The sequence below is a fragment of the Kocuria kalidii genome (assembly GCF_044462225.1).
Taxonomy (GTDB): Bacteria; Actinomycetota; Actinomycetes; order Actinomycetales; family Micrococcaceae; genus Kocuria; species Kocuria kalidii.
Genome location: NZ_JBISWJ010000003.1, coordinates 1 through 56515 on the forward strand (window position 1 = coordinate 1; position 56515 = coordinate 56515).

General features: G+C 73.2%; 49 protein-coding genes and 5 tRNA genes. 34 read left to right on the top strand and 20 right to left on the bottom strand.

All coding sequences use genetic code 11. The features are described 5' to 3' along the window. On the bottom strand, nt 1–1089 hold a 1089-nt coding region (locus ACH9D3_RS00040; RefSeq protein WP_396409394.1), incomplete at its 3' end, for an S-(hydroxymethyl)mycothiol dehydrogenase. 316 nt (nt 1090–1405) lie between these two features. Beyond that, complete coding sequence (locus tag ACH9D3_RS00045) at nt 1406–2581, bottom strand: YhjD/YihY/BrkB family envelope integrity protein (RefSeq protein ID WP_396409395.1); 1176 nt, start codon at nt 2579–2581, stop codon at nt 1406–1408. A gap of 164 nt (nt 2582–2745) precedes the next feature. Here ACH9D3_RS00045 and ACH9D3_RS00050 point away from each other — a divergent pair, with 164 nt between their 5' ends. After that, nucleotides 2746–3570 carry a transglutaminase domain-containing protein gene (locus ACH9D3_RS00050; RefSeq protein ID WP_396409396.1) on the top strand — a complete coding sequence of 275 codons (825 nt, stop codon included), beginning with the start codon at nt 2746–2748 and terminating at the stop codon, nt 3568–3570. Nucleotides 3571–3603: 33 nt separating this feature from the next. Here the strand turns inward: ACH9D3_RS00050 and ACH9D3_RS00055 are convergent, their stop codons facing one another. The 6 genes from ACH9D3_RS00055 to bcp all read right to left on the bottom strand — a co-directional run bounded on the left by ACH9D3_RS00055 (nt 3604) and on the right by bcp (nt 11554). Further along, a complete protein-coding gene (locus ACH9D3_RS00055; protein WP_396400669.1) occupies nt 3604–4062 on the bottom strand; it encodes a MarR family winged helix-turn-helix transcriptional regulator in 459 nt (152 codons plus the stop codon). A gap of 247 nt (nt 4063–4309) precedes the next feature. Continuing rightward, nucleotides 4310–7471: an efflux RND transporter permease subunit gene (locus ACH9D3_RS00060; RefSeq protein WP_396409397.1), complete on the bottom strand. Its 3162-nt coding sequence runs from the start codon at nt 7469–7471 to the stop codon at nt 4310–4312. A gap of 213 nt (nt 7472–7684) precedes the next feature. Further along, nucleotides 7685–9169 carry a malate:quinone oxidoreductase gene (locus ACH9D3_RS00065; protein WP_396400667.1) on the bottom strand — a complete coding sequence of 495 codons (1485 nt, stop codon included), beginning with the start codon at nt 9167–9169 and terminating at the stop codon, nt 7685–7687. 106 nt (nt 9170–9275) lie between these two features. After that, nucleotides 9276–10883 (bottom strand): ABC transporter substrate-binding protein, encoded by a 1608-nt coding sequence (locus ACH9D3_RS00070; RefSeq protein WP_396409398.1) that lies wholly within the window; start codon nt 10881–10883, stop codon nt 9276–9278. 77 nt (nt 10884–10960) lie between these two features. Then, nucleotides 10961–11044: transfer RNA gene (locus tag ACH9D3_RS00075), tRNA-Leu, on the bottom strand. A gap of 36 nt (nt 11045–11080) precedes the next feature. Continuing rightward, nucleotides 11081–11554 carry a thioredoxin-dependent thiol peroxidase gene (gene bcp / locus ACH9D3_RS00080; RefSeq protein ID WP_396409399.1) on the bottom strand — a complete coding sequence of 158 codons (474 nt, stop codon included), beginning with the start codon at nt 11552–11554 and terminating at the stop codon, nt 11081–11083. Between the two features lie 239 nt (nt 11555–11793). Between bcp and ACH9D3_RS00085 the strand changes: the two genes are divergently transcribed. Beyond that, the gene (locus tag ACH9D3_RS00085; RefSeq protein WP_396409400.1) at nt 11794–12333 is read left to right on the top strand and encodes a MarR family transcriptional regulator; all 540 of its coding nucleotides are present in this window, start codon (nt 11794–11796) and stop codon (nt 12331–12333) included. Between the two features lie 244 nt (nt 12334–12577). Here ACH9D3_RS00085 and ACH9D3_RS00090 read toward each other — a convergent pair. Next, nucleotides 12578–12653 (bottom strand) — tRNA-Lys (locus ACH9D3_RS00090). Nucleotides 12654–13181: 528 nt separating this feature from the next. On the opposite strand from ACH9D3_RS00090, the gene ACH9D3_RS00095 reads away from it, so the two are divergent. The 3 genes from ACH9D3_RS00095 (at nt 13182) to ilvC (ending at nt 16716) form a co-directional block, all read left to right on the top strand. Then, nucleotides 13182–15074: an acetolactate synthase large subunit gene (locus ACH9D3_RS00095; protein WP_396400663.1), complete on the top strand. Its 1893-nt coding sequence runs from the start codon at nt 13182–13184 to the stop codon at nt 15072–15074. 2 nt (nt 15075–15076) lie between these two features. After that, the gene (gene ilvN, locus ACH9D3_RS00100; protein WP_396409401.1) at nt 15077–15586 is read left to right on the top strand and encodes an acetolactate synthase small subunit; all 510 of its coding nucleotides are present in this window, start codon (nt 15077–15079) and stop codon (nt 15584–15586) included. A gap of 104 nt (nt 15587–15690) precedes the next feature. Next, entirely contained in the window at nt 15691–16716 is a 1026-nt protein-coding gene (gene ilvC, locus ACH9D3_RS00105; protein WP_396400661.1) for a ketol-acid reductoisomerase, read from the top strand. Nucleotides 16717–16789: 73 nt separating this feature from the next. Here the strand turns inward: ilvC and ACH9D3_RS00110 are convergent, their stop codons facing one another. Next, nucleotides 16790–17458: an AIM24 family protein gene (locus ACH9D3_RS00110; RefSeq protein WP_396400660.1), complete on the bottom strand. Its 669-nt coding sequence runs from the start codon at nt 17456–17458 to the stop codon at nt 16790–16792. A gap of 96 nt (nt 17459–17554) precedes the next feature. Here ACH9D3_RS00110 and metG point away from each other — a divergent pair, with 96 nt between their 5' ends. The 9 genes from metG to ACH9D3_RS00155 all read left to right on the top strand — a co-directional run bounded on the left by metG (nt 17555) and on the right by ACH9D3_RS00155 (nt 25224). Further along, nucleotides 17555–19117, top strand: a complete 1563-nt coding sequence (gene metG, locus ACH9D3_RS00115) for a methionine--tRNA ligase (protein ID WP_396409402.1) — start codon at nt 17555–17557, stop codon at nt 19115–19117. Between the two features lie 79 nt (nt 19118–19196). Continuing rightward, nucleotides 19197–20273 carry a 3-isopropylmalate dehydrogenase gene (locus ACH9D3_RS00120; protein WP_396409403.1) on the top strand — a complete coding sequence of 359 codons (1077 nt, stop codon included), beginning with the start codon at nt 19197–19199 and terminating at the stop codon, nt 20271–20273. A gap of 97 nt (nt 20274–20370) precedes the next feature. Next, entirely contained in the window at nt 20371–21480 is a 1110-nt protein-coding gene (locus ACH9D3_RS00125) for a branched-chain amino acid aminotransferase (protein ID WP_396400657.1), read from the top strand. Between the two features lie 85 nt (nt 21481–21565). Continuing rightward, the gene (locus ACH9D3_RS00130) at nt 21566–22339 is read left to right on the top strand and encodes a fumarylacetoacetate hydrolase family protein (RefSeq protein WP_396400656.1); all 774 of its coding nucleotides are present in this window, start codon (nt 21566–21568) and stop codon (nt 22337–22339) included. A gap of 125 nt (nt 22340–22464) precedes the next feature. Next, nucleotides 22465–23973 carry a glutamate--tRNA ligase gene (gene gltX / locus ACH9D3_RS00135; RefSeq protein WP_396400655.1) on the top strand — a complete coding sequence of 503 codons (1509 nt, stop codon included), beginning with the start codon at nt 22465–22467 and terminating at the stop codon, nt 23971–23973. 182 nt (nt 23974–24155) lie between these two features. Then, nucleotides 24156–24734, top strand: coding sequence for a cupin domain-containing protein (locus tag ACH9D3_RS00140; RefSeq protein ID WP_396409404.1), 579 nt, complete (start codon nt 24156–24158; stop codon nt 24732–24734). Between the two features lie 88 nt (nt 24735–24822). Beyond that, nucleotides 24823–24894 (top strand) — tRNA-Gln (locus ACH9D3_RS00145). A 22-nt stretch (nt 24895–24916) separates the two neighbouring features. Next, nucleotides 24917–24992 (top strand) — tRNA-Glu (locus tag ACH9D3_RS00150). Nucleotides 24993–25151: 159 nt separating this feature from the next. Next, a tRNA-Glu gene (locus ACH9D3_RS00155) sits at nt 25152–25224 on the top strand. Between the two features lie 77 nt (nt 25225–25301). Here ACH9D3_RS00155 and ACH9D3_RS00160 read toward each other — a convergent pair. Then, nucleotides 25302–26738 (bottom strand): alkaline phosphatase PhoX, encoded by a 1437-nt coding sequence (locus ACH9D3_RS00160; protein ID WP_396409405.1) that lies wholly within the window; start codon nt 26736–26738, stop codon nt 25302–25304. Nucleotides 26739–27050: 312 nt separating this feature from the next. Between ACH9D3_RS00160 and ACH9D3_RS00165 the strand changes: the two genes are divergently transcribed. Then, nucleotides 27051–28019, top strand: coding sequence for an FAD-dependent oxidoreductase (locus ACH9D3_RS00165; protein WP_396409406.1), 969 nt, complete (start codon nt 27051–27053; stop codon nt 28017–28019). A gap of 221 nt (nt 28020–28240) precedes the next feature. Here the strand turns inward: ACH9D3_RS00165 and ACH9D3_RS00170 are convergent, their stop codons facing one another. Further along, the gene (locus tag ACH9D3_RS00170; protein ID WP_396409407.1) at nt 28241–28672 is read right to left on the bottom strand and encodes an OsmC family peroxiredoxin; all 432 of its coding nucleotides are present in this window, start codon (nt 28670–28672) and stop codon (nt 28241–28243) included. A gap of 172 nt (nt 28673–28844) precedes the next feature. Beyond that, nucleotides 28845–30089 (bottom strand): heparan-alpha-glucosaminide N-acetyltransferase domain-containing protein, encoded by a 1245-nt coding sequence (locus ACH9D3_RS00175; protein WP_396409408.1) that lies wholly within the window; start codon nt 30087–30089, stop codon nt 28845–28847. Between the two features lie 310 nt (nt 30090–30399). On the opposite strand from ACH9D3_RS00175, the gene ACH9D3_RS00180 reads away from it, so the two are divergent. The 10 genes from ACH9D3_RS00180 (at nt 30400) to ACH9D3_RS00225 (ending at nt 37540) form a co-directional block, all read left to right on the top strand. After that, on the top strand, nt 30400–31128 hold the full coding sequence (locus tag ACH9D3_RS00180; protein ID WP_396409409.1) for a response regulator: 729 nt from the start codon (nt 30400–30402) through the stop codon (nt 31126–31128). Continuing rightward, nucleotides 31125–32369 (top strand): ATP-binding protein, encoded by a 1245-nt coding sequence (locus tag ACH9D3_RS00185; protein ID WP_396409410.1) that lies wholly within the window; start codon nt 31125–31127, stop codon nt 32367–32369. The genes ACH9D3_RS00180 and ACH9D3_RS00185 overlap by 4 nt, the downstream gene beginning before the upstream one ends. Before the next feature lie 10 nt (nt 32370–32379). Then, nucleotides 32380–33054 (top strand): DUF305 domain-containing protein, encoded by a 675-nt coding sequence (locus ACH9D3_RS00190; protein WP_396409411.1) that lies wholly within the window; start codon nt 32380–32382, stop codon nt 33052–33054. Further along, complete coding sequence (locus tag ACH9D3_RS00195; RefSeq protein WP_396409412.1) at nt 33051–33326, top strand: SHOCT domain-containing protein; 276 nt, start codon at nt 33051–33053, stop codon at nt 33324–33326. Before ACH9D3_RS00190 ends, ACH9D3_RS00195 begins: the two co-directional genes overlap by 4 nt. Before the next feature lie 160 nt (nt 33327–33486). Beyond that, nucleotides 33487–34641: a glutamate--cysteine ligase gene (locus ACH9D3_RS00200; RefSeq protein WP_396409413.1), complete on the top strand. Its 1155-nt coding sequence runs from the start codon at nt 33487–33489 to the stop codon at nt 34639–34641. A 62-nt stretch (nt 34642–34703) separates the two neighbouring features. Then, the gene (locus ACH9D3_RS00205; protein ID WP_396409414.1) at nt 34704–35435 is read left to right on the top strand and encodes an alpha/beta fold hydrolase; all 732 of its coding nucleotides are present in this window, start codon (nt 34704–34706) and stop codon (nt 35433–35435) included. After that, complete coding sequence (locus ACH9D3_RS00210) at nt 35378–36136, top strand: esterase/lipase family protein (RefSeq protein ID WP_396409415.1); 759 nt, start codon at nt 35378–35380, stop codon at nt 36134–36136. Before ACH9D3_RS00205 ends, ACH9D3_RS00210 begins: the two co-directional genes overlap by 58 nt. Nucleotides 36137–36300: 164 nt before the next feature. Continuing rightward, nucleotides 36301–36576 (top strand): SHOCT domain-containing protein, encoded by a 276-nt coding sequence (locus tag ACH9D3_RS00215; RefSeq protein WP_396400642.1) that lies wholly within the window; start codon nt 36301–36303, stop codon nt 36574–36576. 125 nt (nt 36577–36701) lie between these two features. Continuing rightward, nucleotides 36702–36896, top strand: coding sequence for a DUF2795 domain-containing protein (locus ACH9D3_RS00220; protein ID WP_396409416.1), 195 nt, complete (start codon nt 36702–36704; stop codon nt 36894–36896). 236 nt (nt 36897–37132) lie between these two features. Continuing rightward, complete coding sequence (locus ACH9D3_RS00225) at nt 37133–37540, top strand: four-helix bundle copper-binding protein (protein WP_396409417.1); 408 nt, start codon at nt 37133–37135, stop codon at nt 37538–37540. A 78-nt stretch (nt 37541–37618) separates the two neighbouring features. Here the strand turns inward: ACH9D3_RS00225 and ACH9D3_RS00230 are convergent, their stop codons facing one another. Together ACH9D3_RS00230 and ACH9D3_RS00235 are read right to left on the bottom strand one after the other, a co-directional pair. Further along, entirely contained in the window at nt 37619–38164 is a 546-nt protein-coding gene (locus ACH9D3_RS00230) for a DUF421 domain-containing protein (protein ID WP_396400639.1), read from the bottom strand. A gap of 45 nt (nt 38165–38209) precedes the next feature. After that, nucleotides 38210–39457, bottom strand: coding sequence for a cation:proton antiporter domain-containing protein (locus ACH9D3_RS00235; protein ID WP_396409418.1), 1248 nt, complete (start codon nt 39455–39457; stop codon nt 38210–38212). Between the two features lie 170 nt (nt 39458–39627). Between ACH9D3_RS00235 and ACH9D3_RS00240 the strand changes: the two genes are divergently transcribed. The 3 genes from ACH9D3_RS00240 (at nt 39628) to ACH9D3_RS00250 (ending at nt 44219) form a co-directional block, all read left to right on the top strand. Continuing rightward, the gene (locus ACH9D3_RS00240) at nt 39628–40497 is read left to right on the top strand and encodes an ion channel (RefSeq protein WP_396409419.1); all 870 of its coding nucleotides are present in this window, start codon (nt 39628–39630) and stop codon (nt 40495–40497) included. 273 nt (nt 40498–40770) lie between these two features. Then, the gene (locus ACH9D3_RS00245; protein WP_396409420.1) at nt 40771–42534 is read left to right on the top strand and encodes a dynamin family protein; all 1764 of its coding nucleotides are present in this window, start codon (nt 40771–40773) and stop codon (nt 42532–42534) included. Continuing rightward, a complete protein-coding gene (locus tag ACH9D3_RS00250; protein ID WP_396409421.1) occupies nt 42531–44219 on the top strand; it encodes a dynamin family protein in 1689 nt (562 codons plus the stop codon). Before ACH9D3_RS00245 ends, ACH9D3_RS00250 begins: the two co-directional genes overlap by 4 nt. 82 nt (nt 44220–44301) lie before the next feature. On the opposite strand, the gene ACH9D3_RS00255 is transcribed toward ACH9D3_RS00250, so the two are convergent. The 3 genes from ACH9D3_RS00255 to ACH9D3_RS00265 all read right to left on the bottom strand — a co-directional run bounded on the left by ACH9D3_RS00255 (nt 44302) and on the right by ACH9D3_RS00265 (nt 47898). Beyond that, on the bottom strand, nt 44302–45153 hold the full coding sequence (locus ACH9D3_RS00255) for a hypothetical protein (protein ID WP_396409422.1): 852 nt from the start codon (nt 45151–45153) through the stop codon (nt 44302–44304). After that, nucleotides 45137–46876 carry an FAD-dependent oxidoreductase gene (locus tag ACH9D3_RS00260; protein ID WP_396409423.1) on the bottom strand — a complete coding sequence of 580 codons (1740 nt, stop codon included), beginning with the start codon at nt 46874–46876 and terminating at the stop codon, nt 45137–45139. Before ACH9D3_RS00260 ends, ACH9D3_RS00255 begins: the two co-directional genes overlap by 17 nt. A 209-nt stretch (nt 46877–47085) precedes the next feature. Next, nucleotides 47086–47898, bottom strand: a complete 813-nt coding sequence (locus tag ACH9D3_RS00265) for an IclR family transcriptional regulator domain-containing protein (RefSeq protein WP_396409424.1) — start codon at nt 47896–47898, stop codon at nt 47086–47088. 115 nt (nt 47899–48013) lie between these two features. On the opposite strand from ACH9D3_RS00265, the gene leuC reads away from it, so the two are divergent. From leuC to ACH9D3_RS00295, 6 genes are all read left to right on the top strand, one after another. Beyond that, nucleotides 48014–49513: a 3-isopropylmalate dehydratase large subunit gene (leuC, locus tag ACH9D3_RS00270; protein ID WP_396409425.1), complete on the top strand. Its 1500-nt coding sequence runs from the start codon at nt 48014–48016 to the stop codon at nt 49511–49513. A 32-nt stretch (nt 49514–49545) separates the two neighbouring features. Then, complete coding sequence (gene leuD, locus ACH9D3_RS00275; RefSeq protein WP_396400630.1) at nt 49546–50145, top strand: 3-isopropylmalate dehydratase small subunit; 600 nt, start codon at nt 49546–49548, stop codon at nt 50143–50145. 171 nt (nt 50146–50316) lie between these two features. Beyond that, on the top strand, nt 50317–51633 hold the full coding sequence (murA, locus tag ACH9D3_RS00280; protein ID WP_396400629.1) for a UDP-N-acetylglucosamine 1-carboxyvinyltransferase: 1317 nt from the start codon (nt 50317–50319) through the stop codon (nt 51631–51633). Nucleotides 51634–51646: 13 nt separating this feature from the next. Next, on the top strand, nt 51647–52396 hold the full coding sequence (locus ACH9D3_RS00285) for a 1-acyl-sn-glycerol-3-phosphate acyltransferase (protein ID WP_396409426.1): 750 nt from the start codon (nt 51647–51649) through the stop codon (nt 52394–52396). Continuing rightward, nucleotides 52393–53514: an NAD(P)H-dependent glycerol-3-phosphate dehydrogenase gene (locus ACH9D3_RS00290; protein WP_396409427.1), complete on the top strand. Its 1122-nt coding sequence runs from the start codon at nt 52393–52395 to the stop codon at nt 53512–53514. The genes ACH9D3_RS00285 and ACH9D3_RS00290 overlap by 4 nt, the downstream gene beginning before the upstream one ends. Next, on the top strand, nt 53511–54629 hold the full coding sequence (locus tag ACH9D3_RS00295) for a D-alanine--D-alanine ligase family protein (RefSeq protein WP_396400626.1): 1119 nt from the start codon (nt 53511–53513) through the stop codon (nt 54627–54629). Before ACH9D3_RS00290 ends, ACH9D3_RS00295 begins: the two co-directional genes overlap by 4 nt. A gap of 40 nt (nt 54630–54669) precedes the next feature. Here ACH9D3_RS00295 and ACH9D3_RS00300 read toward each other — a convergent pair whose 3' ends face one another. After that, nucleotides 54670–55272: a sortase domain-containing protein gene (locus ACH9D3_RS00300; protein WP_396409428.1), complete on the bottom strand. Its 603-nt coding sequence runs from the start codon at nt 55270–55272 to the stop codon at nt 54670–54672. A 159-nt stretch (nt 55273–55431) separates the two neighbouring features. Continuing rightward, nucleotides 55432–56127 (bottom strand): hypothetical protein, encoded by a 696-nt coding sequence (locus ACH9D3_RS00305; protein WP_396409429.1) that lies wholly within the window; start codon nt 56125–56127, stop codon nt 55432–55434. Nucleotides 56128–56515: the final 388 nt, after the last annotated feature.

A 56515-nucleotide genomic window follows, 5' to 3' on the forward strand; every position in this document is an offset into this window, starting at 1 on the left:
GATCTCCACGACGGAGCGCAGCACGGTGCCGGCCTTCATCTTGGCGAAGGCCTCCTCGACGTCGCCCAGACCGATGCGCTCGCTCACGAACCCGTCCAGGTCCAGCCGGCCCAGCCGGTACTGGTCCACCAGCATCGGGAAGTCCCTCGAGGGCAGGGTGTCCCCGTACCAGGCGGACCGGATGGACCCGCCGCGGCCGAAGACCTCGTCCAGCGGGATCTCCCAGGTGGTCCCCGGCGCCGGCACCCCGACCAGCACCATCCGCCCGGCCAGGTCACGGGCCTGGAAGGCCTGCCGGAAGGTCACGGCGATGCCCACCGCGTCGATCACGAGGTCGGCGCCGAAACCACCGGTGAGCGCACGGATCGCCTCGACGGGATCGGTCTCCTTGGAGTTGACCGTGTGGGTGGCCCCGAACCTCCGTGCGGTGGCCAGCTTCTCGTCGTCGAGGTCCACGGCCACGATCGTGGTCGCCCCGGCCAGGGCGGCCCCGGCGATCGCCGCCGCCCCGACCCCGCCGCAGCCGATCACGGCCACGGACTCCCCGCGCCGCACGGCCCCGGTGTTGAGCACGGCACCGATACCGGCCATCACCCCGCAGCCGAGCAGCCCGACGGCCGCGTACTGGTGGTCCTGCAGCTCACCCTCGATCTTGGTGCACTGCCCGGCCGCGACCAGGGTCTTCTCCGCGAACGACCCGATGCCCAGGGCCGGGGACAGCTCGGTGCCGTCCTCGAGCGTCATCTTCTGGGTGGCGTTGTGGGTGGCGAAGCAGTACCAGGGCTCGCCCCGGCGGCAGGCCCGGCACTCCCCGCACACCGCCCGCCAGTTCAGGATCACGTGATCGCCCACCGCGACCTCCGTGACACCCTCCCCGACGGCCGCGACGACGCCGGAGGACTCGTGACCCAGCAGGTAGGGGAAGTCGTCACCGACGCCGCCCTCGACGTAGTGGTGGTCCGTCTGGCACACCCCGCAGGTGAGCACGTCCACCAGCGCCTCCCCGGGCCCCGGATCCGGGACCAGGATCGTCTCCAGGGTGGCTGGTTCGTTCTTCGCCTTCACGACGACAGCTCTGACCTCGTGCATGGGGTGGGACCCTTTCTGCGGACGACATGACGGTTCCGTCGCGGAACACTGCCCCCAGTCTAGGGATGGACGCCGTGGCCGCGCGGGCCGGTGGCGCGGGGAGGAACGCCGCGGCGCCCTGCCGGGCGTCGCGTGCGGACCGCGCCCGGGAAGCTCCGCCCCCCGGCGGGCGGGGACCGCCTGCCCGGGCACGGTCACCCGGCCGCGAAACGCCGAAGCGGCGAATCCGTGGACGAGCGCCACGCATTCGCCGCTCGGGTCCCCGCCGAGCTCGAGGAGCTCCGCGGGGACGGTCCGCAGCCGGACCTGCCGGGGTTCAGGAGGCCGCCGAGGAGCCGCCCGTGCCGCCGGAGGCGCCGGTCCGGGCGCCGGCCCGGCCCCGGTCGTCGCCGTCGCCGGAGTCGTCGCCGGAGTCCTCGCCGGAGGAGTAGTCGAGGTGCTCGTGCTCGAGGCGCAGCTTGCGGCCCTGGTCGATGAGCTTCTCCTCCTTCTTCTCCTGCTTGTCGATCTGCCGGGTGTCCCGCGGCGGGAGCTGGATGGTCTCCTCGGCCTTGATGCCGCCCTGCAGCTGGCGCCCGCGCTCCACCTCGGCGTCGATCTCGGCGCCCAGCAGGAGCACGTTGTTCACGATCCACAGTCCCAGCAGCAGGATGATGACCGACCCGATGATGCCGTAGGCCGCGTTGTAGGACGAGAAGTTGACCACGTACCACGCGAACGCGGCCACGGCGATCGCCATCACGATCAGGGCCACGATCGAGCCCATGCTGATCCACTTGAACTTGGGCTGCTGGACGTTCGGGGTGAAGTAGTAGAGCACGGCGATGAGGATGACCGCGAGCAGCACCACGACGGGCCACTTGGCGATGCTCCACACGGTCACGGCCGTGGCGCCGAGCCCGATGAGGTCGCCTGCCGTCTGGGCGATGGGGCCCGAGAGCACGAGCGCCGCGATGATGACCACCACGATGATCACGAGTCCCAGGGTGACCAGGATGTTCATGGGTCGCAGCTTCCAGACGGGCCGCCCCTCCTCGACCTCGTAGATGCGGTTCATGGCCCGGCCGAACGCGCCGGTGTAGCCGGACGCGGTCCACAGCGCGCCGAGGAGACCGGTGACCAGGGCGAGCCCGGCGCCGGTGCTCGTGGTGAGGTTGCTGATGGGACCCTCGAGCAGGGTCACCAGCTCCGCCGGCGCGTAGTCGCTGAGGAAGTTCGTGATCGCCTGGGTCGTGGCCTGGCCCTGGCCGAACACGCCGAGCAGGGAGACGATGGCCAGCAGGGCGGGGAAGAGGGAGAGCACCGCGAAGTACGTCAGCGACGCGGCGAGATCGGTGCAGTCGTCCTTGGAGAACTCGGAGACCGCCCGCTTGCCGATGTAGCCCCACGACGGTTTGGAGAGGTCGGTGGGGCTGTCGGGCTTCCGGTCGCTCTCGGGATGCGGAGCGGTGCGTTCCTTGTCCCTGCTGTCCTGGGTCGTGTCCTGGGCCATGCTGCGTCCTTCGATGTCGGCCACCGGGCGCGGGCTCCGGCCGGCGGCGGGGCGTGTGGGGGAGGTCTCGTGCATCAGTGTACTGATGATCGCGTCGGTGGGCGACAATGGAGCGGGCGGGCCGCCGGTCCGCCGCACCGTCCCACCACACCTGGAGGCCACCCGTGCCCACCACCCGGCGCACCGTCTCCGCGGAGGTCGACTTCGCGTCAGAGACGGACCACCTCGCGGTGTTCTCCCTCGCGGCCGCCCGCACCGGCGGTCGCGGCCGGCCCGGCGAGCGCCTGACCCTGCGCGTCGACGGGGCCGAGGTCGAGCTCGAGGAGGCGGAGGACCGGCACGGCACCCGCCTGCACCTGGCCCGGGTGCCGGGCGGCACGCAGTGCACGGTGGCCTACGCGCTGGAGCTGGACGGCGACGCGGGCTCGCGGCCGCCGGCGGAGAGCGTCGACTTCGTCCGCTACACCCGCCCGAGCCGCTTCTGCCCGTTCGACGAGATGGCCGGCACCGCGGACGCCCTCTTCCCCGGTGCCCGGGGCGGCGGCTACGAGACGCTCCAGCGGGTGCGGGACTGGGTGCACGAGAGCCTGGACTACGTGGTGGGCTCGTCGACGGCGACCGACACCGCCGTGCACACCTTCCTCACGCGGCAGGGCGTCTGCCGGGACTACGCCCATCTGCTCATCACCCTGCTGCGGGCCCTCGGGGTGCCCGCACGGCTGGCGTCCGTCTACGCACCCGGGCTCTCGCCCATGGACTTCCACGCGGTGGTCGAGGCCTGGCACGACGGCGCCTGGTACGTCCTCGACGCCACCGGCCTCGCCCCGCGCTCGGAGTTCGTGCGCATCGCCACGGGCACGGACGCCTCCGAGACCGCGTTCATGACCACCCTCGAGGGGGAGATCACGCTGGGGGAGATGCGGGTGTCCGCGGAGTCCTCCGCGCCCCGGGACGAGGACCCCCGCGCCCGGGTCGTCCTCCCGCTGTAGGACGGCGCCGGCCGGGCGTTCGGCGGTGGTCCGTCACAGGTCGTTGACGGCCTCCCGCAGGCGGTCGGCGAGGCGGGTGAGGATGCGCAGCTCCTCCGGGTCCAGGCCCGCGGACATCAGCTCGTGCACGTGGAGCCGGAACTGCTCCGCGATCTGTGCCTGCATCACGCGTCCCTGGTCGGTCAGCCGGATCCGCAGCCCACGGAGGTCCTGCGGGTCCTGCCACCGGTGCACCAGTCCCTTGAGCTCGAGCCGCTCGAGCATCCTGCTCAGGCTGGACTGGGTGAGCAGCACGTACTCGTTGAGCTCGTTGAGGCGCATGCCGGACTCGTCCGAGCGGGACAGGTTGAACAGGACGTCGTACTCCCGGGCGGAGAGCTCCGCGAACTCGGGTTGGCGCTGGAGACGCCGCATGACCGTCACCTGGGCCCTGAAGAGGGCCTCCCAGGCGTCGGCGCTGTTCTGCACTCGATCTGTTTCTCTGCGGGTCACGGGTTAATGCTACGACTCGGTTACAACGGCGCATCAGGCCCCGGTGTCCCCCCTTTCGGGGGGTGCGTCGTGCGGGCCCCGGGCGTGCCGGCCGCCGTGCCCCCGGCGAACCCGTCGTGACCTGCGCCGACGGCTCCGGCCGGCCGGCACGGACGGAGCCGGGCCGGGTGCGTGTGCCGGTATTTCCCGAAGCAAACGTCCACGAAAGAGCGCACGCAGGTCGTCGATGCGTCCCGCTCATGGCACCTCAGGCGTGCGGCGCCGCGGCGGCCAGGGCCGTGATCCGCTGCTCCCGGCGATGGTACCGCTCCTCCTTGCGCGCCTCCACGAGCCGGTACAGGACCGGTACGAGCACGAGGGTGAGCAGGGTGGAGGAGATCAGTCCGCCGATCACGACCACCGCCAGCGGCTGGGAGATGAAGCTGCCCTGGCCCGTGATCCCGAGCGCCATGGGTGTCATCGCCAGGATGGTCGCCAGAGCCGTCATCACGATGGGACGCAGCCGGCGGGCCGCGCCCTTCTCGATGGCCTCCTCCAGCGCCATCCCGTGCTCCCGGCGCCGGTACTGGTTGATGAGATCGATCAGCACGACCGCGTTGGTCACCACGATGCCCACGAGCATCAGCACGCCCACGAGCGACGCGAGGCCCAGCGGGACCCCGGAGGCCAGGAGCGCGAGCACCGCGCCCGTGGCCGCGAAGGGGATCGACACCAGCAGGATCAGCGGCTGGACGAGGGACTTGAAGGTCGCCACGAGCACCACGTAGACGATCGCGATCGCGGCGAGCACGGCGAGCCCCAGCTGGCGGAACGTGGTCTCCTGCTCCGTGGCGGCCCCGCCCAGCTCGGCCGAGGCCCCCTGCGGCAGGTCCAGTCCGGCGAGGGCCTCGCGGACCTCGGTGCTGGTGGCCCCGAGGTCGTCGCCCCCCGGGGTGACGGCCACCGTGGCGGTGCGCTGGTCGTTGCTCGACGTGATGGTCTCGACCGTGAGGGCCTCCTCCACCTCGGCCAGTTCGTCCAGCCGGACCGTTCCGCCCGCGGTCGGCACCGGCAGGGCGCGCAGCGCCTCGACGTCCTCGACGGCGCGGCCCTCGCCGATGGTCACGGCCACCGAGTCGGCGTCCAGGTCGATCGACCCGGCGGGGAGGGGGTTGACGGTGCCGGCGAGGGCACCCGTGACCTGCTCCTCGCTCAGGCCGCGCCCGGCGGCGGCCGCACGGTCGACCGTGACCACGACCGTGGGCTGCGTCGCGGCCAGGTTGCTCGTGACCTGGCCGGCGGAGCCGAGCTCCCGCATCGCGTCCACCACGGCTGCGTCGGCCTCCGCGAGCGTCTCCTGGTCCGGTGCGGAGACGGAGATCTCGACGTCGTTGCTCGTGAAGCCCTGGGCGCCCTGCACCGTGAACTCCCCGGCGCCGTCCAGCCGGTCCAGGCGCTCGCCCACGGTGCGGCGCAGCTGCTCCTGGTCGACCGCGGCGTCGGTCGTCACGGAGAACGTGGCGCTGTTGGTGCCGCTGCCCGGGAGGAAGGCGGAGAAGCCGCCGCCGGGACCCATGGTGACCTGCACGTCCTCGATCCCCTCGGTCGTGGAGAGCACCTCCTCGACCCGTTCCGCCTGGTCGGAGGTCACCGCCAGCGCCGTGCCGGCCGGGAGGTCCTGCTCGACGGTCATCGTGTTCTGCCCCGTGTCGCCGAGCAGGTTGGTCGGCAGCACGGGCAGCAGGGCGGCGGTCCCGCCCAGGACCAGGACGCTCACGCCGAGGGTGGCCCAGGGGTGGCGCTGGGTGCCGCGCAGGACCGGGAGGTATCCCCGGGCCAGTCGCGTCGGCGCCTCGGCCGTGGTGCCGGACCAGGGGGCGCGCCGGCCCGTCGCGGCAGGTCGGTGCCGGCGGGACAGCCGGGGGTCCCGCAGGAACCAGTAGGCCAGGACGGGCACGATGGTCAGGGACACGACGAGCGAGGACAGCAGGGCGATGGTCGTGGTCAGCGCGAAGGGGCGGAACAGCTCGCCCGTCACGTCGCCCACGAACGCGATGGGCACGAACACCGCGACCGTGATGAGGGTGGAGGCCGTGATGGCGCCCGCGACCTCGCGCACGGCCGTGAGGATGGCCCGGGTCTTGGCGCCGGCGGGATCGGTGCTCAGGTCGACCGTCCCGTAGTGGCGCTTGATGTTCTCGATCACGACGATCGAGTCGTCGACCACGCGTCCCACGGACAGGGTGATCGCCGCCAGGGTCAGGAGGTTCAGGGAGTAGCCGAGGGCGTTGATCCCGATGAACGTGGCGAGCAGGGACAGCGGGATGGAGATGGCGGTGACCAGCGTCGAGCGCAGCGAGGCGAGGAACACCAGGATGACGAGCACCGCGAACGCGAGTCCGAGGAGGCCCTCGACCGTGAGGTCCTCGATCGACTGCTCGATGTAGGGGGCCTGGTCGAAGACCACCGTGATCCGGGCGCCGTTGCCCAGGTCCTCCTCGAGCGCGGGGATCATGTCCTCGACGGCCTGGGAGATCCCCACGGTGTCCCCGTCCGGGGTCTTGGTCACGGACAGGGCGAGGGTCGGCTCCCCGTTGGTGCGGGTGATCGACGTCTGCTCCTGCTCGTCGAGCTCCACCGTGGCCACCGCCCCGACGGTGGCGGCCTCGGCCCCGTCGGGTGCGTCCTCCGGGAGGGGCAGCGGGACGTTCTCCACCGCCTCGAGGGAGTCCAGGGGTGAACCGGCCTGGACGGGAAGGGTCGTGGCCCCGTCGTCGACGGTGCCGACCGGCACCAGACCGCCGCTCTCCTCCAGGGCGGTGCGGATGTCGGCGGGCGTGGCCCCGGCCCGGGCGAGCTCGGCCGGGTCCGGCAGCACCGAGACGACCTGCTCCGGGCCGCCGCTGACCTCGGCGGAGCGGACCCCGTCGATCTTCTGCAGGTCCGGGACCGTCAGCCGTTCCAGGTCCGCCGCGAGCGGGCTGAGCTCCTCGTCCGAGGACACGGCCAGGAAGACGATGGGGATGTCCGCCACGGAGCCGGCGAACGCGGCCGGCTCGACGTCGTCGGGCAGCTGCGTGCGGACGTTGGAGATCGCCCGCTCCACCTGGTTGCGGGCCCGGTCCAGGTCGGTGCCGTACTCGAAGCCGAGCTGGATGCTGGACAGCCCGCTGCGCGACGTCGAGGTCGAGCTCTCGAGTCCCTCCACGATGTTGAGCGCCTGCTCCAGGGGCCTGCCCACCTGCTCGTCGACGACCTCCGCGGAGGCGCCCGGCATCGCCGAGACCACGCTGATGGCGGGGATCTCCAGGGACGGGATGAGCTCCTGCTTCATCGAGCGCATGCTGAGCACCCCGAAGAGGGCGACGAACAGGGTGATGAGCACGATCAGGGCGCGGTTGGCCATCGAGGCGCGGGCAAGGGGAAACACTCGTGCTCCTAGGGGAGGGGAGGGCGATGGCGCGCCGGCCGGGGCCGGGGCGGACCGTGCCCAGCGTACCGCCGCCGACCGACAGGTCGCCGGGTCCCGACGACCGGGCGGCCGGGACGGCCGCCGCGGGTCCGGGCCGGGCCCACGGTGCCGGGCGGACGACGACGGGGCCCCGGACCGGTCGGTCCGGGGCCCCGTCGGGCGGGCACCGGGTCAGTTGATGCCGAGCACCTGGGCGGTGTGCCCCATGACCTCGTCCGCGAGCTGCGGGTTGTCGTTGAGCTTCACGCCGTAGGAGGGAATGAGCTCCTTGAGCCGCGGCTCCCACTCCGACATCCGCGCCGGGAAGGACTTCGCCAGCAGGTTGAGCATGATGGGCACGGCGGTGGAGGCACCGGGGGAGGCTCCCAGCAGCCCGGCGATGGAGCCGTCCGCCGCGGTGATGAGCTCGGTGCCGAACTGCAGCACACCGCCCTTCTCCCGGTCCCGCTTCATGACCTGCACGCGCTGGCCGGCCTCGATGAGCTCCCACCGCGAGCCGTCGGCGGTGGGGTAGAACTGCTGCAGCGCCTCGACCCGCTGCCCCTTGGACTTGGCCAGCTCGCTGAGCAGGTACTTCACCAGGTCCAGGTTGGCCAGGCCCGCGCGGGTCATCGGGTAGAGGTTGTGCGGGCGGACGGACAGGGGCAGGTCCAGGTAGGAGCCCTGCTTCAGGAAGTTCGGCTTGAACCCGCCGAAGGGGCCGAACAGCAGGGCGCGCCGCCCGTGCTCGTAGCGGGTGTCCAGGTGCGGGACGGACATGGGCGGAGCGCCGACGGACGCCTGGCCGTAGACCTTGGCGTTGTGGTGGACCGCCACGTCCTGGTCGGTGTTGCGCAGCCACAGGCCGGAGACCGGGAAGCCGCCGAAGCCCTTGGCCTCGCGGATGCCGGACTTCTGCAGCAGGGGCAGGGCGCCGCCGCCGGCGCCCACGAACACGAACTTCGCGCGGATGAGCCGGTGGCCCTCGGTGTTGAGCCGGTTCTTGACCTCGGCCACCCAGCTGCCGTCGCTCTGGCGGTCGAGGTCGACCACCTGCTGGCCGTAGCGCACCTCGCCGCCCCGGGACCGCAGGTGCGCGACCTGCTGCCGGGTCAGCTCCCCGAAGTCGACGTCGGTGCCCTCGGGGGACCAGGACGCCGCGACGCGTCCCGCGCCGCGGCCGTGCATGGTCAGCGGCGCCCACTCGGCGATCTTCTCGCGGTCCTCGGTGTACTCCATGCGCTCGAAGAGCTTGTTCGGCCGGAGGGCCTCCCAGCGGCGGCGCAGGTAGTCGCTGTGCGCGTCGCCGAACACGAGGGACATGTGGGGCACGGGGTTGATGAAGGTGCCGGCCTCCTGCAGCTTGCCCTCGGACACGAGGGAGGCCCAGAACTGGCGGGAGAGCTGGAACTGCTCGTTGATGCCCAGCGACTTCTCCGCGCTCACGGAGCCGTCGGCGGCCTGCGGCGCGTAGTTGAGCTCGCAGAGCGCGGAGTGACCCGTGCCCGCGTTGTTCCAGACGTGGGAGCTCTCCGCACCCACCTGGTCCAGACGCTCCAGCATCGTGATGTCCCACTGCGGCTCGAGCTCCTTCAGGAACACACCGAGGGTCGCGCTCATGATGCCGCCGCCGATCAGCAGGACGTCGGTCGATTCCGTTGTCTGAGGTGATGTCACAGTCGATGCTCCCGTTGAACGCCCGGCGCTGCGCCGGTGAGTGGTCGGGTTCAGACTATCGCCAGGCCCGGACGATCCCCGAATGCGGGCGGGGGCGCGTCGGTGCTCACTCCGCGGCGTCGAGGCGCACCCGGTTGAACTCCTCGTGACCCGTGGAGCTCAGGGGGAAGGAGGTCACCGAACCGTCGACGGCGACCGCCGAGATCGGGTGCGCCAGCGGCACGGCGGGGAGCAGGCGGGAGACGCGGTCGTTGATCGACGCGTACGCGCTCGAGCGGTCCTCGCCGTCGGGCAGGGCCGCGGCACGGTTGACGGCGCCGGTCAGTGCGGCGGCGTCCACCCCGAACTCGTCGTCGGGCCCGCCGAACAGGGCGGCCATGAAGTAGTCGGGGTCGCGGTAGCCGCCGTTGAAGCCGAGCAGGTGCAGGGCGTGGTCGCCCCCGGGCTCCAGCACCTGTGCCACGTACCCGTCCGACCAGTCGATCGGGACGGGCTCGATCACGAACCCCGCCCGCACGAGCTGGGCCGCGATGTCGGCGTAGATCTTCGCCGGCTCCTGCATGTAGGTGCGCGACGTGTTGCGGGGGTAGTAGAACCGCAGGGGCTCGCCGTCGTAGGACGAGGCCGCGAGCAGCTCCTGCGCCCGCTGCGGATCGTAGGACGGCACCTGGAGGTCGGTCCCGTCCATCGCGAAGCGGGCCGGCAGGAACTGGTTCGCCACCCGGGTGCCGTCGGGGTAGTGCTCGCGCACGATGGCACCGCGGTCCACGGCGGCGGCGATCGCCGCCCGCACGTCGGGGTCGTCGAGGGGGGCCACGTCCTGGTTGATGCCGAGGTAGGACACGGAGTAGGGGTCGCGCTGGAGCACCTGGACGCCCTCCCGGGCCAGCGGGGCGAAGGAGTCCAGGCCCACCTGGTCGTAGCCGTCCACCTGACCGAGGCGCAGGGCCACGTAGCGCAGCTCGGGCTCGGCGATCGTGCGGAACTCGAGGGTGCCGATGTCCCCGAGCTCGCCCCAGTAGTCCGGGTTCGCGTCGAGCACCACGTTGGTGCCGTCGCCCGAGGCGTAGCGGAAGGGCCCGGTGCCCACGGGGTGCCTCTCGTGCGTGCCGGCCGCGAGGGCCGTGGGGGACGCGATCCCGAACGAGGGTTGCGTCAGTGCCCGGAGCAGCGGGGTGTGCTCCGCGGTCAGCGAGAGCGCCACGGAGGAGTCCGATTCCACGGTGCAGCCCGCGTACAGGGGGTCGGCGCGGGGGGTCCCGGTGCGGAACACGGTGGCGAACGGGGTCCGCGTCCCGTCGGCGGCCAGGGACTCCCACCGCTCGAAGTTCGCGCACACCGCGGCCGCGTCCAGCTCGGTGCCGTCGTGGAAGCGCACGCCCTCGCGGAGGTCGAAGGTGTACGTGAGCCCGTCCCCGGAGCGCTCCCACGACGTCGCCAGGGCCGGCGCCGGCGCACCCGTCGACGGGTCGGCGGAGACGAGTCCCTCGAGCACCTGGGCACCGATCCGGGAGGTCTCCAGGATGTTGACGGCGGCCGGGTCCAGGGTGGGCGCGGCGGCCGCGTTGGCGAAGACGAACGTCGCCTCCGGGACCGGCCTGCCGGTGGCGCCACGGGGCGAGTCGTCCCCGGCGGGGGAGCACGCGCCGAGGGTCACGAGCCCGGCGGCGAGCGCGAGCGAGACCGCGGTGCGGGGGATTCGCCTGGGCGCCATGGGTCCTTCGCTGCCTCGCCGGGTCGGTCGCCGGTCTCGTCGGGGGCGGGTCCGGGTCCGTGCCCGGGTCCGTCGGGTGCGCGAGGCGGGACTCGAACCCGCACGCCGGTCAGGGCACAGGAACCTAAATCCTGCGTGTCTGCCAGTTCCACCACTCGCGCCGAGGGGCCCCTCCGGGCCCCTCGACCATCCTAGCCTCAGCCCTCCAGACCGAGGTCGCGGCGCAGCTTCGCCACGTGGCCCGTGGCGCGCACGTTGTACTGGGCCAGTTCCACCTCGCCGTCGGGTCCCACCACGACGGTGGAGCGCACCAGACCCTCGTAGGTCTTCCCGTAGTTCTTCTTCTCGCCCCAGGCCCCGTAGGCCTCGGCGACCCGGTGGTCGGGGTCGGAGAGCAGGGGGAAGTCCAGTGACTCCGCCTCGGCGAACCTCGCCAGCGCCTCCGGGCCGTCCGGGGAGATGCCGACGACGGCGAACCCGTCCGCGGCGAAGCGCGCCAGGCTGTCCCGGAAGTCGCACGCCTGCGTGGTGCACCCGGGGGTGGATGCCTTCGGGTAGAAGTACACGACCACCCGCTGCCCGCGGTGGTCGGAGAGCGAGACGGTCCGCCCCGTCGCGTCGGACAGGGTGAAGTCGGGGGCCTGCCGGCCCGGTTCGAGACGTGCTGCCATGGGAAGTGCTCCTCCGTGCTGTCGGTCGTCGTGCGGGTCGTCGTGCCGGTCGTGCTGCCGGTCCTGGTGCCGGGGCCGCGGGGTGGCCCGGACCACGAACCCTACCGGCGCCCGCCCCGGACGCACCGGGGTTCCCCGGGGAACGGGGCGCCCGGCGTCCGTTCACGCGCAGAGAAATGCTCATAAGTTTGCTTACCATGATGCTGTATTCCGTGTGACGGGTCGGTAGACTGCTTTTCATGCCTTTCACCACTCAATGGCCGACCAACCGATTGCTCTCGACCGCGGCCCGGCTCGTGGAGCACGCGTGGAACGAGCGCCTGGCCACGCTCGGTGTGACCCACGCGGGCGTCATGGCCCTGGACGTGCTGCAGACGGCGGGGAGCATGACCCAGGCCCAGCTGGCGCACCGGGTCCGGGTGCAGGCCCAGACGATGGGCAAGACGCTGCACCGGCTCGAGCTGCACGGCCACGTCACCCGGTCCAAGAACGTCCGCGACCGCCGCAGCCACCTCGTGTCCATCACCCCGGAGGGCCGGCGCATCCTCGAGGCCGCCACCCAGCTCGAGGACGAGCTGGTGGACCACGGGCTGCTCACGGACGAGGAGCTGCGCCGCACCCTCGCCGACATCATCACCACGCTCGGCGGCGCCCGCTGGAAGCTGCGGGTCCAGTCGGACGGGACCGTCACCGACGCCGGGTCCGCCGATGCGACCACGGCCGAGGAGTCGCGCGAGATCGCCGAGGCCGGGGCGAAGGAGGACACCACCTCGCCCTGACCCTTCCCGAGCGGGCGCACGGCTCCGGCCCCCGTGGGCCGGGACAGGTCACCACGGGGCCGTGGGCCCCGCGGAAAGGCACGCGGGTGTGCTCACCGCACCGCGATCTGCAGGAGGACGTCCGGGGTCCGGCGGCGGTCCCGGGCCGTGCGTTCCCGGGAGACGGTGCCGCCGGCTCCGCACGGCCCGGCGCACACGAAGAAGGGACCCCACCGCGATGCTCTTGCGGTGGGGTCCCTCTCTGTGGTGCGCCCCCTCGGACTCGAACCGAGAACCCATTGATTAAGAGTCAATTGCTCTGCCAATTGAGCTAGGGGCGCTGGTGGTGCGGCCAGAACGCTAGCACGACCGCGGCCCGGAAGCCGAATCGCGCCGACCGGCTTCCGCCGGGTCCCGCCTCGCAACGAGAAAGTACTCTACCACCTCGGCCCGCCTTGTCCATTCCACCGCCGCCGGGCCCCGACGGCGGTGGAATGGACGGCAGCGGCACGAGGGGGTCCGGCGCCGCGCCGGGAGCCGGCCCCCGGGCCGACGGCCCCGGGGTCGACACCCCGGCGGACGGCTCCTGCGGACCGACGACGTGCGCTGTCTCACATCGTGGGACGCACCGTCCGGAGATTGACACACCTCCGCGGGCGGCAGAGCATGGGACCATGCAACTCAGCCACGGTGTCGTCCAGCTCACGGTACGCGTCCTCGTCGGACGCGGGGCCTGAGCCGACGACCGGTCGAGCGCACGGGCCCTGTCGCACCACCCGGTGCAGCGAGGGCCTTTTTTCTTGCCCGGCGCCACCGGGGACGCGTTCCCGGGGCCGGACCAGAACCATCGACACCAGAAGGACAGTGACATGAGCAAGGGACAGCCGATCAGCCCGGCGCTGATGGCCACCAAGCGGGTCGAGACCGCCGCCGACCACCGGCCTGCCGGGGCCCGGGAGCACGTCGTCCCTGCCGCCCCGGCCGTCCACGGCCCCGGCAACACCGTGCCGCCCATGCAGATGACCGGCTCCCAGGCCGTGATCCGGGCGCTGGAGGAGCTCGGGGTGACCGACGTCTTCGGTCTGCCCGGTGGTGCGATCCTGCCGACCTACGACCCGCTGATGGACACGGACAAGATCAACCACATCCTGGTCCGCCACGAGCAGGGCGCCGGGCACGCCGCCGAGGGCTACGCCCTGGCCTCCGGGCGGGTGGGGGTCTGCATCGCGACCTCGGGGCCCGGGGCGACCAACCTCGTCACGGCCCTCGCCGACGCGCACATGGACTCCATCCCCATGGTCGCGATCACCGGCCAGGTGTCGTCGAAGGTCATCGGCTCCGACGCGTTCCAGGAGGCCGACATCGTGGGGATGACGATGCCGGTCACCAAGCACTCCTACCTCGTGACGCAGGCCGAGGACATCCCGCGCGTGCTGGCGGAGGCCTTCCACCTCGCCTCGACCGGCCGGCACGGGCCCGTGCTCGTGGACATCGCCAAGGACGCCCAGCAGGACACCATGACGTTCTCCTGGCCGCCCCGGATGGACCTGCCGGGGTACCGGCCCGTGACCCGCGGGCACGCCAAGCAGATCCGGGAGGCCGCCAGGCTCATCGCGGCGGCCCAGCGTCCCGTGCTGTACGTGGGCGGCGGGACGGTGCGCGCCGACGCGGCCGCCGAGCTCATGGAGCTCGCCGAGCTGACCGGTGCGCCCGTGGTGACCACGCTGACCGCCCGGGGCGTGTTCCCCGACTCCCACGCGCAGAACCTCGGGATGCCCGGCATGCACGGCACCGTCCCGGCGGTCTACTCGATGCAGCAGGCGGACCTGCTGGTGACCCTCGGCGCGCGCTTCGACGACCGCGTCACCGGCCACCTCGAGACCTTCGCCCCCACGGCCGGCGTCATCCACGCGGACATCGACCCCGCCGAGATCTCCAAGAACCGCACCGCCGACGTCCCGATCGTGGGCGACGTGAAGGAGATCATCCCCGACCTCGTGGCCGCGGTGCGCCAGCAGTTCGAGCGCAGCGGCGAGCCGGACCTCGCCCCGTGGTGGACCACGCTGAGCAGCCTGCAGGCCACCTACCCGCTCGGCTACCCGAAGCCCGCGGACGGCCTCGGCTCCCCGCAGCACGTCATCGAGCGGATCTCCGCCCTCACCGGCCCCGAGGCCGTCTACGTCTCCGGAGTGGGCCAGCACCAGATGTGGAGCTCGCACTTCGTGCAGTACGAACGGCCCCGCCAGTGGCTGAACTCGGCCGGGCTGGGGACCATGGGCTTCGCCGTGCCGGCCGCGATGGGGGCGAAGGTCTCCCAGCCCGACCGCACGGTGTGGGCGATCGACGGCGACGGCTGCTTCCAGATGACCAACCAGGAGCTGGCCACCTGCACGATCAACAAGATCCCGATCAAGGTGGCGGTGATCAACAACTCCTCGCTGGGCATGGTGCGGCAGTGGCAGACCCTGTTCTACGACGGCCGGTACTCCAACACCGATCTGAACACGGGCCACGACAGCATCATGGTGCCGGACTTCGTCAAGCTCGCCGACGCCTACGGGTGCGCCGCCCTGCGCTGCACCCGCGACGAGGACGTGGACGACGTCATCCGCCAGGCCCTCGAGATCAACGACCGCCCCGTGGTGATCGACTTCGTGGTCTCCGCCGACGCGATGGTGTGGCCGATGGTGCCCTCCGGCGTGTCCAACGACCAGATCCAGATCGCCCGCAACATGACCCCCGAGTGGGACGAGGAGGACTGACCATGAGCCGACACACCCTCTCCGTGCTCGTCGAGGACAAGCCGGGCGTGCTGACCCGCGTGGCCGGGCTGTTCGCCCGCCGGGCCTTCAACATCGACTCGCTCGCCGTGGGCCCCACGGAGCTCGACGGCATCTCCCGGATCACCGTGGTCGTGGACGCCGAGGGCGAGCTGCTCGAGCAGGTGACGAAGCAGCTGAACAAGCTGATCAACGTGATCAAGATCGTCGAGCTCGCCCCCGAGTCGTCGGTGCAGCGCGACCACATCATGGTCAAGGTGCGCGCCGACGCCGCGACCCGTCTGCAGGTCACCCAAGCCGCGGACCTGTTCCGTGCCACCGTTGTCGACGTCTCCACCGAGTCGCTCGTCATCGAGGCCACCGGCGCCCCGGAGAAGCTCCGGGCGCTGCTCGACATCCTGGAGCCCTTCGGCGTCCGGGAGATCGTCCGGGCCGGTACGCTGGCCCTCGGACGTGGACCCAAGTCGATGAGCGACCGGGCCCTGCGGCACTGACGCCCCCGGGCGGGGGTGCCCGCGGGCACCGTCCTCCGTCACACCCCAACCACCTCGCGGCGGTCCTGCCGTCGCGACCACCCATGCTTCAAGGAGACAACCCCATGGCAGAGATCTTCTACGACGACGACGCCGACCTGTCGATCATCCAGGACCGTTCCGTCGCCGTCATCGGCTACGGCTCCCAGGGCCACGCCCACGCGCTGAACCTGCGCGACTCCGGCGTGGACGTCCGGATCGGCCTGGCGGAGGGCTCGCGGTCCCGCGCCAAGGCCGAGGCCGAGGGGCTGCGCGTGCTCACGGTCGCGGAGGCCGTCGAGGAGGCCGACGTCATCATGATCCTCACCCCGGACCAGGTGCAGCGCCACGTCTACGCCGAGTCGATCGCCCCGAACCTGGAGCAGGGCGACGCCCTGTTCTTCGCCCACGGCTTCAACATCCGCTTCGGCTACATCGAGGCCCCCGAGGGCGTCGACGTCGTCATGGTCGCCCCCAAGGGCCCGGGCCACACCGTGCGCCGCGAGTTCGAGGCCGGCCGCGCCGTGCCCGCCCTCGTGGCCGTGGAGAAGGACGCCTCCGGCAAGGCCCTCGAGCTGGGCCTGTCCTACGCCAAGGGCATCGGCGGCACCCGGGCGGGCGTGATCAGGACCACGTTCACCGAGGAGACCGAGTCGGACCTCTTCGGCGAGCAGGCGGTCCTGTGCGGCGGCATGTCGCACCTGGTCCAGTACGGCTTCGAGACCCTGACCGAGGCCGGCTACCAGCCGGAGATCGCCTACTTCGAGGTCCTGCACGAGCTGAAGCTCATCGTGGACCTCATGGTGGAGGGCGGCATCGCCAAGCAGCGCTGGTCGATCTCGGACACCGCCGAGTACGGCGACTACGTCTCCGGGCCCCGCGTGATCAGCCCGGCGGTCAAGGAGAACATGAAGGCCGTGCTCGCCGACATCCAGGACGGCACCTTCGCCAAGCGCTTCATCGAGGACCAGGACCAGGGCGGCCCCGAGTTCACGAAGCTGCGCGAGAAGGAGGAGACCCACCCGATCGAGGTCACCGGCCGCGAGCTGCGCAAGCTCTTCGCGTGGACCTCCCCGGACGCCGACTACGTGGAGGGCACCGCCGCCCGCTGATCCGCCCGTCCGCAGCACGGCGCCGCGCCACCTCCCGCACGGAGGCGGCGCGGCGCCGTCGTGCCGACCCGCGTCAGCCCTGCCGGAGCGCCGGGACGCCCTCGGAGGGCTGGACGACGACGAAGCCCGGGCCGGAGAAGGCGAGCTGGAACGACTCGCCGGAGCCGCCGCGCAGCAGCGAGCCCATCGACAGGTCGTTCTGGATCCCCGGCACGAGGTTCGCCGACCACGCGACCGCCGCCTGCGGGTCCACGAACGTGGGCTGGGCGGAGCAGTCGAGGATCATGGGCGGCCCGTCCGAGCACAGCGCGAGCACGCCGTGGCCGGAGAGCTCGAGGTTGAACAGCCCGCCGGCCATGAGCCCCGCCCCGCCCACCCGGCGGATGTCCCACGCCAGGGTGTCGTCGAAGGCCAGCAGCGACGCGCTGCTGACGGTCATGGCCTCGCCCTCGAGCAGGACGGTGAACACGTGGCGCGCCTGCCGGGCGAAGAACACCTCTCCCTCGCCCGAGACACGCATCATGGGCGCGTCCTCGTTCGTGAGCACCTTCTTCATCAGCTTCCCGATGGAGCCGGACCCCTCGTGCCGGAAGGCCATCCGGCCCTGGTAGGCGACCATGGCGCCCTTGGTGGCCACGACGTCGGGGCCCAGGCCCACCCGCAGCATCCGGCCCGACTGCGCGGTCCAACGCTCCTGGCTCTGGCGTTCGAAGTTGTCCTGGGCGAAGAGTTCGCTGCGCACGGTGGCCTCCTGGAAATCCGGTGCTCGCTGTCCGCCCCATGGTGGCACCGATGCTCCGGGACCCGCGAGACCACCGTGGTCGGTAGAGTGGAGGCCGTGACTTCCTCCGACCGCACCCCGTACTACATCACCACGGCCATCGCCTACCCCAACGGCACCCCGCACATCGGGCACGCCTACGAGGTCATCGCGACCGACGTCATGGCCCGGTTCAAGCGGCTGGACGGCTACGACGTCCGCTTCCTGACCGGCACCGACGAGCACGGCCAGAAGATGCAGCAGACCGCGGAGAAGGAGGGCCTCACCGCCCGGGAGCTCGCGGACCGCAACGCGGCGCGCTTCCGGGACATGGACGACGCCCTGAACATCTCCTACGACCGCTTCATCCGCACCACGGACGCCGACCACTACGCGGCGTCGGCGGCCATCTGGCGGCGGATGGAGGAGGCCGGGGACATCTACCTCGGCAAGTACGCCGGCTGGTACTCCGTGCGCGACGAGGCGTTCTACGGCGAGGACGAGACCGAGGTCCGCGCGGACGGCGTGCGGTGCTCGACGGGCACCGGCACCGAGGTCACCTGGACCGAGGAGGAGTCCTACTTCTTCCGCCTGTCCGCCTACCAGGACCGGCTGCTGGCCCTCTACGAGCAGGAGGGGTTCGTCTTCCCCGAGACCCGCCGCAACGAGGTCGCCTCCTTCGTGCGCTCGGGCCTGGAGGACCTCTCGATCTCCCGCACCACCTTCGACTGGGGCGTGCCCGTGCCCGGGAACCCGGACCACGTGATGTACGTGTGGGTGGACGCCCTCACCAACTACCTCACGGGCGTGGGCTTCCCCGACACCGGCTCCGGGACGTTCCGGCGGTACTGGCCGGCCGACGCCCACGTGATCGGCAAGGACATCGCCCGGTTCCACGCCGTGTACTGGCCGGCGTTCCTGCTGTCCGCCGGGCTGCCCCTGCCCCGACGCGTCTTCGCCCACGGGTTCCTGTTCAACCAGGGCGAGAAGATGTCCAAGTCCGTGGGCAACGTCATCGACCCGCACGCCCTCGTCGCCGAGTACGGTCTCGACCCGCTGCGCTTCTTCCTGCTGCGCGAGGTGCCGTTCGGCCAGGACGGCAGCTACTCGCACGACGGGATCAAGAACCGCATCAACTCCGACCTCGCCAACGACCTGGGCAACCTCGCGCAGCGCTCGCTGTCCATGGTCGCCAAGAACTGCGAGGGCCGGGTCCCCGCGCCGGGGGAGCTCACCCCCGAGGACCGCGCCATGCTCGCCGCCGCGGCCGGGCTCTATGAGCCGGTGCGCGCGGAGTTCGACGAGCAGCAGTTCCACCGGGCGCTCGAACGGATCTGGCGGGTGGTCGCCGAGGCCAACCGGTACTTCACCGCCATGGAGCCCTGGAAGCTGCGCAAGTCCGACGTCGCGCGGATGGCCACCGTGCTCTGGGTGACGCTCGAAGTGGTGCGCGTGGTCGGCGTGCTCGTGCAGCCGGTGATGCCGGACGCCGCCGCGAAGCTCCTCGACGGGCTCGGCCAGGCCGAGGGCGAGGCCCGCCTGTTCACCGCCCTGGACACCCCCCTGGTCCCCGGGACCGGGCTGCCCCGGCCCGCACCGGTGTTCCCCCGCTACGAGGAGCCGGCGGCGCTGCAGGCCTGAGCCCCCGGGCTCCGTCCGGGATGTGAGACGACCGTCCGATCCGTGGTCGGAAACGGGACGGCACTCCTATCCTGGCGGCATGACCCAGTCGACGTCCGCAGCAGCCCCCGCCCACCTGAAGATCGCCGTCGTCCCCGGTGACGGCATCGGCCCCGAGGTCGTGGCCGAGGCGGAGAAGGTCCTCGACGCCGTGACCTCCGCGGCCGGCGTCACCGTGGAGAAGAAGGAGTTCGGCCTCGGCGCGCAGCACTGGCTGGCGACGGGAGAGACCCTCACCGAGCAGACGCTCGCGGAGCTGCGTGCGTACGACGCGATCCTCTTCGGCGCGGTCGGGGCCGCCCCGGGCGACCGGCGCGTGCCCTCGGGCATCCTGGAGCGCGACATCCTGCTGAAGCTGCGCTTCAGCCTCGACCACTACGTCAACCTCCGTCCCTCCCGGCTGTACCCGGGCACCACCAGTCCGCTCGCGGCGCCGGGGGACATCGACTTCGTGGTGGTGCGCGAGGGCACCGAGGGCCCCTACGCCGGCAACGGGGGCGTGCTGCGGGCCGGCACCGACGCCGAGATCGCCACGGAGGTCTCGCTCAACACCGCCCACGGCGTGCGCCGGCTCGTGCGCTACGCGTTCGAGCTCGCCGCCGGCCGGGAGCGCAAGAAGCTGACGCTGGTGCACAAGCACAACGTGCTCGTCAACGCCGGCCGGCTCTACGCACGCCTCGTCGACGAGATCGGCGCCGAGTTCCCCGGTGTCGCCGTGGACTACCTGCACGTGGACGCCGCCACGATCTTCCTCACCACGGACCCGGGGCGGTTCGACGTCATCGTCACCGACAACCTCTTCGGGGACATCCTCACCGACCTCGCCGGGGCCGTGACCGGCGGCATCGGCCTGGCCCCCGCCGGCAACATCAACGCCGACCGCACCGCGCCGTCGATGTTCGAGCCCGTCCACGGCTCCGCACCGGACATCGCCGGGCAGCAGCTGGCCAACCCCGTGGCGGCGATCCTCGCGACGGCCATGCTGCTGGACCACCTCGGCCACCCCGAGCTGGCCGCCCGGATCGAGGCCGCGGTGGAGAAGGACCTCGCCGCGCACGGCGACGAGCCCCGCAGCACCGGCCAGGTGGGCGACGGCGTGCTCGCCGCGCTCGCCTGAGCCGACCCGCCCGTGCCGCGGCGTTAGGCTGGGCACGGAACCAACAGCTGAGCCCCGCGTGCCGGTCGCCACGGGGTCGACCTCGCAGGGAGACGCAGTGACCACAGAGCCCACCACCTTCGCCCACCACCTCAGCCAGGACCCGGTCCCCGACGAGGTGCGGACGGCAGTGCTCGCCGATCCGGGCTTCGGGACGACCTTCACGGACCACATGGTGAAGATCGACTGGTCCGGGGACGTCGTGCGGGGGACCGGGCGCTGGAGCGATCCCCGGATCGAGCCCTACGGACCCCTGGTGCTGGACCCCGCCGCGGCCGTGCTGCACTACGGCCAGGAGATCTTCGAGGGCCTCAAGGCCTACCGCCACGCGGACGGGTCCGTGTGGACGTTCCGCGCCGACGCCAACGCCGACCGGCTCAACCGGTCCGCCCGCCGCCTGGCGCTGCCGGAGCTGCCGGAGCAGCTGTTCCTGGACGCGCTGCGGGAGCTGGTCCGGGTGGACGAGCAGTGGGTGCCGGACGGGGACGGCGAGTCCCTGTACCTGCGGCCGTTCATGATCGCCACCGAGGCGTTCCTGGGCGTGCGGCCGGCCCGCGAGGTCCTGTTCTCGGTGATCGCCTCCCCGGCCGGCAACTACTTCGGCGGGCCCGTGAAGCCCGTGGACATCTGGCTCTCCCGGGACTACGCCCGGGCCGGCCGCGGCGGCACGGGCGCGGCCAAGTGCGGCGGCAACTACGCGGCCTCCCTGGTCGCCCAGCTGGAGGGCGACGCCCACGGCTGCCAGCAGGTCATGTTCCTGGACCGGGACCGCGGGGACGCCGTCGAGGAGCTGGGCGGCATGAACGTGTTCTTCGTCCACGAGGACGGCCGCCTGGTGACCCCCGAGCTCACCGGCACGATCCTCGAGGGCGTCACCCGGCGCTCGATCATCCAGCTCGCGAAGGACCGCGGGCTGAGCGTCGAGGAGCGCCGCTTCACCCTCGACGAGTGGCGGGAGGGGTGGCGGGCCGGGACGATCACGGAGGCGTTCGCGTGCGGGACCGCCGCCGTCATCACGCCCATCGGCCGGCTCGTCTCCGCCGAGGAGGTCATCGGCGACGAGGGCGCCCGGCCGGGCGAGGTCACCATGGACATCCGCAAGCAGCTCCTGGAGATCCAGACGGGCCGTGCCGAGGACCCGCACGGCTGGCTGACCCGCCTGGTCTGAGCACCGGCAGCGCCCGGCGCGTCGGCCGTGCGGTCCCCGCCGGGGGCCGCACGGCCCGCCCCAGGCCGTGGGATAGCCTGGACCCATGCGAATTGCCAGGTTCACGGTCGACAACGAGATCCACTTCGGCGCGGTCCGGGGTGCCCCCGGCGAGGAGACCGTCACGGTCCTCGCGGGCGACCCCTTCTACACCGGGATCAACCCCACCGAGCAGCACCACGCGATCGCCGACGTCCGCCTCCTGGCCCCGGTGATCCCGCGGTCCAAGATCGTGTGCGTCGGCCGCAACTACGCCGACCACGCGGCGGAGATGGGCAACGAACTGCCCACCTCCCCGATGCTGTTCCTCAAGCCCAACACGTCCGTGGCCGGTCCCGGCGACCCCGTGACCCTGCCCGCGTGGACCGAGCAGGTCTCCTACGAGGCGGAGCTCGCCGTCGTGATCGGGCGGATGTGCAAGGACGTCCCGGTGGAGCGCGTGCCCGAGGTGGTGTTCGGCTACACCGCCGCCAACGACCTCACCGGACGCGACGTGCAGCGGACCGACGGCCAGTGGGCCCGTGCCAAGGGCTTCGACGGCGCCTGCCCGCTGGGACCGTGGATCGAGACGGACCTCGACACCTCGGCCCTCGCGGTGCGCAGCCGCGTCAACGGCGAGACCAAGCAGGACGGCAGCACCCGGGACATGGTCTTCGACGTCCCGTTCCTCGTCTCCTACATCTCCCAGGCGTTCACGCTGCTGCCCGGCGACGTCATCCTCACCGGGACGCCCGCCGGCGTCGGCATCGTGGACGAGGGCGACCGGATCGAGGTGGAGGTCGAGGGCGTCGGCGTCCTGCCGACCGTCCTGCGCCGCTGACCCGGCGGCTTCCCCGGCCCCTCCGCGCGAGCGCGGTGCCCGGCTCCGCCACGACCCGGCGGCACGACCCAGCGTCACGATCCAGCAGCACGACCCAGACCCCGACCCGGATCCACGAGAGAGCCATGACTGCAGAGCCCGTTCCCCCGGCCACCGTCCCCACCGCGCCCGTTCGCGTGCGCTTCTGCCCCTCGCCGACGGGCACCCCGCACGTGGGGCTCATCCGCACCGCGCTGTTCAACTGGGCCCACGCCCGGCACACGGGCGGGACGATGGTGTTCCGCGTCGAGGACACGGACACCCAGCGGGACTCCGAGGAGAGCTACCAGCAGCTCCTCGAGGCGCTGGCGTGGCTCGGCATCGACTGGGACGAGGGCGTGGAGACCGGCGGCCCGCACGCCCCGTACCGGCAGTCCCAGCGCCTGGACGTCTACCGGGACGTCGCCGCCCGGCTGCGGGAGCACGGGGCGGTCTACGAGGCCTACTCCACTCCGGAGGAGGTCGAGGCCCGGCACCGGGCGGCCGGCCGCGACCCCAAGCTCGGCTACGACAACTACGACCGCGATCTGACCGCCGAGCAGATCGCGGCGTTCCGGTCCGAGGGCCGTGAGCCGGTGCTGCGGCTGCGGATGCCGGACGAGGACATCGTGGTCCACGACATGATCCGCGGCGAGATCGTGTTCAGGGCCGGGTCCATCCCGGACTACGTCGTGGTGCGCGCCAACGGCCAGCCGCTCTACACGCTGACCAACCCCGTGGACGACGCCCTGATGGAGATCACCCACGTGCTGCGCGGCGAGGACCTGCTGTCCTCGACACCGCGCCAGATCGCCCTGTTCCGTGTCCTCGTGGAGATCGGCTTCGCGAAGTACGTGCCCGAGTACGGTCACCTGCCCTACGTGATGGGCGAGGGCAACAAGAAGCTGTCGAAGCGGGACCCAGAATCGAGCCTCTTCCACCTCCGGGACAGCGGCTTCGTCCCCGAGGGCCTGCTGAACTATTTGGCCCTGCTGGGCTGGTCCCTGTCCGCGGACGAGGACGTCTTCACGGTGGAGCAGCTCGTGGCGCACTTCGACGTCCACGACGTCCTGGCGAACCCGGCCCGGTTCGACCTCAAGAAGGCCACCGCGATCAACGGCACCCACGTCCGCCGGCTCGAGCCGGACGACTTCCGCGACCGGCTCGTCCCGTACCTGCAGGCCGCCGGGGTGCTGGGGGAGACCGTGGACGCGCGCCGGCAGGAGATCCTCGACCGGGCCGCTCCGCTGGTCCAGGAACGGATGAACCTGCTCGGCGAGGCGCCCGAGCTGCTGTCCTTCCTCTTCCTCGGCGACGACGAGATCGAGGTCGCCGACGACGCCCGCAAGCAGCTCAAGGACTCCGCCGGCGACGTCCTCGAGGCGGCGCTCGGCGCCCTGGAACCGCTCGAGGACTGGAGCGCGCCCGCGCTGGAGGCCGCGCTGCGCGAGGCGATCGTGGACGGCCTGGGCATCAAGCCGCGGCTGGCCTTCGGCCCCGTCCGCACCGCCGTCTCCGGCCGGAGGATCTCCCCGCCGCTGTTCGAGTCCCTCGAGATCCTCGGCAAGGACTCGTCCCTGCACCGCCTGCGAGCGCTCGCCGCCGAGCTCGGCTGAGCACTCTTCCCCGCTCCGCTGGGCACCCTGCTCCGCTGCGCACCCGCCCGGTCCGGCCGGGTTCCCGCACCGCCGGTGGCGGCGGTCCGTGGCCGCCGCGGCGGCCACGGACCGTCGTCGTGGACGTCATGCGGGCGCGACCGGGTCCCTCCGGCGTAATCTGGGCACCGGGGGTGATCACCATGGACTGGAGCGACGACCGGATCGACGAGCTGCGCCGGGGGCGTCCGCAGCACCGGAACCCGGTGCAGCGGGACACCATCACCTGGTTGCGCACGGGCGCCGAGACGAGTGGCGAGCATGCTCTGCTGCACGTGGAGGTGGAACCCGGGGGAGAGGTGATCCCCCACTACCACCGCCGGTTCGGGCTGCGCCTGCACGTCCTGGAGGGCGTGCTGCGGACCCAGGTGGGACACGTGGTGCGGGACCTCGGTGCCGGCGGCGAGGTCGACGTGCCGGAGGAGCACCTGTTCCGCTGGAAGAACCCGTCCGGGCAGCCGGCGCGCTTCGTCGTGGAGGTGCGTCCCGCCCACGAAGGCTTCGAGAAGGGCCTGGTCGCCCTGTACGGGCTGGCCCGGGACGGACGAGCCCGTCGGGACGGCCGGCCGAGGAGCCTGTTGCGCACGGCCCTGCTGATCCAGTGGACGGACATCAACCTGCCGGGACTCTACCGCTGGCTGGGGCCGCTGGTCCGGGCACTGGCCGGCATCGCCCGCCGCCGGGGCCTCGACCGGGAGCTCGAGGACCGCTACTGCGGGTGACGCCGATTTGCCGCTCCGCCGGAAGGCCGGTATAGTTCTTTTGCGTTGCGCCGGTCGGAGCGGGAAACCGACGGACCGACGCGGACAGTGGGATATGGTGTAATTGGCAACACTACGGTTTCTGGTACCGTCATTCTAGGTTCGAGTCCTGGTATCCCAGCGCTGCTCCCTCGGAACAGTAGGGCCCCATCGTATAGCGGCCTAGTACGCCGCCCTCTCACGGCGGTAACGCGGGTTCGAATCCCGCTGGGGTCACCACCGCAGAAGAACCCCCGGACCGCACGGTCCGGGGGTTCTTCGCGTACCCGGCCACGGTCATCCGGGGCGCTGCGTCGTCCGCACGGTGGTCGGGGCGGTCTCCTGGAGCTGGTACAGTGTACGAGGCCGGTGGCGGGAATCCGCCGACCGGACCGGCTCGGCCCCATCGTATAGCGGCCTAGTACGCCGCCCTCTCACGGCGGTAACGCGGGTTCGAATCCCGCTGGGGTCACCGCACAGGACGTCCCCCGGACCGCACGGTCCGGGGGACGTCCCCGTTCCGGCGCCCGGACACGTGCCTCCCGGACATCACGCGGCCGGCTCGTGGGTCGGTCCGCCCCAGGGGCCCGCGATCGCGAGGGTGAACCCCGGTTGCTGGATGTTGACGAACAGGATCTCGCCGTTCCGGGAGAACGTGGTGCCGCAGAACTCGGACTCGTTGTAGTCGTTGCGCGCGAGGGCGTAGGCGCGTCCCCGATCGGTCACCCCGACGAGGTGGCTGGTCCCGTCACCGTCCTCGGCGAGCATCAGTCCGCCCTGGGGCGAGATCGTGATGTTGTCCGGCCGCTCGAAGCGCATCTCCAGGTCCGGGTCCTCCCTGACCCCGAAGAGCACGGTCAGTGTGACGGTCTCGGAGACGGGATCGTAGAACCACACCTGGCCGTTGTGGTCGTGCAGTGCCTCGTGGGCGTCGCCGTCCTTCCCCGATCCGTCCGGAAGGTCCGCATAGCTGGAGACGAAGTAGACCCCGTCGTCACCCCACCACTGCCCTTCGAGCTTGTGGGCGCGGGTGATGGCATCGTCGCTCAACTGCCGGCGCACCGACCTGTCCTGACCGTCGCGGTCGGGGACGTCGATCCACCGGACGTCGTAGCGGGTCCCCACGCTCGTCGCCTCGGACAGGTCCCGCACGACCGTCCCCTCCTCGGAGCACCGCATGGCCTGCAGCCGGCCGGCGACGTCACCGCCCGTCGCCTCCGCGAGTTCGCGCAGCGCGCCCCGGCCCGGGACGAACCCCGGCGGAGGAGTCCAGCGGAAGTAGAGACCGCTGGGGCCGCCGGCGTCCTCGGTCAGATAGATCCGGGTGGTCGACGGGTCGACGGCCACGGCCTCGTGCGAGAAGCGCCCCAGGAACCTCAGGGGGACCGGGGACCTGCCGAGGTTGGCGCCGCGGCTGTCCGGGTCCACCTCGAACACGTAGCCGTGGTCCTTGGTGCAGCCGTCCTCGCCGGCCCGCGCGCTCGTCTCCTCGCAGCTCAACCACGTTCCCCAGGGGGTGACGCCGCCGGCGCAGTTGTTGACCGTCCCGGCCAGCGACGTGTACTGCGACACTCGGCGGCCCGCCGCGTCGACGACCAGGGTGGACGTGCCGCCGGAAGCCCCCGGGTCGTAGGTGAGTCCGTCGACCGTGGGGACCGCGTGCGGCTCCGAGCCGTTGTTCTCGTGATTGCAGATCAGGATGCTGCCGCCCCCGGGGCCGTCGAAGACACCCATGCCGTCCGGGTCGGACGGGTGCGACCCGTCGGAGGTCGGGGTCTCGCCGGACCGGGCCAGCACCGTGTAGGAGAAGCCGCGCGGCAGGGCGAGGATGCCGTCGGGGTCCTCGAGCAGCCGGCCGTAGCCGACGGCCGCACGGGTCGTGGGGTGCTCGACGCGGCCGCACGACGTCAGACCGCCGAGACCGGCGACCGCGAGGCCCAGGGCGCCGGCGCCGAGGAAGCCCCGGCGGGACAGGGGAGATGACATGGACCGGTTCCTCGGACGGGGCGGTGGCCGGCACGGCGCGACCGTTCTGCCCTGACCAGCCTAGTGACGGCCGGCCCGGCGGGGAACCGGTGACGTCGGGTGACGGGGGCCGTGTTAAGCGCCGGTCACTAAGCACGCTTACATTGTGTTCGTGCGACTGCTACCTTGGCAGGACCGTCGCCGGGGCCGACCCGGCCAAAAACCACCGGTGGGAGAGCGGGGCCGCACATCGTGCCCGGACCGTGCATACCTGGCGCCGGTACCCGGTGGACGACGGCCACCGGGCCACCTCGCGGGACGAAGGAGAGCACCATGGACGAGAGCTACGACGTGGTCGTCGTCGGCGGCGGACCGGCGGGCCTCGCGGGCGCCCTGTGCCTGGCCCGTGCCCGGCGCACGGTGCTCGTGGTGGACGCCGGCAACCCCCGCAACGACCCTGCCGAGCACGTGCACGACTACCTCGGCCGGGACGGTGACGCCCCCGGTGCGCTGCTCGCCGACGGCCGTGCCGAGGTCGCCGGCTACGGGGCCGACATCGTGGACGGCACCGTCGTCTCCGCGCGGGTCGACGACGACGACGCCGTCGACGGCCGGTTCGTCCTGGCCCTCGGCGACGGTCGGTCCGTGCGGGCACGGCGGGTGCTGATCACGACCGGTCTGACCGACGAGCTCCCCGACGTCCCCGGCCTGGCGCGGCGGTGGGGCCACGACGTCGTCCACTGTCCGTACTGCCACGGCTGGGAGTGGCGGGATCTGCCGCTGGCCGTGCTGGGCACGGGTCCCACGGCCGTGCAGCAGGCACAGCTGTTCCGGCAGTGGAGCGACGACGTGACGTTCGTCCAGCACACGGCCCCTGACCCGGACGACGAGGAGCGTGAGCAGCTGGCGGCTCTCGGCGTCGCGTGCGTGGCGGGCGAGGTGTCGGAGGTGCAGGTGACCGAGGACCGGATCACCGGACTGCGCCTGGCCTCCGGTGGGGTCGTGCCGTGCCGCGCCGTGGTCGTCGTGCCGCGCTTCACCGTCCGGTCCGGTCTCATCGACTCCCTCGGCCTGGGCACGGCCCAGGAGGAGGAGAAGGGCCATGTCGTCGGCAGCTACGTGCCCTCGGCGCCCACGGGAGGCACGGACGTGCCGGGGCTCTACGTGGCGGGCAACGTCACGGACCTCCACGCCCAGGTTCTCGCCGCGGCGGCCGCCGGGCTCAAGACCGGCACGGCCATCAACACCGACCTGCTGGCCGAGGACCTCGGCCGTGCCCTCGCCGTGCACCGGGGGAGCTGACGGGCAGGTCCGCCGCGTCGTCACCGCCGGCGTGCCGCGGCAGTGCGCCGGGTCGGGCGTCGTCATCCGGGGCCACCTGCCGGCACGGGGCCCTGCGGTGCGCCCGGTCCCGTCGGCCGGTTCCCCGGGACCGGGCTGCGCCGGGCCGGAGCCGCCGGCCCGGAGTGCACCCAGAAGGGTGAGCACCCGGGCCGGGTGCTGTCCGGGCCGGCGCGCCGGACTCAGAGCAGCGAGGCGTTCAGCGTGATGTCCACGGACAGGGCCTGCGAGACCGGGCAGCCTGTCTTGGCCTCCTCGGCGATGCGGTCGAAGTCCTCCGCGGAGATGTTCTCGACCTGTGCCTCGACGGTGAGCCCGATCGCCGTGATGCCCTCGCCGGCCACGAAGGTGACTTCGGCGGAGGAGTCCAGCCGGGTCGGCGGGGTGTCGTTCTGCGCGAGCATGTTGGACAGCGCCATGGAGTAGCAGGTGGCGTGCGCGGAGGCCAGGAGCTCCTCGGGACTCGTCCTGGGACCGGCGCCGTCCTCCGCGCGCGTGCTCCAGTCGACGTCGAAGGGGCCCAGGCCCGAGCCGTTGAGGCTGGTGCTGCCCGATCCGGTGAAGAGATCGCCGGTCCAGACGGTGCTGGCCCTGCTGACGACGGGTTTCGGCATGGTTCCTCCTGAGGTCCACGGCGGGCGGGCGATCCACCTGCCGGCGCCGGTCGGCGCTGCTGTCACGCTAGCGGATGCTGGGAGGGGTGCGTCCTCCCGGGGGCGTGTTTCCGCGGTCAGCGTGACGGGGGGCCGGGGGCAGCCGTCCCCCCGGGCCCCGCCGCCCGCAGGACTACCGAGAGGTGTCCGGGCCGCGCGGCGAACCCCGGTCGGCGACCGCCCGGGTCGTCGCGTGCGCGGCCATGGACACGACCCGCTCCAGCGGTCCCCGCCCGAAGGCGTGCCGCCAGGCGAGGGCCACGAGGGCGGAGACGACGAGGCAGGCCACGAACCAGAGCAGGGGGCTGCCGTAGTGGACCTCGGTGGAGAGCAGGACCAGCTGGCCCGAGTACAGCGTGAGCGTCATCGCACCCATGGCCGTGAGGGGCAGCAGCCACTTGCCGAACTCGCGGGCGGCGAGCAGGAAGGCGGCGAGCACGGCGAGGCTCACGCCCAGGCTCCAGGCGACCGAGAGGGTCGTGTTGGTGTGCGGGGCGGAGAGGACCTGCCACCACAGGGTGGTGGTGGGCAGCGGTCCGTAGGCGCCGAAGACGATGATGTGGTCGAGATCCGCCCGGGTCAGCGTCACGATGCTGTACAGCAGGACGTTGTAGCCGTCCAGGCCGTAGAGGAGCACCCAGGAGACGAGTTTGGCGAGGGCCGCGAGTCCGAGGCCAGCGGCCAGGAGCCGGGTCTGCAGGCGCAGGCTCTTCAGGTTGAGCCGGCCGAGTGCCAGTCCGGCGAGCACGTACGCCATGTACGTCACGGCCGGGTACGTGCCGGTCAGCGTCAGCTGCCAGAACAGCGCGACCGGCTCGGTGACCACGTGCGCGAAGGTCGGATTGGCGGAGGTGTGCTCGGGCACCATGTCGCCCAGCCAATGGATCAGGAGAGGTCCGGCGAGCAGGAAGGCGCCCGCGCACAGGAGCAGGGTCCGCGCCCGCAGGGCCAGGAACGGCAGCGCGAGCAGGAAGAACAGTCCGTAGTGGACGAGGATGTTGACGGCCGGAGGGACCTCCGGCATCAGGTAGCCGATCGTCAGGCCGACCGCCATGATCAGCAGGGCCCGCACGACGATCCCGGCACGGTCGGCGGTCAGGTCCCGGCCCTTGCGGGGTCTGCGGCCGCCGGTGGAGAAGGCGAGCCCCACGCCCGCCAGCAGGGCGAACAGCGCCGCGGAGTCCCCGGCGAACAGCAGCCAGGACAGCGTGGGCCGGTCGTTCTCGGGGTAGGAGTCGGGCAGGAAGTGGACGGCTGTCAGACCGACGAGAGCCAGGCCGCGCGCGGCGTCGACGGCGACCAGCCGTCCGGCCGACCGGCGGGGGTCGAACCCGCCCGTGGTCTCCGCGGCCCGGTCTCTCGTGGGGTGGTCGTCCATGTGTCCCGCCGTCCTGTTCCTCATCCCCGGCCCCGCCGTGCGGCGGTGCTCCGGATGTCGTGTGCACTGCCGACAATCTTCGCATCCGCGCCGGTCGCCGGGGCAACGTTGCGCCCGACGACCTGCTGCACCACCCGGTGCGCGGGAGCCCGCTGTTCATCCGGCGGCCGGGGGACCGGGCGCCGGCCGCCGGCCGGACCGCGAGCGGACCGCGGGCACGGGTGGTGCGCCGGCTCAAGATTTGACGAAGATCCGCCCCCGGAGGCCGGCTCGGCGGTCCGGGCGGGTGCGGCGGGGAGAGACTGGGGGCATGGACATCCGTGTCGACGACGACGACTCCATCCGGCCGGCCGGGCGGGTGCTGGTGGTGGACGACGAGAAGGCACTCGCGGCGATGGTCGCGTCCTACCTGGTGCGGGCCGGCTACGAGGTCGCCCAGGAGCACACCGGTCCCGGCGCCGTGGCGGCCGTCCGGACGGAGCGGCCCGACGTCGTGGTCCTGGACCTGGGCCTGCCCGGGCTGGACGGGATCGAGGTGTGCCGGCGGATCCGGTCGTCCTCCGAGTGCTACGTGCTGATGCTGACGGCGCGGGGCGACGAGGAGGACAGGCTCGCCGGCCTGGCGGTCGGTGCCGACGACTACATCGTCAAGCCGTTCAGCGTGCGGGAGCTCGTGGCCCGGGTGCAGGCGGTCATGCGGCGCCCCCGCACCGGGGGCGCCCCGGTGCGTCCCGAGGCGCCGCGCGTGTACGGCGACCTCGAGGTGGACGTCGCCGGCCGTCAGGTGCGGGTGGGCGGGGCGCCGGTGGCCCTGACCCGCACCGAGTTCGACCTGCTGGCCGCCCTGGCCGTGCGTCCGCACGAGGCGATGTCCCGCCGGCGCCTCATCGACGTCGTGTGGGACCCGGCCTGGGTGGGTGACGAGCACATCGTGGACGTCCACATCGGTCACGTGCGCCGCAAGATCGGCGACGACCCCGCGGACCCCCGCTGGGTCGACACCGTGCGCGGCGTCGGCTATCGCATGGTGCGGCGGTGAGAGCGCCGCGCGCACGCGGTCTGGCCGCGCGCTTCCTGCTGGCCCAGCTGCTCGTGGTGGTCGCGGGCGTGCTCGCCGCGGCGGTCGTGGCCTCCGTGGCGGGTCCGCCGCTGTTCCACGAGCACCTGCTGCGGGCGGGCGTGGAACCGGGGTCCTCCCAGCTCGTCCACGTGGAGCGGGCCTACCGCGACGCCAGTCTCTGGACGCTCGGGGTCGCCCTGCTGACGGCGCTGCTCTGCGCGTCCGCCGTGTCGGCCTCCTTCGCCCGCCGGCTCCGGCGCCCGCTCACGGAGCTCACCCGTGCGGCCGAGGACATGGCCGGCGGCCGCTACGGGACCCGGGTCCCGCCGATGGGAGCCGGTGCGGAGGCCGACGCCCTCGCGGAGTCCTTCAACACGATGGCCGCCCGGCTCGAGCGCACCGAGGACGTCCGGCGGCGGATGCTCTCCGACCTCGCCCACGAGCTGCGCACGCCGGTCGCCGTGCTGGCGGTGTACCTCGAGGGCCTCGAGGACGGCGTCGCCGAGTTCGACGGAGCCGTCGGCGCCGTCATGGGCGAGCAGCTCGCCCGGCTCACCCGGCTGGTCGAGGACATCGACGACGTCTCCCGTGCCGAGGAGGGGCGCATGGTCCTCGAGCGCGAGCCCGTCCCCGTGCTCGGGCTGCTCCGTTCGTCCGCCGACGCCGTGCGGGAGGCCTACGCCGACAAGGGCGTGTCCCTGCGCGTCGAGGCGGACCCCGCCGGACGGGCCGGTGACGCGGGGACGGTGCTCGTGGACCGGCAGCGCATGGGGCAGGTGCTGGGCAACCTCCTCTCCAACGCCCTGCGGCACACCCCCTCCGGCGGGACGGTGGAGCTCGCCGCGTCCGCGGACCCCGCCGGGGACGTGCTCATCCGGGTCGCCGACACGGGTGAGGGCATGGCGCCGGAGCAGCTCCCGCACGTCTTCGAACGCTTCTACCGCGGGGACACCGCCCGGGACCGCGACCACGGGGGCTCCGGCATCGGCCTGACCATCTCCCGCGCCCTCGTCGAGGCCCACGGGGGCACGCTGACGGCCGCCTCGCCCGGTCCCGGCGGGGGATCGGTGTTCCAGCTGGTGGTGCCCGGGGCCGAGGCCCACCCGGCCGGACCGGCCCGGAGCGCGGCCGCGCCACCGGACGGCACGTCCACCACCCAGCACGCCAGCCACTCCACCGTCCGCCCCACTGCCCACCCCACTGCTCGCCCGACCACCTGAGGAGCTCCGCATGACCCGCCCCACCACTCTCTCCGCGCTCGCCCTGTGCACCGCCCTCGCGCTCGCCGGCTGCACCACCGGGCAGGAGTCCGACGGCGCCGCCTCGGACAGCGCGAGCCCCGCCGCCCCCGTCACCGACAGTGCGAGCCCTGCTGCCCCCGCCACGGCGGCGCAGGCCTCCGGCGCCGCCGCGGAGATCGCGGCAGAGCACAACGACGCGGACGTGATGTTCGCGCAGATGATGATCCCGCACCACGAGCAGGCCGTGCAGCTGAGCGAGATCCTGCTGGGCAAGGACCTCGTGCCCGGCGAGGTGCGCGACCTCGCCGAGCGGGTCGTCGACACGCAGCAGCCCGAGATGGAGCAGATGCGCGCCATGCTCGCCGCGTGGGACGCCCCGGCCACCCCGGACGCCGCCGCGGCGGAGCACGGCGGCCACGGCACCGGCATGGTCGATGAGCAGGGCATGAACCAGCTCCGGGAGGCGGAGGAGGGCCTCGAGGCCGCTGAGCTGTACCTGGAGCAGATGACCGTCCACCACGAGGGAGCGATCGACATGGCCCGGGACCAGGCCGAGGACGGGACGAATCCGCAGGCGCTCGAGCTGGCTCGGCAGATCGTGGCGGCCCAGGAGGCGGAGATCGCCGAGATGGACACCATGCGTCGGGAGCTGGGCGGATCATGATGTGGGGCGACGGCATGGGCGGGGGCATGGGCTGGATGTGGCTTTTCTGGCTCCTGCTGGTCGTGGGCACGGTCGTCGTGGTGCTCGTGCTCGTGCAGGCGGCGACCCGTGGCCGGGACGGGCGGACCGGACGGGGCGGGACCGCCGCGCCGCCGACGGAACCGGGTCCGCGCCGGTCCCGGGAGATCCTCGAGGAGCGCTACGCCCGCGGGGAGATCAGCATCGAGGAGTACCGCGAGCGGCTGCGAAACCTGGAGGAGGGCGGACGGTGAGTCCGCCGACCCGCCGCAGGCTGCCGGCCCCGGGCGCGGCCGGCGGGCCCGGTCGGCCCGGCGGCACCCCGGTGCTACGCTCCCAGGTGAGCAGGGATCCCCCCGCGACGGCGGAAGGACCTGCCACCGCGCCCGTCCGCACCGATCCAGTCCGTCCCGGATGGTGGTGATCACCGTTTCCCCGCACCCGACCCCCGCAGGGTCCGCCGGTCCCACTCGCACCTTCGGCGTGGAGGAGGAGCTTCTCCTCGTGGACGCCGCCACACTGGCGACGGCCGCTGCCGGCGAGGACGCCGTGCGCGCGCACGCCGCAGATCACTCCTCCGGCCCGGCACCGGCCCACCAGGTCACCACGGAACTGCAGCAGGAGCAGATCGAGGTCGCGGGCCCTCCGCTGACCGGTCTCGCCGATCAGGTCGCCGCGATCCGGCGGGGCCGCGAACTGGCCGACACCGCCGCCCGCGCCGTGGGTGCGCGGGCCGTCGCCCTCGCCTCGCCGGTCGCGGCGGGCCGGGCCCACGTCGTGCCCACGCCTCGCTTCCGGTGGCTCCAGCGGCGCTTCGGCCTGATCGCCGCCGAGCAGCTGACCTGCGGCCTCCACGTCCACGTGGGCGTCGGCAGCCGCGAGGAAGGCGTGGCCGTGCTCGACCGCATCCGCGCGTGGCTGCCCGTGCTCCTCGCGCTGAGCGCCAACTCCCCGTTCTGGTACGGCCAGGACACCGGTTTCAGCAGCTTCCGGTACCAGGCCTGGGTGCGGTGGCCCACCACCGGTCCGAACGAGGTCTTCGGCTCGGCCGCGGAGCACGACCGGCAGCGCGAGGCCCTGCTGCGCACCGGGGTGCCCCTGGACCCCGGCATGCTCTACTTCGACGCCCGGCTCTCCGCCCGCTACCCCACGGTCGAGGTCCGGATCGCCGACGTGTGCCTGGACGCGGAGCAGGCCGGAGTGCTGGCAGCCCTCGCCAGGGCGCTGGTCGAGACCGCCGCGCGGCAGTGGCGGGCGGACCTCCCGCCCCCGACGGTGAGCGCGGCGCAGCTGCGGGCCTGGTCCTGGCAGGCCAGCATGGCCGGTGTCGAGGACGCCCTGATCAGCCCTTCCACCGGCGGCCCCGCCCCGGCCCGGGAGGTCGTGGCCGAGCTGCTCGCCCTGGTGCGCCCCGTGCTCGCGGAGTGGGGCGAGACCGAGCGCCTGGAGACGGTGGTGGACGCCGTCCTGCGGGACGGATCCGGCGCCCGGTGGCAGCGCGAGGCCTTCGCCGCGCGGCAGGACCCGCGCGACGTCGTCCGCATGGCCCTCGAGGCGACCCACCGGTGAGGGTCCGGCCGCACCCCGGACTGGCGCGGCGGCGTCTGGAGGCCGGAGCGCACACGGTGGACGTGCGGGGGACCTTCGCGCCGACCCCCGGGGCGGCCCCGGTGCTGCTCGTGCACGGCCTCGGGATGTCCGGGGAGTACTTCCTGCGCCTCGCGGCGGCACTCGCGGCCACCCACGACGTGTACGCCCTCGACCTGCCGGGCTACGGGACCGCTCCCCGGCCGGCCCGCCCGCTGGACGTGCCCGAGCTCGGCGGCGTGGTCGCGGCGACCGTGCGGGCGCTGGGACTGGAGGCGCCCGTCGTCGCGGGCCACTCGATGGGCTGCCAGGTCGTCGTGGACACGGTCAAGGACCATCCGGGACTGTGCTCCGGCTACGTCCTGGTCGGTCCGACCGTGGACCCCGGCGCACGCGGTCCCCTCGGTCTCGGGTGGCGGTTGCTGCGGGACACCCTGCGCGAACCCCCGCGGACCAACGCCCTCGTCGTCCGCGACTACCTCCGGATGGGACCCCTCCGCTATCTGCGCACGGTCCGGCACATGCTGCACGACCGGATCGAGGAGGACATCAGGGGCTGTGCCTCCCCCGGTCTGGTCGTGCGCGGCGCCCACGACCTCATCGCCCGGCAGGACTGGGCGCTCCGGCTGGCCCGGGCCGCCCCCGACGCCCGTTTCCTGGAGATCCCCGGCGCGCCGCACAACGTCCAGCACACGCACCCGGAGGAGCTCGCGGCGGCGTGCGCACCCTTCCTCGCGGCCTGCCGGCCCGGTCCCCGTGCGGGAGGCCCGCGGTGATCCCGCCCCGGCTGCGCGAGGCGGGGGCGGATCTCGCCGCGTGGGGCCTGGACTACGCCTATGCGCTCCGGTGGCAGCTCGCCGGGTTCCTCGGCCGCTGGGACCCCGCCCACTACCGGGGCCCGTCGGAGCCGGGCAGACCGCCGGTCGTGCTGATCCCCGGGATCTACGAGTCGTGGACCTTCATGCTCCCGGTGGCCGGGCTGCTGCGGGAGCACGGCCACGACGTCCACGTGGTCGAGGACCTCAGGTTCAACACCGGGACCATCGAGGAGATGGCGGCGCTGGTCGACGCCCACATCCGCGGGGAGGGGCTGGAGCGCTGCGTGCTGGTGGCGCACAGCAAGGGCGGTCTCATCGGCAAGTACCTCCTGGCCCACCACAACGAGCGGACCGTGATCCACGGCCTCGTCGCCGTCCACACCCCCTTCACCGGCTCCGAGCTCGCGCGCCTGCTGCCCCTGCCGGCGCTGCGGGTGTTCCTGCCGCACTCCCCGGAGCTCACCGCGCTGACGACCAACCGGGAGGTCGACCGGCGCATCGTGTCCGTCTACGGCCGGTTCGACCCCCACATCCCGGGCGGCAGCCGGCTCGAGGGGGCGCGCAACGTCCGGCTCGGCACGCGCGGGCACTTCCGGCCCCTGAGCGATCCCCGCGTGCACGCGGCGATCCTGGAGGCGATCGGCACGTTCGTCCGCTGAGTCCCTCCCGTGCCCGGGGCACTCGGTCCTGATCCGGCCTGGTCCGTCCTGACCGGTCCGTCGGGGCGTCGGAGGCGCCTGCTACTCTCACGCCACCGGCCGCGCCTGCGGCGGGGCTCCGGAGGCGGGGACGGCCGACGACGTCGGAGGGACGGGTGGGGACCGTGGTCGATCTGGGACTGACGCCCTTCCAGGGCTGGGAAGTGGTGTCCTGGGCGCTGCTCGGCGCCGCCGCGGTGTGGGCCACGACGCGGGGCGTCCGCTGGCTCGTGGCCCGCTACGCGCAGAACACCCGGTGGGGGCGCCGGAGCCGCACCCGGCTCGGACTGCGCCGGGCCCGTGACGGGCTGCTCGAACGCCATGCCGCCGGAGAGCTCACCGAGGAGGAGTACCGGGAGCGGCTGCGGCTGCTCGAGCAGGAGGGCCGCCCCGGCCCGTGAGCGGACGGCGGCCGGGCCGGATGCGCGGACGGGGCTGACGAACGGCAAGCAGGCTGACAGACTGGACGCGTCCGGATCTCGCCGCACCGGCGGGACGACGCCCTGTGACGACGAGGAGAGCACCCATGTCCGAGAAGCCCAACCCCATCGAGCTGCAGAAGCACCTCAGCGGCCTGGACTACCCGGTCGGCAAGGACGAGATCGTGCAGAAGGCCCAGTCCTCCGGCGCGGACGACTCGGTCCTCGAGGCGCTGCGGAACCTCCCGGACCAGCAGTACGAGAAGCCCACGCACGTCACCGAGGCCGTCTTCGGCGAGTAGTCCGCGCACGGCCCGCCTGCCCGGGCGGCGAGCGCGGCACGGCGGCGGCCCTCGTGCCGCGGGGTCCGCCGCCGGGCCGCGGGCTTCACCGAATCTTCAGGACCGCGGGGTTCACCCGGTGGAACCAAAAGGTTACTGTCGGTCGTGTGCGGCGCGGCCGGCCCCGCGTCCGAGCCGACACCGCAGAACGAGCGGCCGGTGGCACCCGGCCGACGATCGGACGAAGGAGCGACATCATGACCCACGTGACCTCGATGCTCGACACCTACCCGAAGGACCTGGGGAACATCGACCAGCAGAAGCTGGCCGAGTGCATCGCGGCGTGCTTCGAGTGCGCCCAGACCTGCACCGCCTGCGCCGACGCCTGTCTGGCGGAGGACACGGTCGCGGAGCTGACCACGTGCATCCGCAAGAACCTCGACTGCGCGGACGTCTGCGCGACCACCGGCAACGTGCTCTCGCGGCAGACCGGCAACAACGCCGACGTCACCCGCGCGGTGCTCGAGGCCTGCCGGACCGCCTGCAGGGCCTGCGGCGACGAGTGCGGGGAGCACGCGAGCATGCACGAGCACTGCCGGGTCTGCGCCGAGGCCTGCCGCCGCTGCGAGCAGGCCTGCGCCGACCTCCTCGCCGTCCTCGGCTGAGCGCGACGGCGCAGCGCGAGGGGCCGGTCCGTCGGACNCCGGCCCCTCGCGCTCCGCCCACGTCGCCCGGGCGCCCGCTTAGGCAGGCCTCCGCCGGTCGTCGTCGCCCAGGGCCTCGATGCCCCGGATGTCCTCGAGCGCGGTCCCGTCGCCGTACTTGCCCGACGTGATGACGCTGAGCTTGCCGTTGGTCTCGAGCACGACCGCCGCCACCTGGGAGAGGTCGCCCGTGCCCTGCATGCGCACGGCCTGGCGCAGCTCCGACTCGGTGAGCCGGTTGCGGTGCAGGGCGTCGTAGCGGATCTCGCCGTGCGCGAGCAGCAGGGCGGGCCGCGAGGTGAAGAGCCCCCGCACCCGCGGCCACCGGGTCGAGACCCAGGCCACGAGCATCTGCAGCCCGGCCAGGAGCGCGAACGCCGTGACGCCCTCCGCCCAGGACACGTCGGTGTTGAGGAAGACGGTCGCCAGCGTGGAGCCCAGGGCCACGGTCACGATGAAGTCGAAGACGTTGAGCTGCGCGAGGGTGCGCTTGCCGGAGATCCGGAGGCACACGATCAGCGCGGCGTAGGCCGCGGCGCCGACCAGGACGATGCGCATGACCTGGGGCCAGCCGTCAAACCACACGACGACCACCTCCCGGACGGGGGACGGGGACGGTGCGGGATGCGCTCATGGGACGATCTCCTCTTGTCGTTTCCGCGCCCGCTCCCGGTGCCGGAGCCAGGCGCTCAGGGGGGCGGTGGACAGGCCGTGGATCAGCACGGACAGGGTGATGGCCAGGGTGGTGTGGGCGAGGACGTCGGGATTTCCGGTGCGCCGCTCGGCGAGGGCGGCGTAGAACAGCGCGGAGATGCCGATCGGCCCGAACCAGCTCAGGAAGAACGTCTCGGAGCGGTCGTGGACGCCGCGCAGCAGCGGGCGGAGGGCCCACAGGGCGACGAGGCGGCGCAGCAGCAGCGCGGCACCGAGGACCACGGGCGGCGCCCAGCCCAGCCGCGCCCACTCGGCGACCGGGAGCGCCAGGCCGAGGAGGACGAACACGGGGAGCAGGAACAGCCGGGCCACGGCGTCGTGGACCTTGTCCTCCTGTGCCTCGTCCCGCTGGGGGATGACCTGCCCGAAGACGGCGACGGCCACGAAGACGGCCAGGAGCGAGTCGGTGCCCAGGAGCCCGCCGGCACCCAGCACGACCAGGGCCAGCGGTACCACGAACGCCAGGTAGGAGCTGTCCTCCATGAGGCCGTGCTCCCGCACGAGCACGAAGAGCCGGCCCAGCAGGTATCCGCTCAGCGCGCCGAAGGCCGCGGCGCCCAGCACCTCCCGGAGCAGGACCGTGGCCAGCAGCTCGTGCCACGCCCGGTCCGGCTCCGTCAGCAGCAGCACCGGCAGCAGGACGAAGAGATAGGCGAGTCCGTCGTTGATCCCGCTCTCGGCCGAGAGGTTGTGCCGGACCCGCCCGGGGATCCGCTCCTCGGCCAGGGACCCGGTGACGACCGGGGTGGTGACCACCGGGTCGGTCGGGGTGATGACCGCCCCGACGAGCAGCGCCACGAGGAAGGGTGCCCCCAGCCCCCACCAGAGCACCCCGGTGGCCACGACGAGCATGAGCGCCATGCCGAGACCGATGACCACCGCGATCCAGCGCGCTCCGCTCCGCCAGTAGCCGTGCGGCAGGCGCAGCGCGACCCCGGCCAGTCCCACGGCCAGGGTGACGCGTGCGGCCTGCTCCAGCAGGGTGCCCGGGGGTGCCCCGAAGTCCTCCGTCCGCAGCAGGCCCAGGACGTGGGGCCCGATCAGCACCCCGAAGCCCAGGCAGAGCAGCGGACCGGGCAGGCTCGCCCGCTGCAGGACGGTGGAGAACGCCGCGAACACCAGCAGGGCCCCGGCGAACAGCGCCAGCACCAGGTCGATGTCCATGCGTGTCCTTCCGCTGCTGGCCGGGGAGAGCGGTGCCCGTCCGGCAGGCGCCCGACCCCACCGTAACCCTGCTGACGGTCCTGCGGGCAAGACCGGGGCGGCCCGCCCGGGAGACGGTAGGGTCGCCCGGAGAAACCGGTCACCGACAGGAACGGAACGACGACGTGGACGTGCTGCTGACACTGCTGGGAATCGCGGTCGTCGTGATCGGCCTGTGGGACATGTACCACAGCCTGCTGCACCCCAGTGGCACGGGCGCCATCGGCGGCAGGGTGCAGTCGGGCGTCTGGTGGATCTCCCGGCGCACCGGGCACCGCTTCGGATCCGCCGTGGGCCCGGGGTCGATGGTCACGGTGGTCGTCCTGTGGGTGGTGCTGCAGGGGGTCGGCTGGGCCCTGGTCTACCTGCCGCACGTCCCCGAGGGGTTCACCTACTCGCCGGGGGTGGACCCGCTGAACTACCCCGACCCCGTCGACGCCCTCTACATCTCGCTCGTCACCCTGGCGACCCTGGGCTTCGGGGACGTCGTGGCCACCGACCCCTGGATCCGGCTGGCCACCCCCCTGGAGGCGCTGACGGGGTTCGCCCTGCTCACGGCCGCCCTGACCTGGTTCACCCAGATCTATCCGCCCCTGTCCCGCCGCCGGTCGCTGGCCCTCGAGCTGAAGTTCCTCGCCGAGGTCGACTACGCCGCGGGCATCGCCCAGGAGGACCCGGTGACGGCCACGCGCGTGCTCGACGGCCTGGCCGCGGAGGTGGCCAAGGCCCGGATCGACTTCACCCAGCACGGCGAGACGTACTACTTCCAGGAGGAGGACCCGAGTCTGTCGCTGGCCCGGCACCTGTCCTACGCGCTCGAGCTGCGCGACCGGGCCGCCGGGGCGTCCTCACCTCGGGTGCGGACGAGCGCCCGGCGCCTGGGCCTGGCCCTCGAGCAGCTCGGCGCCACGCTGCGCGAGGACTTCGTCGTCTCAGGGGAGGGCCCCGAGGAGGTCTTCGCGGCCTATGCGGCGGACCACCTGCGGGACACCGGCCGCTGACCGGAGCCGGGACGGGGCCCGAGCGGGTCCACGGCAGGACGCGCGTGCCGGGGCGGCCTCGGCCTCGGACCTGCCCCTCCCGGCCGTGCCGGCGGGTGGACCGCGGCGCACCCCGGATCGAGCCCGTCCGCAGCGTGCTCCCCGCCGGGGGCGCCGACGCCTCCCGGCGCGGCCGGGAGGGGCAGGTCCGCGGCGGCGGCGCCGACCGCGTGGAGTGCGCCCATGGCCCTGCGCCGCGTAGGTGCACAGCAGGCTTACTGGCACAATGGCTGTGTGACCGACCAGACGGAGACCCTGAGCGCCCTCGAGGACGCGCGGGCGCTGCTCGCGGCCTCGAGCCTGCCGCTGTCCACGAGCAACGTGCTGCACGAGCGGGAGGACATCGACCGCGCCGTCGCCCAGCTCGACGACTACGTGCTGCCGAGGGTCCGCTCCCTCGACGCCCCGCTGCTCGCGGTGGTCGGCGGGTCCACGGGCGCCGGCAAGTCGACCCTGGTCAACGCGGTCGTGGGGCACCCGGTGACCCGCGCGGGGGCGATCCGCCCGACCACCCGCCAACCCATCCTGATCCACCACCCGCGCGACGCCGAGGCGTTCTCGACGCAGCGGGTGCTCCCGCACCTGAGCCGGATCCACGCGCGGAAGGTCACCCCCGCCGGCTCGACCGCAGCGGACACCGCCTCCCCGTCCGCGCTGCCCGGGACCGCGGACGGCCAGGCGCTGGTGCTGCTGGCCGAGCCGCGCATCCCCGAGGGCGTCGCGCTGCTCGACGCCCCGGACGTCGACTCGATCTCGGACGAGAACCGCCGGCTCGCCGGACAGCTGCTCGCCGCCGCCGACCTGTGGCTTTTCGTGACGACCGCCAACCGCTACGCCGACGCCGTGCCGTGGCGGCTGCTCGTCGAGGCCGCCCAGCGCGACATCACCGTGGCCGTGGTCCTCGACCGGGTCCCGCCCGGGCTCGAGGCCGAGATCGAGGAGGACCTCCGGCGGATGCTCGCGGAGCAGGGACTCGGTGACGCCCCCGTCTTCACGGTCCCGGAGTTCCCCCTCAACGAGACGGGCATGCTCCCGCCGCACGTCGTGGCACCCGTCGTGGACTTCCTCGCCGAGCTCGGGAGCAACGCGGCCTCCCGCTCGGAGATCGCCCGCCGGACCCTGGGCGGTGCGGTGCGCTCCATCGCGGAGCGCACCGGTGCGGCCGCGACCGCGGTGCTCTCGCAGCAGCGCGTCGAGGCGCAGCTGCGCAACGACGTGGACCGCGCCTTCGACGAGGCGCTCTCCGCCGTCATCGACTCGACCCGCGACGGGACCCTGCTGCGCGGGGAGGTCCTCGCCCGCTGGCAGGACTTCGTGGGCACCGGCGAGTTCTTCCGCAACCTCGAGGCCGGGATCGGGCGGATGCGGGACCGGCTCACCGCCTTCTTCAGCGGACGGCCGGCGCCCGAGGTCCAGGTCGAGGAGGCCATCGAGACCGGGCTGCAGACCGTCATCGTCGAGGAGGCCGCGCGCGCCTCGGAGACCGCGGAGCGCCGCTGGCAGGACGAGCCCGCGGGCCGCGTCCTGCTCGGCGGGTCCGACCTCGGCTCCCTGCCCCCCGACTTCCGCGAGCGCACGGCCGAGCAGGTGCGGGCCTGGCAGGGCGACCTCATGGAGCTGATCCAGCGCGAGGGCGCGGACAAGCGCACCAAGGCCAGGATCATGTCCCTGGGCGTCAACGCGCTCACCGTGATCCTCATGATCGGCGTGTTCTCCATGACGGGCGGTCTCACCGGGCTCGAGGTCGGCATCGCCGGCGGGTCCGGCGTGGTGGGCACCAAGCTGCTCGAGGCCGTCTTCGGGGAGGACGCCGTGCGGCGGATGGCCGAGGACGCCCGGAAGAACCTGGAGTCCCGCATCTCCACGCTGATGGACCAGCAGGCGTCCGTGTTCCTGCGGCGCCTCGACGTCCTGGACGGGCACCCGGAGGCGAACGAGCTGGAGGCCGCCGCCGAGCGCATCCGCGCGGCGGGCCGGCCGCTGGGGGACGGGCGGTGAGCCCCGCCCGCCAGCCGCCCCCGACCCTCTCCGCACGGCTGACCGCCCTCGCGCGAGCCACGGAACTGGCCTCCGGCCGGCTGGACGAGGAGGCCGTGGCGGCGTCGCGCACCGTGCTGGACCGAGCGGCCGAGCGGCGCTCCCTGTCCGCCGACCACACCGTGGTCGGCTTCTTCGGGGCGACCGGCTCCGGGAAGTCCAGCCTCTTCAACGCGGTCGTCGGACGGGACATCGCCCGCGCCGCCGCCCGCCGCCCCACGACCGCGGAGCCGCTGGCGGCGGTCTGGGGCGAGGCGGGCAGCGAGGCCCTGCTGGACTGGCTCGACGTCTCGCAGCGCCACCACCTCGACACGCCCCTGCCCGCCGCCCACGACGACACCGGCCGGTGGACGCGCGTCCGGGAGCGGTTGACGGGCGGGCCCGCCCCGGAGGGGCCCGGCGGGCTGATCCTCCTCGACCTGCCGGACTTCGACTCCGTGAGCCTGCACCACCGCACCATCGTCCAGCGCCTGGTCGGCATGGTCGACGTCGTGGTGTGGGTCGTGGACCCGCAGAAGTACGCCGACGCCGTCATCCACCAGGACTTCATCGCACCGCTGGCCCGGCACGGGGCTGTGACCATGGTGGTCATGAACCAGGTGGACCGGCTGCCGCCTGCGGAGGTCCCCGCCGTGATGGCGTCCCTCGAGGAGCTCGTGGCCCAGGACGGGCTGCCCACCACGGGGCTCTCCCGGCCCGTGGCCGTCTCGGCCGTGACGGGGGAGGGCGTCGACGCCCTCAGGGGCCGGATCCGCCAGATGGCGGACTCCAAGGCGGCGGCCGGCGCCCGGCTCGACGCCGACGTCACCGACGCCGCCGAGCGGCTCGCCGAGGCCTCCGGGGACGGTGCGCCGGCCGGGATCACCGAGGACGCGCAGGAGCGGCTCACGGACGGCCTGGCGCAGGCCGCCAACGTCCCCGGCATCGCCCGGGCCGCCGGGAAGTCCTACGCCCTGCACGCCGCCGGGCACACCGGGTGGATCGCCACCCGGTGGCTGCTGAGGTTCCGCAAGGACCCGATGCGGCGGCTGAACCTCGACCGCGGCGAGACCGTGAACCCGGAGATCAACCGCACGTCCCTGCCGCCCATGGGGGCCGCCCAGCGTGCGGCCGCGGACTCCGCGGTGCGCACGTTCGCCCACGACGCCGCGGCCGGGGCCGCCGAGCCCTGGACCCGCTCGGTGCGCCAGGCCGCGCGCACCCACGAGCAGCGGCTCCCGGACGCGATCGACCAGGCCGTGGCCCGCACCGACTTCCGGGCGCGGAAGAACTCCTGGTGGTGGCTCGTCCTCGACGCCGTCCAGTGGATCGCGATGCTCGCGGTGGTCGCGGGTCTCGTGTGGCTCCTGGGGATGTTCCTGCTCGAGTGGTTCCAGATCCCCGTCCCGCCGCCCCCCTACGTCGAGGGCTTCCCGCTGCCCGTGCCCACGCTGCTCGTCCTCGCAGGGGTGGTGCTCGGCCTCTTCGTGGCCCTGACCGGACGGATCCTGGCCGGCTTCGGGGCCAGGATGCGGGAGCGCTCCGTGCGGCGCCGGCTGCGCACGTCGGTGGGCGAGGCGGGGCGGCGCACCGTCGTCGAGCCCGTGCGCGCGGAGCTCGACGCCTTCACCGCCTTCCGGGAGTCGCTGGCGGCGCTGCGACGCTGAGCTGCCGGGGCCGGCGGCCGGCCGGGGGCCGCGTCCTGCCGCCGGGACCGGAGCGGTGCCCGCCCCGGTCCCGGCGCCGCTCTCACCGGTGACCGGTCCTCGGGCCGAGCGCGAGGATCCATCCGCCCGCGACGCCGATGGCCACCAGCACGACCCCGAAGCCGATCCCGGACCCGTCCGCCCACGTCACGACGTCGCCGTACCTCAGCAGGCCGATCGCCTGCAGGAGCGCGAAGACGAGGGCGCTCAGCCCGAGGGGACGGACCGTGCGAGCGTTCCCGCTCCGGCGGGCGTACGCCGCCGCCCACCCGAGGCCGACCAGCCAGGCCCCGACCGCCCTCGCCGTGAGCGCGGTCAGCGGCCACGGCCACAGCGTCGCGGCCGCCGCGGGCAGCACCAGGAGCGCGGCGCCGACGACCAGCAGCACGGCGGCGATGCCCACCAGGAGCAGCCGCAGCCCCGCGGGCAGCGCGGCGGGGGCCATCGGCTCGGGGACGGCGTCCGGCCGGGACCGGGCCTGGAGCAGGCCGATGACGAGCATCGCCAGGGGCACGAGCGCGTAGATGGCCAACCACGCCCAGGCGGCGACCCGGGCGAGGGGCGGCTCGTCCGGCGACAGGTGGAAGCGGTCGAGGTGGAGCAGGGTCACCGCGAGGGTCAGGGTCGTGAAGACGAACACCGGCCAGACGGCCAGACGCGCCCGGTCCCAGCCGGTGGAGCGGGCGCCGGACACCTCGAGGACCGCGCTCGACCAGTACGCCGCTCCGAGGAAGACGGCGGTCATGGGCGGCTCGATCGTCCAGGCGAACCAGTCCGCCGTGCGGAGCGGGAACACGAACAGCTCCAGCCCCGCGAGGAAGACCAGGAACGCGGCGACGAGGAGCAGCACCCGCAGCGCCGGGATCAACGGCGCCGCGTCAGCCGAGGAGCGCATCGTCGACCGGCTCCCCGGGATCGGCCGCCCGGGCGGCCGGTGGGTGCTGAGCCAGGTAGCCGTGCAGGAGCGAGATCACGGTGGCGCCGTCCCCGACGGCGGTCGCCACCCTCTTGATCGACCCGGCCCGGACGTCGCCGATCGCGAAGACGCCCGGGAGGCTGGTCTCCAGCGGCAGCGGCGACCTGTCGGGTCCGCCGGTGGCGGGGTCCCAGCCCCCGCCCGTGCGCAGGAAGCCGGCGCCGTCGCGATGCACCGATCCGGGCAGCCACGAGGTGCGCGGCACCGAACCGATCAGCACGAACAGCGCGGCCGCCTCGATCACCTCCGCGGGGGCACCGTCGGCGTCCGCGGTAGCGGCGACCTCAACGGCGGCGAGGCTCCCGTCCAGCTCGCGGGCCCCGACGACCGTGGTCCCGTAGCGGATCGTCACGTTCCCGGTCGCCTCGAGCTGGGCGATGAGGTAGTCCGACATGCTGGCCGCCAGCGAGGGTCCCCGCACCAGCAGGGTCACCTGCGTCGCGTACTTCGCGACGTGCAGCGCAGCCTGTCCGGCGGAGTTGCCGCCGCCCACGACGCAGGCGCAGCGTCCGGCCAGCGACGGCGCCGCGGAGACCGCGGCGCCGTAGAAGACGCCCCGCCCCACCAGCTCCTCGAGCTGCGGCACGCCGAGGCGCCGGTAGTCCACGCCGCAGGCCACCACGACCGTACGGCCCCGCACCGCACCGCCGTCGGACAGCACCACCGTGCGCACGTCCCCGTCGGCCCCCAGGCTCTGCGCCTCCCGCATGAACACGAAGTCGGTGCCGAAGACCCATGCCTGCTGGAAGGACCGGAAGGCCAGGTGGGCGCCGCTCACTCCGCGGGAGAACCCCGGATAGTTGCGGATCAGTGAACTGGTGCCCGCCTGGCCGCCCACGGCCTGCTGCTCCACCACCATCGTGGACAGGCCCTCGGACGAGGCGTACACCGCCGCCGCGAGACCGGCCGGACCGGCGCCGACGATGACGACGTCGAAGACCTTGTCCGGCGGCGGCGGCCGGTCCAGCCCGAACGCCCCGACGATCTCCGGGTCGCTGGGGTTCTCGAGGACCGTCGGCGGCGACGTGAACTGCAGCACCAGGACCGGCAGCTCGGGCTCGTGCAGGCCCAGGCCCGCCAGCATCCGCTGCGTCGCCGGGGCCCCGACCGGGTGGAAGCCCACCGGGATGTGGTTGCGCAGGAGGGTGTCGCGCAGCGCATGGGTCCGCCCGTCGTGCTGCTCCCCGATCATGCGCACCGCGACGAACCCTCCGCCCTGGGCCAGGTGCCAGTCGTCGAGGGCGTCGGTGATCGCCCCGTGGAACTCCTCGTCCCGCGGTCGCTCAGGCCGCAGGACGAGCAGGTCGGCGTGGCCCCGGGCGATGGCCCGGAACACGGTGGGGCCGCTGGCGAAGTCTCCCCAGATCACCGCGACGGCCCGCTTGGCGGCGGGGTGGTCGGCGTAGGACCGCCGCAGGAAGTCCAGCCCCTCGCGGTCGGCCGGACCGTAGCACCCGACGATCAGGGCCACCGCGCGATCCCACCGCCGGAGCCCCTCGAGCACCGCCCGGGCATGAGCGTGGTCGGCGCAGACCACGACCTCGTAGTCGGCGCCGTAGCGCCGGCGCAGCTCGTCCCCCAGAATTCTTCGGGAGACCGGGTCGCTCGTCGCGATCAGCACGACCGGAACCGGGTCGTCCATGGCCGCCACCTCCTGGTGGATCCCTGGCCGGATGGCGCTCAGGCTACTCGCGCGGCTTTCCGCCGACAAGAGGGCGGCCCGAGGGCGGCGCGGCCGCGCCGCGGCAGGAGGACCGGGAACGTGCCCCGGGCATGCGCCCGGGCCGCGCCCCCCGGCGGGACCGGCCGCCGCGGCGCGAGGGCCGCCGAACGGGGGTCGGCGAGGACGTCCTAGGGGGCGGTCGCCCGGAGCGCCTCCGTCAGCTGGCGCGCCGCCTGCACCACGACCTCGGCGTGCAGCCGCCCCGGCTGGCGGGTGAGCCGCTCGATCGGCCCGGAGATCGACACCGCGGCGATCACCCGCCCGGAGGGTCCGCGCACCGGCGCCGACACGGACGCGATGCCCGGTTCCCGCTCGCCCAGGGACTGCGCCCAGCCCCGCCGGCGCACCCCGGCCAGCACGGTCGCCGAGAACCGCGCGTGGCGCAGGCCCTCGAGCAGCCGGTCGTGGTCCTCCCACGCGACGAGCACCTGCGCGGCGGAGCCCGCCTTCATCGACAGCTGCGTGCCCACGGGGATCGTGTCCCGCAGCCCGATCGGCCGCTCGGCCGAGGCCACGCACACGCGCCAGTCGCCCTGCCGGCGGAAGATCTGGGCGGACTCCCCGGTGGCGTCGCGCAGGTGCACCAGGACGGGGCCGGCGGCGGCGATCAGCCGGTCCTCGCCCGCCGCGGAGGCCAGTTCCACGAGGCGGGAGCCGAGCACGAACCGGCCCTGGATGTCCCGGCCCACGAACCGGTGGTGGGCCAGCGCCACGGCCAGCCGGTGGACGGTGGGGCGCGCGAGACCGGTGGCGCTCACGAGCTGGGCGAGGGTCGCCGGACCGGCCTCGAGGGCGTCGAGGATCACCGCCGCCTTGTCGACCACGCCCACACCGCTCGGGGCGGCGGCCGAGCCCAGGGCCAGGGCCTCGCCGGTGCCCTGCCCGCCCAGCGGGCTGCCGAGGGGAGCGCCGGACGGGTCCATGTGTCCAGATGTGTCCATGTCCTGATACTGCCGTCTCAGAATGTGAGAAGCAAGCCGCAAAGCTGGCCCCGGCGGATTCCCGGCGCCGACCATGGGAGGAACACGTCGCACAGGCAGCACGGAAGGACCCGCCATGCCGGAGTACCAGTCCTCGACCACCTCCACCACCTCCGCCGCGCCCTCCGGGCCGGCGGGCGGGCGCACCCTCGCCGAGAAGGTCTGGGCGGACCACCTCGTGCGCAAGGGCGAGGACGGGCGGCCGGACCTGCTCTACATCGACCTGCACCTGCTCCACGAAGTGACGTCGCCCCAGGCCTTCGAGGGGCTGCGGCTGGCGGGCCGTCCGCTGCGCCGCCCGAACCTCACGATCGCCACGGAGGACCACAACACGCCGACGCAGGACATCTTCTCCCGCATCGCCGACGACACCTCCCGCAAGCAGATCGAGACCCTGCGGGCCAACTGCGCCGAGTTCGGCGTGCGCCTGCACCCGCTCGGGGACGCCGAGCAGGGCATCGTGCACGTGGTGGGCCCCCAGCTGGGGCTCACGCAGCCGGGGATGACCGTGGTCTGCGGGGACTCCCACACGTCCACCCACGGCGCGTTCGGCGCGCTGGCCTTCGGCATCGGCACCTCCGAGGTGGAGCACGTCATGGCGACCCAGACCCTGCCGCTGGCCCCGTTCCGGACCATGGCCATCACGGTCGAGGGCACGCTGCGCCCGGGGGTCTCCGCCAAGGACATCATCCTGGCCGTGATCGCGAAGATCGGCACCGGCGGCGGGCAGGGCTACGTCCTGGAGTACCGGGGCTCGGCCATCCGCGCCCTGTCCATGGAGGCCCGCATGACGATCTGCAACATGTCGATCGAGGCCGGTGCGCGCGCGGGCATGATCGCCCCGGACGAGACCACGTTCGAGTACGTGCGGGGACGCCCGCACGCGCCCCAGGGCGCCGACTGGGACGCGGCCGTCGAGCACTGGCGGACCCTGCGCACCGACGAGGACGCCGTCTTCGACACCGAGGTGTTCCTGGACGCGGACGAGCTCGAGCCGTTCGTCACCTGGGGCACCAACCCCGGCCAGGGCGTCCCGCTGTCCCGCTCCGTCCCCGACCCCGAGGACGTCGGGGACGAGAACGACAAGGCCAACGCCCGCCGCGCGCTGGAGTACATGGGCCTGACCGCCGGCACCCCCATGAAGCAGATCGCCGTCGACACCGTGTTCCTCGGGTCGTGCACCAACTCCCGGATCGAGGACCTGCGGGCCGCGGCGGAGATCGTCAGGGGCCGCGCCAAGGCGGAGAGCGTCCGGATGATGGTGGTCCCCGGCTCGGCGAAGGTCCGTCTGCAGGCCGAGGCCGAGGGCCTGGACCGGGTGTTCAAGGAGTTCGGCGCGGACTGGCGCTTCGCCGGCTGCTCGATGTGCCTGGGGATGAACCCGGACCAGCTGGCCCCCGGCGAGCGGTGCGCGTCGACGTCGAACCGCAACTTCGAGGGCCGGCAGGGCAAGGGCGGGCGCACCCACCTCGTCTCCCCGGTCGTGGCGGCCGCCACCGCGGTGCGCGGCACGCTGTCCTCCCCGTCCGACCTCGAGCCCGCCGCCTCCGCGGACCTCGCGTCCGCCGGCGCCTGAGCCCTCGACCCGAAGCCCAGAAAGGCCCTGCCATGGAGAAATTCACCACCCACCGGGGTGTCGGCGTCCCGCTGAAGCAGTCCAACGTGGACACCGACCAGATCATCCCGGCCGTCTACCTCAAGCGCATCACCAAAACCGGCTTCGAGGACGCTCTGTTCGCCGCCTGGCGCCGGGACGACGACTTCGTGCTCAACCGGGAGCCCTACCGCCACGGCTCCGTGCTGGTGGCCGGGCCCGACTTCGGCACCGGCTCCTCCCGCGAGCACGCGGTGTGGGCGCTGCGCGACTACGGCTTCCGGGCCGTGATCTCCTCCCGGTTCGGGGACATCTTCCGCGGCAACTCGGGCAAGCAGGGCCTGCTGGCCGCGCAGGTGGACCAGGCCGACGTCGAACTCCTGTGGAAGCTCGTCGAGGAGCACCCCGGCACGCAGATCGAGGTCGACCTCGAGTCGCGCACGGTGAGCTGCGACACGGTCACGGTCCCGTTCTCCATCGACGACTACACGCGCTGGCGCCTCATGGAGGGTCTGGACGACATCGGCCTCACCCTCCAGCGCGAGGAGGACATCGCCGACTTCGAGGCCCGGCGCCCGGCGTTCCGGCCGGCGACCCTGCCGGCCCGCACCTGACCGCGCCGCGTCCTGGACGGCCCGGCGGGCCCCTCCGGCCCCGCCGGGCCGTCGTGCTGTCCCGGACACGCACGACGGCCCGCCTGTGCGGGGGCCCGCGTGCGGGAACCTACACTGTACGGGTGCCGCTCCCGCTCGGGGAGTGGCCCGGCAACAGCAGATCGGAAGGTCATGAGCAGCGCACTGCACATCACGGGCGGAGTTCCCCTGTCCGGGCAGGTCACCGTGCGAGGTGCCAAGAACCTCGTCCCCAAGGCCATGGTGGCCGCCCTCCTGGGGTCGACGCCGTCCGTCCTGGCGAACGTGCCCGAGATCAAGGACGTCCAGGTCGTCACCAACCTGCTGGCACTGCACGGGGTGGACGTCGGGCGTGAGGACGGCCGGCTGTCCCTGGACCCGTCCAACGTCACCACGGCGCGGCACGCGGACATCGACGCCCACGCCGGGGACTCCCGGATCCCGATCCTGCTGTGCGGCCCCCTGCTGCACGCCATCGGCGAGGCCTTCATCCCCGACCTCGGCGGGTGCAAGATCGGCGACCGGCCCATCAACTTCCACCTCGACGTGCTGCGGCACTTCGGCGCCCGGGTCGAGAAGCTGGAGTCGGGGATCCGGATGAGCGCCCCGCACGGTCTCCACGGCGCCAAGGTCGAGCTGCCCTATCCGTCGGTCGGCGCGACCGAGCAGGTGCTGCTCACCGCGACCCGTGCCGACGGCCACACCGAGCTGCGCGGCGCGGCCACCGAGCCCGAGATCATGGACCTCATCGCGATCCTGCAGAAGATGGGCGCCATCATCACCGTGCAGACCGACCGGGTGATCCGGATCGAGGGCGTCCCCGAGCTCACCGGCTACCGGCACCGGGCCATGCCCGACCGCATCGAGGCCGCCTCCTGGGGCTCCGCCGCACTCGCCACCGGGGGCGACATCCTCGTGGCCGGGGCGAGGCAGTCGGACATGATGACCTTCCTCAACACCTTCCGCAAGATCGGGGGCGGCCTCGACATCACGGAGGACGGCATCCGGTTCTACCACCCCGGCGGGGACCTGAACCCGCTCATCGTCGAGACCGACGTGCACCCCGGCTTCATGACCGACTGGCAGCAGCCGCTGGTGGTCGCCCTGACCCAGGCCAAGGGCGTGTCCATCGTCCACGAGACCGTGTACGAGAACCGGTTCGGCTTCACGGGCGCCCTCAACCGGATGGGGGCCACGATCCAGCTGCACCGCGAGTGCCTGGGCTCGGTGCCCTGCCGCTTCGGGCAGCGCAACTTCGTGCACTCCGCCGTGATCTCCGGGCCCACCCCGCTGCTGGCGTCCGAGATCAACATCCCCGACCTGCGCGGCGGCTTCTCCCACCTCATCGCGGCGCTCGCCGCCGACGGCACGTCCCACGTCACGGGGGTCGAGCTCATCAAGCGGGGCTACGAGCACTTCACCGACAAGCTGTCGGGGCTCGGGGCGTCGTTCGAGCTCGACGGCGAGTGAGCCGGTCCCGCCGATGAGCCGCACCTCGAACCGCCGCCTGTTCCGCGGGCTCGCCGCCGTCGTCAAACCCGCCTACCGGTCGGTGGCCCGGCTGCGCTGGACGGGGGAGGAGCACCTCCCGGCCGAGGGCGGGTTCATCGTCGTGCCCAACCACCTGACCGAGCTCGACCCCCTCACCGTCGCCATCACCCTCTACGACAACGGGATCCTGCCCCGCTTCCTGGCGAAGGAGTCGCTGTTCCGTGCGCCCGTGGTGGGCGCGGTGCTCCGGGCCTCCGGCCAGGTCCCCGTGCTGCGCGGCACGGCCGACGCCGCGGCGGCGCTCACGGCGGCCCGCGCGGAGCTGGCCTCCGGCGGGGCCGTGGTCATCTACCCCGAGGGCACGCTGACCCGGGACCCCGGCCGGTGGCCGATGACAGGGTTCACCGGCGCCGCACGACTGGCCCTCGCCACGGGTGCGCCGGTGGTCCCGGTCGCGCACTGGGGGGACCAGGAGGTCCTCGACCACGCGCAGCCCTCCGGCCGGCGCACGGTCAGCCTCTTCCCCCGCAAGGACGTGCGCGTGCGGATCGGCCCGCCCGTGGACCTCACGCCGTGGCGGGACGAGGTCCCCGACCTGACCTGCCCGTCCGACGCCCGCACGGCCCGCCTCGACGACGCCACCGATGCCATCATGCGCGCCGTGACCCGCGAGCTCGCGGTCCTGCGCGGCGCCGACGCACCGGCCGTCCTCTGGGACCGCCGACGAGGAGGCCGCCGGTGACACGACCCGACAGCCCGGGAGCCCCCGCCGTCGTCCGGCGCACCCGCGGGCCGCGGAAGGTCGCCGTCCTCGGCGCCGGGTCCTGGGGCACGACCTTCGCCAAGACCCTCGCCGACAGCGCCCGGTCGGGCGCCCACGCGCGCTCCGAGCCGCTCGAGCGGACCGTGGTGCTGTGGGGGCGCGACGCCACGGCGATGGGCCACACCGCGCGCACGCACGTCAACGACCGCTACGTCCCCGGCATCCGGCTGCCCGGACGCCTGGAGATCACCGCCGACCTCGCCGCCGCCGTGGACGGGGCGGACCTCGTGGTCCTCGCCGTGCCGGCACAGTCCCTGCGCTCCCAGCTCACCGCCGTGGCCGGTCACCTCGGGCGTGACGCGGTGGTGCTGTCCCTCGCCAAGGGGCTGGAACGGGACACGGGGCTGCGGATGAGCGAGGTGGTCGCCGAGGAGCTGGGCCGGGACACCGGCCTGGGCACCGACCACTGGCAGGAGCGCACGTGCGTGCTCTCCGGGCCCAATCTGGCCATGGAGATCGCGGAGGAGCAGCCCACGGCCTCCGTCGTGGCCGCGCCCGCCACGGAGCTCGCCAGCTGGGTGGCGCACGCCTGCCGGACCCGCTACTTCCGCCCCTACACGAACACGGACGTGGTCGGCACCGAGATCGGCGGCGTGGTCAAGAACGTGATCGCCCTCGGGGTGGGCATCGCCGACGGCCGCCACCTGGGCGAGAACTCCAAGGCGTCCATCATCACCCGCGGGCTCGCCGAGACCACCCGCCTCGCGCTCGCCCTGGGCGGCAGCCTGGAGACCCTCTCCGGGCTCGCCGGTCTGGGCGACCTCGTGGCCACCTGCTCCTCCCCGCTCTCCCGCAACCGCACGGCGGGCCGGCTGCTCGGCCTGGGCATGACCCTCCCGGAGGTGCAGGAGGAGATGACCCAGACCGCCGAGGGCATCAAGTCCGCCCCGGCCGTGCTCGCCCTGGCCCGCCGGCACGGCGTGGACATGCCCATCGCCGAGGCCGTCGTGGCCATTCTCCGCGAGGAGATCACCGTCGACGACCTGGCTCCGCTGATGCTGGGCCGCGAGATCAAATCCGAAGGGACCGCCCCATGACACCCCGCCCCTGCGTCGCCGTGCTCTTCGGCGGGCGCTCCAGCGAGCACTCCATCTCCCTCATCACGGCCCGCGGCGTCCTGCGCGCGATCGACCGGGAGAAGTGGGACGTGGTGACCGTGGGCATCGCCACCTCCGGCGAGTGGTTCCTCTGCTCGCAGGAGGAGCTCGAGCGGCTGCTCGACGAGACCCCGATCGCCGAGCTGCCGGTGGGCGACGAGCTCGTCAGCCTGCCGCTGAAGGTCGGGGAGAACGAGCTCATCGTGCGCCACGACGGCCCCTGCGGGGAGACCGTGAGCCGGGACCGGCACATCGACGTGGTCCTCCCCCTGCTGCACGGGCCCTTCGGCGAGGACGGCACCCTGCAGGGGCTGCTCGAGCTCGCCGACCTGCGCTACGTGGGCTGCGGGGTCACCGCCTCCGCGGTGGGCATGGACAAGCACTTCATGAAGCTCGCCTTCGAGGCCGCCGGCATGGAGGTGGGCCCCTACACCGTGGTGACCGACCGCCAGTGGACGGCGGATCCCCGGGGCGTGCGGGAGCGCATCGCCGAGCTCGGCTTCCCCGTCTTCGTCAAGCCGGCCCGGGCCGGGTCCTCCTTCGGCATCACCAAGGTGGACGGTCCCGAGGGGCTGGACGCCGCCGTCGAGACGGCCCGGGAGCACGACCGCAAGCTCGTGGTCGAGGCCGGCATCGTGGGGCGGGAGATCGAGTGCGCCGTCCTCCAGGGGCGCGGCAGCGGGGCCGCCCGGACCTCCATGCCGGGGGAGATCGAGATCGTCGACGAGCACGCGTTCTACGACTTCGAGGCGAAGTACGTCTCCCAGGCCTCCGCGAAGCTCAGCTGCCCCGCCGACCTGCCGCCGGAGGCGATCGGCACGATCCGCGAGCACGCCGTGACGGCCTTCGAGGCGCTGGACGGCGAGGGCCTGTGCCGCGCCGACTTCTTCTACACCCCGGACGGGCGGGTGGTCATCAACGAGGTCAACACGATGCCCGGGTTCACGCCCATCTCGATGTACCCGCGGATGTGGGACGCGTCCGGACTCGACTACGCCGGTCTGATCGACGAGCTCCTGGGCCTCGCCCTGGAGCGCCCGGTGGGTCTGCGCTGACGCGCCGTACGCCGCCCGCGGCGCGTCCGCGGGCTTCGTCTCACGCAGCGGGCGACGCGACGACGACGACGTTCTTGCCGACCGCGTCCTGCGTGTAGCAGCTGATCAGGACGATGCGGTGGGGGACGATCTCCCAGATGGCGCTCTCCTTGAGCGTGTCCTTCTCGTAGGTGGTCACGGAGTCCACCACGTAGTCGAGGGTCCCGTGCACGGTCTCCACCTCGAGCTCCGCGCCGACCAGCGCGGGATCGCTCAGCTTGTTGAACGGCAGCTCGACCCGGTCGTAGCTGTGCCCGGCGATGTACGTGGTGTTCTCCGAGCCCTCGCCGGGCATGCCGTACGGCGTGAGCCAGTAGCCGTTGTAGGTCTGCGGCGGCACGAGGGACCCGCCCGCGAGGTCGTCCTCCGTCGGGTCGTAGGGGAGCACGTCCGCGTCGAATCCGACGGCGTCGATGCTCAGACGCAGCGGCGAGGCGGCGGAGGGCGTGTGCCCCAGGAAGGTCTGCACCAGGAACCACTGGTTCATGAGCGCCACCCACAGCACGGCGGCGCACAGCGTCACCACGGCCGCCCGGCGCGCCGGCCGGTCCGTTCCCCCGGCGGGCCCGGGACGTGCCGGCCCGGTCGCGGTGCTGGTGGCCATGCTGTCCCGTCCCCTCCGCTGCTGAGCCGTGCTGTTCCGCCCGGTCCCGGGCCGTTCCGTCCCGTCCTGTGGCACCGGTGTCCCGTCCGGCGCCGCGGAGCGCCGGACGGAGCACCGTGCCGGTGCCGTCCCGCGGACGCCACCGGCACGGCAGGCGACTCAGGCCCCGGTGCGTCCCGCCCTCCGGGCCCGGAGCGCGATCGCCCCGGGAAGGGCCACCGCCGCCGCGAGCAGCGCCGCGAGCAGACCGGCCCCGGCCGACTGCTCGAACGGTGCCGCGGTGAGACGGGTGTCCACGTTGAGACCCGGGTTCGCCGGACCCACGGCGCTCTCCGCGGGCGTCACCGCGGGGAGGACTGCCTCCGGGACCGCGGCCGCGGCCGGTGCCGCGGGAACCGCGCCGGCCGGCCCCGCCGCGTCTGCGGCGGCCGGTGCAGCGGGGAGCGGGGCCTCCGGCAGTGCGGGCAGGCCCGCACCGGCGGGATCCGGGACGTCCTGAGGTGCCGCGGCCGGGACGTCCTGAGGTGCCGCGGCCGGGAGTCCGGGTGCCGCCGCGTCGGCGACGACCGGCACCGGTTCGGGCACCGGGGCCTCCGCGGGTGCGGGTGCGCCGGGCTCGGCGACCAGGACCTCCGGTGCTGCCGCCCCGGGGTCCGCGGCCGGGGCCGGCAGCACCACCTCGGCAACGCCCTCGTCGGTGGATGCGACCACGCCCGGTGGGGCCCCGGTCGCGGACGTGTCGACCGGCACCGTGTCGTCCGGTGCGGCGACGGCCGCCGGGGCGCCCAGCAGCAGGCTCCCCACCAGCACGGTCGTCGAGGCACCGGCGACGGCCAGCCTTCTCGTGTCAGTCATGTCGATGTGTCTCCTGTGTTCCGTAGTCGGCCCGGGCCCACCCCAGGACCGCCAGCGCACCGCACGACCCCGCCGTCCTCCTGTCCGCGCCCCCGCGCGGCCGGACCGGCAGATCATGTCGTGCAGCTCGTCGTCCGGCCGGAACGGGCCGTGCGCCCGCTCGACGGGGCCGGAGCCCCGACCGAAGAACAGCTGTGCTGTTAACTATCGTCCATGGGCGAGCATTAGCAAGGGTGAACCGCTTCGTGACGGCAGGAGACCGGCGGCGGCACGGTCCGCGGCCGCTCTCCCGGCACACCGGGGACCCGGCCGGCCCGGGTCCGTCGTCCCGGCGGCAGACCCGGCATCGGCACGGGACAGCACAAGTGTGGACAGGGGACCGACCCGA

Excerpts from the sequence above, each read along its gene's own strand:
- ACH9D3_RS00260 (WP_396409423.1), bottom strand. The coding sequence starts at position 46,876 with ATGGACGACCCGGTTCCGGTCGTGCTGATCGCGACGAGCGACCCGGTC.
- ACH9D3_RS00195 (WP_396409412.1), top strand. The coding sequence starts at position 33,051 with ATGATGTGGGGCGACGGCATGGGCGGGGGCATGGGCTGGATGTGGCTT.
- ACH9D3_RS00170 (WP_396409407.1), bottom strand. The coding sequence starts at position 28,672 with ATGCCGAAACCCGTCGTCAGCAGGGCCAGCACCGTCTGGACCGGCGAT.
- ACH9D3_RS00225 (WP_396409417.1), top strand. The coding sequence starts at position 37,133 with ATGACCCACGTGACCTCGATGCTCGACACCTACCCGAAGGACCTGGGG.
- ACH9D3_RS00220 (WP_396409416.1), top strand. The coding sequence starts at position 36,702 with ATGTCCGAGAAGCCCAACCCCATCGAGCTGCAGAAGCACCTCAGCGGC.
- ACH9D3_RS00140 (WP_396409404.1), top strand. The coding sequence starts at position 24,156 with ATGGACTGGAGCGACGACCGGATCGACGAGCTGCGCCGGGGGCGTCCG.
- leuC (WP_396409425.1), top strand. The coding sequence starts at position 48,014 with ATGCCGGAGTACCAGTCCTCGACCACCTCCACCACCTCCGCCGCGCCC.
- ACH9D3_RS00200 (WP_396409413.1), top strand. The coding sequence starts at position 33,487 with ATGGTGGTGATCACCGTTTCCCCGCACCCGACCCCCGCAGGGTCCGCC.
- ACH9D3_RS00095 (WP_396400663.1), top strand. The coding sequence starts at position 13,182 with ATGAGCAAGGGACAGCCGATCAGCCCGGCGCTGATGGCCACCAAGCGG.
- ACH9D3_RS00045 (WP_396409395.1), bottom strand. The coding sequence starts at position 2,581 with ATGGCCCAGGACACGACCCAGGACAGCAGGGACAAGGAACGCACCGCT.
- ACH9D3_RS00085 (WP_396409400.1), top strand. The coding sequence starts at position 11,794 with ATGCCTTTCACCACTCAATGGCCGACCAACCGATTGCTCTCGACCGCG.
- ACH9D3_RS00255 (WP_396409422.1), bottom strand. The coding sequence starts at position 45,153 with ATGCGCTCCTCGGCTGACGCGGCGCCGTTGATCCCGGCGCTGCGGGTG.
- ACH9D3_RS00300 (WP_396409428.1), bottom strand. The coding sequence starts at position 55,272 with ATGGCCACCAGCACCGCGACCGGGCCGGCACGTCCCGGGCCCGCCGGG.
- ACH9D3_RS00190 (WP_396409411.1), top strand. The coding sequence starts at position 32,380 with ATGACCCGCCCCACCACTCTCTCCGCGCTCGCCCTGTGCACCGCCCTC.
- ACH9D3_RS00285 (WP_396409426.1), top strand. The coding sequence starts at position 51,647 with ATGAGCCGCACCTCGAACCGCCGCCTGTTCCGCGGGCTCGCCGCCGTC.
- ACH9D3_RS00235 (WP_396409418.1), bottom strand. The coding sequence starts at position 39,457 with ATGGACATCGACCTGGTGCTGGCGCTGTTCGCCGGGGCCCTGCTGGTG.
- ACH9D3_RS00175 (WP_396409408.1), bottom strand. The coding sequence starts at position 30,089 with ATGGACGACCACCCCACGAGAGACCGGGCCGCGGAGACCACGGGCGGG.
- bcp (WP_396409399.1), bottom strand. The coding sequence starts at position 11,554 with ATGGCAGCACGTCTCGAACCGGGCCGGCAGGCCCCCGACTTCACCCTG.
- ilvN (WP_396409401.1), top strand. The coding sequence starts at position 15,077 with ATGAGCCGACACACCCTCTCCGTGCTCGTCGAGGACAAGCCGGGCGTG.
- ACH9D3_RS00165 (WP_396409406.1), top strand. The coding sequence starts at position 27,051 with ATGGACGAGAGCTACGACGTGGTCGTCGTCGGCGGCGGACCGGCGGGC.
- ACH9D3_RS00120 (WP_396409403.1), top strand. The coding sequence starts at position 19,197 with ATGACCCAGTCGACGTCCGCAGCAGCCCCCGCCCACCTGAAGATCGCC.
- leuD (WP_396400630.1), top strand. The coding sequence starts at position 49,546 with ATGGAGAAATTCACCACCCACCGGGGTGTCGGCGTCCCGCTGAAGCAG.
- ilvC (WP_396400661.1), top strand. The coding sequence starts at position 15,691 with ATGGCAGAGATCTTCTACGACGACGACGCCGACCTGTCGATCATCCAG.
- ACH9D3_RS00305 (WP_396409429.1), bottom strand. The coding sequence starts at position 56,127 with ATGACTGACACGAGAAGGCTGGCCGTCGCCGGTGCCTCGACGACCGTG.
- murA (WP_396400629.1), top strand. The coding sequence starts at position 50,317 with ATGAGCAGCGCACTGCACATCACGGGCGGAGTTCCCCTGTCCGGGCAG.
- ACH9D3_RS00070 (WP_396409398.1), bottom strand. The coding sequence starts at position 10,883 with ATGGCGCCCAGGCGAATCCCCCGCACCGCGGTCTCGCTCGCGCTCGCC.
- ACH9D3_RS00265 (WP_396409424.1), bottom strand. The coding sequence starts at position 47,898 with ATGGACACATCTGGACACATGGACCCGTCCGGCGCTCCCCTCGGCAGC.
- ACH9D3_RS00180 (WP_396409409.1), top strand. The coding sequence starts at position 30,400 with ATGGACATCCGTGTCGACGACGACGACTCCATCCGGCCGGCCGGGCGG.
- ACH9D3_RS00160 (WP_396409405.1), bottom strand. The coding sequence starts at position 26,738 with ATGTCATCTCCCCTGTCCCGCCGGGGCTTCCTCGGCGCCGGCGCCCTG.
- gltX (WP_396400655.1), top strand. The coding sequence starts at position 22,465 with ATGACTGCAGAGCCCGTTCCCCCGGCCACCGTCCCCACCGCGCCCGTT.
- ACH9D3_RS00295 (WP_396400626.1), top strand. The coding sequence starts at position 53,511 with ATGACACCCCGCCCCTGCGTCGCCGTGCTCTTCGGCGGGCGCTCCAGC.
- ACH9D3_RS00130 (WP_396400656.1), top strand. The coding sequence starts at position 21,566 with ATGCGAATTGCCAGGTTCACGGTCGACAACGAGATCCACTTCGGCGCG.